The sequence below is a fragment of the Pseudomonas sp. FW215-R2 genome (genome assembly GCF_058789255.1).
Genome location: NZ_JBYTBO010000007.1, coordinates 209808 through 266719, shown reverse-complemented (window position 1 = coordinate 266719; position 56912 = coordinate 209808). Strand labels below are relative to the sequence as shown.

The following is a 56912-nucleotide window of genomic DNA, read 5'->3' as shown; positions in this document are numbered from 1 at the left end:
GTTGATGGCCCAGCCTTTGCCGGTTCGCAAGGGTGGGTTTCTGGGGTGGCTGCAAAAGCGATAATTCACCGGACTTTAAATCTTCTTCACTTTCGAAATCCAACCCCCTCACCCCAGCCCTCTCCCCCAGGGGGGCGAGGGTGAAAGGGAGCAGATTGGGGACCTTTCAAAATCTGTGTTCGACTCAAAACCTCCAGGTCACTGTATCTCTCCCAAACACCTCGGTCGGCTCCCTCTCCCTCCGGGAGAGGGCTGGGGTGAGGGCTAGTTTTCGAAGTGAAATACACACTCATCAACACCGCAAAAAAATGCCCACTCTTCAGCAGGCATTTTTCTTCAACCCATTACTTGGCAGTGAACTTGGTATAGCTGTTGATCAAATTGCGATAGTTCGGCAAACGATTCGACAGCAGATTCGCCAAACCTTCCATGTCGTTGCGCCAGTCGCCCTGCAGCTCGCAAGCCACGGAGAACCAGTTCAACAGCTGAGCACCGGCCGCCGACATGCGCGCCCACGCTGCTTGCTGCACGGTTTCGTTGAAGGTGCCGGACGAGTCGGTCACCACAAACACTTCAAAACCTTCAGCCAACGCCGACAGGGTCGGGAACGCCACGCAGACGTCAGTCACCACACCGGCGATGATCAGTTGCTTGCGGCCGGTGGCCTTGATGGCCTTGACGAAGTCTTCGTTGTCCCAGGCGTTGATCTGGCCTGGGCGCTGAATGAACGGCGCGTCCGGGAATTGTTCGCGCAGTTCAGGCACGATCGGACCGTTTGGACCTGCGTCGAAACTGGTGGTGAGGATGGTTGGCAGTTTGAAGAACTTGGCGATGTCGCCCAGCGCCAACACGTTGTTCTTGAACTCGTTCGGCGAGAAATCCTGCACCAGCGAGATCAGGCCGGTCTGGTGGTCGACCAGCAGGACCACGGCATCGTCTTTGTTCAGGCGCTTGTAAGGAACGTTGCTCATTTGAAACTCCTCGGGTGGTGGTGAGGTGAAGCGCCGACCCCGGTGGTCGACGCTTTATTGCAAGACTCAGAAAGCGAAGCAGGAGCAGCCGAACGCACCCCAGAAACCGGCGAAATCGCTGACCGGCGCATTCGACATCCGGGCTTTTTCATGGCTGTGGGTATGCACGGCGCACGGGCCGCTGCACTGGTGCACCTGCGCCTGCAACGGCGAATTCGGGCGCCAGTGGCCCGGGACTTTCACCACTGGCGACCAGTCCGGCAGCACCGGCAATGCACGTGGGCCGAGGTCTTCGAAGTCGCCGGCGGAATAAACGATCTTGCCGCCGACCACGGTCAGTACCGACTCGATCCACTTGATCGCCTCTTCCTCGACATGGAAGAAGTCCGCGCTCAGCGCTGCCAGATCCGCCAGTTGACCGACCTTGATCTGGCCCTTGTTGCCCTGCTCGGACGAGAACCAGGCGCTGCCGTGGGTAAACAGTTCCAGCGCGGTGGCGCGCGGCAAACCTTCTTCGTACAGCGCCAGACCACCGACGGTGCGACCGCTGACCATCCAGTACAGCGAAGTCCACGGGTTGTAGCTGGACACCCGCGTGGCATCGGTACCCGCGCCGACCGGTACACCTTCGGCGAGCATGCGTTTGATCGGTGGCGTGGCTTCGGCGGCCTGTTTGCCGTAGCGGTCGACGAAGTATTCGCCCTGGAACGCCATGCGATCCTGGATCGCAATGCCGCCGCCCAGCGCTTTCACTCGCTCGATGTTCTGCGGGGTGATGGTTTCCGCGTGGTCGAAGAACCATGGCAAACCGTTGAACGGAATGTCGCGGTTGACCTTCTCGAACACATCGAGCATGCGGCTGATGGATTCGTTATAGGTGGCGTGCAGACGGAATGGCCAGCGCTGCTCGACCAGGTGGCGCACCACCGGCTCCAGTTCCTGTTCCATGGTCTGCGGCAGGTCCGGGCGCGGTTCGAGGAAGTCTTCGAAGTCAGCCGCCGAGAACACCAGCATTTCCCCGGCGCCGTTGTGGCGCAGGAAGTCGTCGCCCTGATGCAACTTGACGCTGCCGGTCCAGTTCTGGAAATCGGTCAGCTCTTCTTTCGGCTTCTGGGTGAACAGGTTGTAAGCGATGCGCACGGTCAGTTGCTCATCCTTGGCCAACTGTTCGATCACCTGATAGTCGTCCGGGTAGTTCTGGAAACCACCGCCGGCATCAATGGCGCTGGTCAGGCCGAGACGGTTGAGCTCGCGCATGAACTGGCGGGTCGAGTTGACCTGATATTCCAGCGGCAGCTTCGGCCCCTTGGCCAGCGTCGAGTACAGAATCATCGCGTTCGGCCGCGCCACCAGCATGCCGGTCGGGTTGCCGTTGGCATCGCGCACGATCTCGCCGCCCGGCGGGTTCGGTGTGTCGCGGGTGTAACCGGCCACGCGCAACGCAGCGCGGTTGAGCAACGCACGGTCGTACAGGTGCAGGATGAACACCGGGGTATCCGGCGCCGCCTGGTTGATTTCTTCGAGGGTCGGCATGCGTTTTTCGGCGAACTGGAATTCGTTCCAGCCACCGACCACGCGCACCCATTGCGGAGTCGGTGTGCGGTCGGCCTGATCCTTGAGCATGCGCAGCGCATCGGCCAGCGACGGTACACCTTCCCAGCGCAGTTCGAGGTTGTAGTTCAAACCGCCACGAATCAGGTGCAAGTGCGAGTCGTTGAGGCCGGGGATCACGCAGCGGCCCTTGAGATCGACGACCTGGGTGCCGGCGCCACGCAGGGCCATGGCTTGCGCATCATTGCCGACGACGGCGAAGCGGCCGTCCTTGATCGCCACGGCACTGGCGAGGGGTTTTGTGCGGTCTACGGTATGAAATTGGCCATTGAACAGAATCAGATCAGCGTTGGCGTTCATCGCAGTTCCTTCGATATTAGTGAAACGAAGCCCAGACCTGCCGGCTCAGCGCGGCGGGTTGGTGTTGGAATCCAGGTGTTCATGGGGCTGACTGGCTGTCAGCCACGGTGCGAACAGGCGGGTCGCGGCCGGCATGCAGACGTACACCACCGACAGCACGATGGTCAGGGTGATCAGGAACGTGGCGACCACGTAGTTGGACAGGAAGGCATTGAGTTGCAGCAGCGGCCCCCAGATCAGCGGCACCAGCAAGGTGTGCGGCAGAATCACGAACAGCGTCACCACAGCCTGCTTCCAGCGCGGTGGCGGCGAGGCGGCATCGGCCAGTGGCGTGAACCAGAACTCGTTGGCCGCATTGACCTCGGTCTGGTCGCCGTCGGCGAGCATCGGCGCCGCTTCATCAATCAGCTTCTGACGCTGCGGCGAATCGAGCCAGCGCTGCATCGCCTCGGTCGAGCAATAACGCAGCACACAGGTGAACAGCGCGAGACCGCCCTGCTTGCTGCGCATCACGTCCACGCCCAGGTGCCCTTCTTCGCGCCCCGCCACGCTGACGATATTGCGCAGCCAGGCTTCGTACGGTTGTTCGAAACCGGCCTTGACCCGATGCTTGACGATCAACGTCACGGTTTCTTCGGGTCCCGGGGTTTTCAGGGTCTGGGAATCAGGCATAACGGAGCACTCCGGGCAAACGAACATTGAGCGCCAGCCGTCCCGGCCCGGCGATCAGAACAGTGGTGAAGAGGATCAACAGCAACCAGCCGAACTGCCCTTCGGCCACACTCCATTGCGGATGCACGAGCAGCAGCGCCACCAGCAGCACAAACAGAATAGGCAAGCACGCCAGACGCGCCAGCACCCCGGCGACGATCAGTAGCGGACAAAGGACTTCGGCGAAGATCGCCAGAATCAAAGTGAGGTGGGCACCGAGGTGGAACGGGTCTTCGATCAGTTGCAATTGCGCGGTGAAGTCCAGCAGCTTGGGCAAGCCGTGGACGAACAGCAGAAACAACCCACCGGAGACCCGCAGGAACAGCAGGCCGAGGTGTTGCGCCTGGTCATTGCGTTGTACAGCGTTCATGGGCCCACCCTTGATCAATCATTGCAGGCAATGGTGCAACGATTGATCGGGGGGAAATTGGATGGGTGTGCTCTTTTTTTTGAGGGCGCCGTCGATCGTTTCCACGCTCTGCGTGGGGGTGCAGCCCGACGAAGTTTGTGGCCATAACCTTGGTCGAGGTCAGGGTTTCAGAGGCGTCGGCCAGAACTGTCGGGCAGAAGGGTAAGTGCCAAGGCTCCATCTTCCAGAGCATCCGTATTTTCTAAACTTGTCATGCCTGCGGCTGGCTTTGGGAAAAAGCACAAGCCATTGTGCAGTTCGACACTTGCGTTCAACGCCACGATACTTTTTGTGTAAGCGTCATAGGCCTCCGCTTGCGCTACACCTGAAGTCGGTCCCATCCAGGCTCTGTGGCCTGCCGGATTTGCCGGGGTGACGGCCCATGAAAACCATGGGTGTTGGAAACAACGCTCCATGACCACACGCAGGGCTGGAGTCAGAGGCAGGTAATTTCGCCGAGGCAACAATTGCAAATACAAAGGATGAGACCAGACTCCGGTAGGGGAAAACACACCAACTACAAGGTCATAGATATTACTGACCACTACGGTGAACTGAACCGATTTATTTTGCTGATCAGTCACAGTAATCGTGGCAGATCCATTTCCCATCCCGACAAATTTTCCATTCCTGTAAGTGACGACTGCATGATTGGATGATCCAATCACATAGGGTGGTATCCCTCCAGTTGCAATGCGAACTTCTGTGTTGCCAACTGCATCAACTCCATTGAGATTAGGGGCGTACGGGCTTCTTATCATGATGCCCGCCAATCGCATCACACTTGTATCGATGGAGAGTGCCTGCACGATGGTCATTGTTCTTGGCGGAGTTGACTCAGGCCCTGAGTCATATTTGCCTTTGATCGTGTAACTATGAGGCCCCGGTGCCTGAGAACTCGTGTTGTAGGTCCAGTTGCCATACACATCCACGGCGATCGGTCCCGCGACAATAACGCCGTTGTCGTATAGATCAACGGTCGCATTCACCCTCGCTTTGCCACTGAGTGCAAACAGCTTCTCGGAAGTGCTGGTGCCCTCAGGAATCTCCACTCCGTTGAGCAAGCCTTTGATCGAATCGATCGACAGCGTCTCGACCGCACCCACAGTCAGTATCCAAACATCAGTCGCCGGTAAACTGGCATTTTCCCGCAGTTCAAAGCGATGAGGTCCTTGAGCCAGGTTCACCAACTGCTGGATGAACGCACTGCTTTGATTGAACACTCCACTGGCCACGACCACGCCGTTATCCATGATCACAAATGGAACACCCGCCGGACCACTTCCTCCCAACTCGATTCCGGTTGAGGGGGTACTGGTGCCAGGCGGAATCGGGAGTCCGCCGGGATACGTTGTGCAGTAAGTAAAGAATGGATTTTGGGTACTCATGGGACGCTCCTTCGCTGGCTCGGCTTAATTTGCGTGGGCATGTGCCATCGAACGCCAATCGAGAGGAGTGTCGCTACTGTCAACTTTGACAGTAGCGACGAGTGGTCAAGGCAGGTTTTCATCGCATCCAAATTCATTCGCCCACAAAAAACGGCCCTCAGGCCGTTTTATCAGTATCGGAACAGTCAGCTGATTTCGCAGCCTCAAGGATATCGAGCGCGTTGCGTGACTTGGCGGACACACCCTTCAACACCATCAACAAGCATACACGCTCCGCTCGAGCGACCTAACCGTTCAATGGCCGAATACACATTGCCGTGGCTGTAGAAGCGCCCACTTGCGCAAATAACCCCGGCCCTTGATTCCCGCCATGGCTACTTTGCGCGTACCCGGCGATTTCCTGCCCACTGCCTTGTGGCTGACATGACCACCACCCCCAACCCTTTGCCCAACTGATGATATTGCTCACGTTGTAAAACAGCGGGCAGTAACTTTGATAGTTGGGATATTTGAAGACCATGAGGTTCCAGACTGCCAAAGTCAGTGGTGATCCGCCTATCGAGGACATCCAGGCAACTGCCGCTGGTACTGAAACTGCAGCGCCATTGTGGACCAGTTCGAAGACTTGACTGACTTCAACGGGATAGCTGGCCGTAGCGCCTGTCGCGTCCTGGATTTCAATCTTTGTCTCGCCGTTTGCCTTGCCCTCGACCTTGCCTGAACTATCGACCGTCGCAATGGCAGTATTTTTTGAAACAAAGGTGTAAGGCGCAGTGCCATTGCTCGGAACCCGGGTCTGAGTGTTACCGGGAAAATCCCGACCGCTGTCCGCCCATCCGGATCTTGAAAAAACGGCCATACCGTTGAGGATCATGGGCGTGGGATCAATCTCCAGCCTTCCGGTCCTGATCGTATAAACCCTTTCAGGGAACGGTGTGGCTGCACTTTCCTCGCCACTTTTATCCATTGACACCTTGAATGCGAGGGTCAGCCTGGTGCCATTTCCCAAAACTGCCAAATAGCCATTACTGAATGGTTTGATCCAGTAACCCTGACTGATCCACGTCGCATTGGTCTTGTGAGTTCCACCATTCCAGAACGTCAGATTATGCATCGAGCCGTCTGATTTGAAGCCCGAAACACGCAGCCAGACCTGTTGCCCCACTTCAATCCCCAGCCAGTCCCATGCACGCAGGTTTGCGTCTTTCGAGCCCAGTGCAACCAAGTCCAGCACGTTGTTGTTCGTCTCCGCTTCGTCGATTTGTGGCGACTTCAATACACCGTTGACGGTGAACCGCAATTCGGAAGTAGGTAACGCACTGGCGTGCTCGCGCAATTCAAAGTGATGTGGTCCCGAAGCCAGGCTCAAGAACAGCTCGCGAAAAACACCAGAGCCATTAAATCCGCCTCCGCGTACAACGACACCGTTATCGAGTATCTGGTAGGTGCGAAAAGCCGTTCCATCGCTGCTGAACAGTTCAATGTCCGTGAATTGAATGTTATCGCCATCGTTGATGGTGGTTCCGCCGGGAAAACTCGTGGCGCCAAAGCTTGGTGACTGGATGGCCATGGAAAAGGCTCCTTCGTGGGTTCGCGGCAACTGCTTGACCGGTGGATGTGCCATCGAACGCCAATCGAGAGGAGTGTCGCTACTGTCAACTTTGACAGTAGCGACGAATGGTCAATGCGGTGGTTTGCCAAGGTGGCAGGTTTTGACCAGTCACAAAAAACGGCCCGCAGGCCGTTTTATCAATACCGGATCAAGCAGCCGAATCAGCGGCCACTTCCAGGTTATCCAGCGCCCGATTCACGGCCAGTTCCCCCAACATGATCAATTGCGCAATCCCCAACAGCACATGACGATGCGAGCCATCCACCAGCCCGGCGAAGTCGGTGGCCATGATTTTGGCCGAGGTCAATGTTTCGCAGGCGTCGGCCAGTAGTTCTTCGCTGTCGATACCGGGGCGATGAGGTAGCGGGTGTTGGGTTTGAGCAGCGGTTTTCTGGAGAGCAGCGGATTGAGGTAGTGGTCGAGGGCGCGCTCGGCGGCTTCGTGGAATTTCTTGGAGTCGAGGGTTTCGTAGGGCGAGGTTGTGTCGGTTTCAGGCGGGTTTGGCGTGGGTTTGATCATGGTTGCATCTCCAGAGTCATTGAGCTGCCACGATTCGCTGCGATACGAAGGGGTGGCAGCCATACGCGGGTCGCAGACCGGGACTCTAGAACCGGCAGACCCGAAGGTCTCCCACGTACAGCCGCCATAAAACCGGAGGATGTTGTGCGTCCAGAGATCGCGGGCTGCGAGACCCGATCGCTGATTCGTCAGCGACCCGAAAACGATAAGACCCACCCCAAAAGCGCACAAGCCGGCGGATTCTGGCGTACACGTAGGCAAAGGCGCAAGGCGTTGTGGCTTACCGGAAGTAACGCTAAAGACCTTTCAACACCGCACTAAACCGCCGGAATATCCAGCGTCACCGACATGAACTGACTGATCCGCGACCGCAGCCATTTCTCCGCCGGGTCGTTGTCATGCACCCCGCTCCAGGCCATCGACAATTGCGCCGCATCTATCGGAAACGGCGGATCTTCAGCCCGCAACGCACACCCTTCGACCAATGCACACGCCGCGTAATCCGGCACGGTCGCGATCATCTCGGTACCCGCCAGCAGCGCACGCAAACCGCTGAACTGCGGAACCCCAAGCACCACGCGGCGGCTGCGGCCAACCTTGGCCAAATCCACGTCGATGTTGCCACTCAGGTCACCCGAGAACGACACCATCGCATGAGGTCGCTCGCAGTATTCGTCGAGGGTCAGCGGGCCCGGGCGGTTATCGCCGCGCAGAACCTTGCAGGGAATGTCGCGCAGTTTCTTGCGCTTGGCGTTGGCCGGCAGATCGGTGGTGTAGCTCACGCCGACAGAGATTTCCCCGGACGCCAGCAACGTCGGCATCAACAGGTAGTTGGCGCGGCGCACCACGACCACAATCCCCGGCGCCTCTTCCTGCAACTGGCGCAATAGCGGTGGAAACAGACCGAACTCGGCATCATCCGACAGACCGATGCGGAACACGTCGCAACTGGTGGCAGGATCGAATTCCTTGGCCCGACTGACCGCGCCGGAAATCACGTCCATCGCCGGTTGCAACTCTTGAAGAATCGCCAGCGCCCGCGCTGTCGGCTCCATGCCGCGACCGTTGCGCAGCAGCAGCGGATCGTCGAACAGATCGCGCAAGCGGCCCAGCGCTGCGCTCACCGCCGGTTGGCCCATGAACAGCTTTTCGGCGACGCGGGTCAGGTTCTTTTCGAACATCAACGCTTCGAAAATCACCAGCAGGTTCATGTCGACGCGGCGCAGATCGTTTCGGTTCATGGGCGTGTTTTCCTTTTGGGCCAAGCGCAAGTGCTACGCACTTTACTTGATTGGCGACCTTTCGAAATCAGCTTTGGCGGCGGAATTAACAACGTTTAACTCGTCAGCCTTCGCCCCTCGCCAAACAATGAATCCCTCTGCGCAGCGTTGTTTTATTGACCTGAGGGAAAGCGCTGACCGTGCCTTCCCCCCTCGACACGGACATTGGCCATGGCTCACTCACAGCAAACCGTCGCCCTCGCCCCTGCCAGCGAACCCCGCAAAACCAGCACCGGCGGCCTCAGCCCGCAGCGCGAGCGGCTGGTGAAACAACTCATCCTCGAACGCCTGGGTGACAGCCTTGAAGTCACCGAACTGGCGAGCGCCTGCTCATTGTCACGCAGTCACTTTTCCCGGGCGTTCAAGTGCAGCACCGGGCTCTCGCCACAAGACTGGATCCGCACCCAGCGGATCGCCCGGGCCAAGCTGTTGATCCAGCACACCAACCACAGCCTGACGCAGATCAGCCTGGAATGCGGCTTCTGCGATCAAGCGCACTTCTGTCACATCTTCACCCGCAGCGAAGGAATCAATCCGTTTGCCTGGCGGTGTCAGGTCATGAAAAACCGCTGAGGCGGTTTCATTCCCGCGCCATACGCTGAGCCAGTCGTGCTACCCGCTCGCCCAGGTGCGCGGCGGTCAACTGGTCTTCCAGCGGAGGGGCTTGTTCGGGCGGTTGCTCGACCGAGGATTGGGACATGGCGCCGAGGGAGCTGCCGAGGCGATTCAATTGACCATCGAAGGCACCAGCATGTGCACGTGCCGGCAACAGATCGAGCCCGACCCAGATCATCGAATGCTGGGCGGCGAACACCGCCATTTGCAGCAGGGTGTTGAGTTTGTCACCGCACAGGCTGCCGGAGTTGGTGAAGCCCGCCGCGAGTTTGTTGCGCCACGGCCGGGCAAGATAGAACGAGGCCGTGGCCTCCATGAACCGCTTGAACGCCGCCGAAGCGCTGCCCATGTAGGTCGGCGCGCCGAAGATGATGGCGTCGGCGCGGTGCAGGTCATCCCAGTGGGCTTCCACGTCTTCCACCGCCAGCAACAGGCAAGTGCTGCCCAGGTGGCGTTCCACCCCCTGCGCCACAGCCTGGGCCATGACGCGGGTGTGCCCGTAGCCACTGTGATAGACCACAACTACCTTGCTCATCGCAGCGTCCTCCGGACGTATGCACTCCATTGCCTTGGAGTTTTGGCTCTAGAACGGGCGCGGACGAGTTAATCGTTGTTAATTTTTCCCGGCTGTCGGGCGAGCCGGCACAGGTTCCAGCCTTTAAATACAGTGATGTCAGCACCCGACACGGACAGACGCTCAAACGTCAGGTCTTCAAGCAAGTTGCGTTGACGCCCATTCCTGAAGAATATGCTCGGATACTGCGGATTAGACGGCTTGCATGCCCATCGAGTCGCTGTCCGACCACCCCGTCACGGTTTTTTCACCCTGTTCGGGTCAGGATCATAAAAAACATCGAAGGAGTGGGCGGTTGAGTCTTTCCCCGAATCAGGCCATCGGATTTGGCCCCTATCGGATCCACCCCGGCCAGCGGCTGGTGCTTGAAGGCGACCAGCCTTTGCGCCTCGGCCGCCGCGCCATGGACATTCTGCTGATCCTGCTGGCCAACGCCGGCGAGGTCGTGAGCAAGCAGCAATTGATCGCCGAAATCTGGCCGGACAGCGTGGTGGAAGACATCAACCTGCGAGTGCACATGGCCGCCCTGCGCAAGGCTCTCGGCGACGGTCAGGCCGGGCAGCGCTACATCGTCACGGTGGCGCAGCGCGGTTACAGTTTCGTCGCGCCGATCCTGCTGCAATCCATCGAACAACGCCCCGCAACCGACCCCATCGGTCGGCACAACCTGCCATTGCGCCGCACGCGGATGATCGGCCGTCAGCCGGTGGTCGACAGCCTGATGACGCAACTGCCGCGCCAACGCTGCATCACCCTCGTTGGCCCCGGCGGCATCGGCAAGACCACCGTGGCCTTGCGCGTCGCCGAACAGTTGATCGGCCGTTATCGCGACGGTATCCGTCTGCTGGATCTGGCACCGCTCAACGATCCCGGCTCGATCTGCTGGCACCTCGCCGCCCTGCTGGACCTTTCGCTGCATGACAGTGAACCGATGGTGTGCCTGATCAACAGCCTGCGCGAGCGCCAGATGCTGCTGGTGATCGATAACTGCGAGCACTTGATCGACGCCGTAGCACTGCTCAGCGAAAGCATTCTGCGTGGCGCGCCGCAGGTGCACATCCTGGCCACCAGCCGCGAAAGCCTGCGCGCCGAGGGCGAGTACGTGCAGCGTCTGGAATCCCTCGACTGTCCGCCGCCGATTGCGGTGCTGGACCGCGATCAGGCGATGGGATTTTCCGCGCTGCAGCTGTTCGTCGAACGGGCAATGGCCGCCCACGAACATTTCGAGCCAGGTAATGCCGATCTGCCCTCGATCGTCGAAATCTGTCGGCGGCTGGATGGCATCCCGCTGGCACTGGAACTGGCGGCCGCGCGGGTGGCGAGCCTTGGGCTGGACGGTGTGCTGAGTCAGCTTCAGGGAAGCTTGCCGGCGGGCAACCAGACTCACCTCGGCCGACATGAAACCTTGCGTGCCACGCTGGACTGGAGCTTCAACCTGCTCAACGGCTGCGAACAGGCCGGTCTACGCCGACTGGGCGTGTTCAGTGGCGCGTTCACGCTGGAATCTGCGGCAGCGGTCATCGTCGGCCAGCACATCGAGCCCGGTGAAGTCTTCGCCTCGATCACGCAACTGGTCGCCAAGTCGTTGCTCAACGTCGAGGTCGGCGATGAAGAGGTGTTCTATCGCCTGCTCGACACCACCCGTCGCTATGCATTGGAAAAACTCGACCAGGCCGCCGAACTCGGCGAAACCCGCGAACGCCATGCCGAGCGCTGCCTGGCGCTGATGCATCAGGCCCAGGCCGATTGGGAGAACACGCCGACCGAGGTGTGGATCGAGCGCTACGCCCGTGGCCTCGAAGACCTGCGGGCGGCGCTGGAGTGGACGCTGAACGATGAAGGCTCGCGCCCGCTCGGCGTGCGCCTGACGGCGACTTCGGCACCGTTGTGGCAAGAGTTGTCCCTGCTCAAAGAGTACGGCGTTCATGTGCGCCGGGCACTCGCGTTGCTGGCGTCATCCGACGAGCCCTGCCCGCGACTGGAAATCGCCTTGAAACTGGCCCTCGGCAGTGCCTGCTACCACACCTGGGGCGGCACACCGGAAACCATCGAAGCCTTCGTCAGCGCCCGCCTGCTGGCGCAACAGCACGACGACAAGGCCGGGCAATTGCGTGCGGTGTCCGGGCACATGGCGGTCAATCTCAGTTGCGGGCATTACCGGATGGCGCTGGAGCAGAGCGAGCAATTCGAAAGCCTCGGCCTGCACGGCGATGCGCAGTTGTCCCTGAGCACCCACCGTTTGCGGGTGCTCGCCCTGCATTACGCCGGCGATCAGCATCAGGCGCGAATCCATGCCGAACAAGTCATTCAGCGCATGGCCCACAGCGGCCACCTCAACCGCTTCACCCACGGTTTCGGCGTGCAATACGATCAGAGCGTTGCTTCGCTGACCGTTCTCGCACGGGTGTTGTGGCTGCAAGGATTTCCCGAGCAGGCCTGGCGCACGGCGCGGCAGGCGCTGGACATCGCGGTACAGATCAACCACGGCACCTCGATCTGCTACACCCTGGCACTCGCCTCGTGCCTGATCGCCCATTACAACGGCGACGGGCAAAACGCGCGCGCGTTGCTGCAACTGCTGCTCGAACAGGCGCAGAAACATTCGGTGCTGCTGTTCTACACGTGGGCGCGGCACTATGCGCAGGTGATCGACGCCGACAAGGCTCCCGCGATACCGCCCGCCGATAGCGGCCTGGTCAGGGAAATCATGGTCACACTGGACACCGGTTTCGTTGATGATGCATTGCTCGAACGAGCACAAAGCGGCGCGGCTGGCTGGAGCACCGCGGAAATCCTGCGAGCTCGGGCCGAGCGATTGCTGGCCGCTGAATCGCCCTGCCATCACACCGTCGAAAGCGCCTTGCAGCAATCGCTTGTGATTGCGAAGACGCAAGGCGCCCTGGCCTGGGAACTGCGCAGTGCGACATCGCTGGCTCAGTTGTGGCAGCGCCAGTCGCGCTACCGCGAAGCACTGGAGTTACTGACACCGGTCTACCAGCGCTTCACCGAAGGTTACGCCACCCCGGATTTGCGCAAGGTGCGCTTACTGCTCGACGAATTGCGCAGTCAGTTGCGGGCGTGAGTTCGATCGCGTGCGTCCCAGGTAACGCGCATGCCGACGCTCGACATCACCCAACTCGCCGCCCTGCTCCAGTTGCTCACGGGCATAACGGCGCGTGGTGTTGAGCATTCGATAGCGCAGCGTTCCGCTGGATCGATCCACCGTCAGCAACGACTTGGCCGCCAACTGTTCAACGACAGCCACCATCGTCGAGGGTGGCAGTTGCACGCAACTGATCACGCCGATGGCGGCATCCAGCGTGAACGCCATTTTGAACACCGATAACCGCTGCAGCACGCGTTGTTCGTGCTCGCTCAAGCGTTGATAACTCCAGTCCAGCGCGGCCATCATCGACTGATGACGTGGCACGGCGGTCCGGCGGCCGTGACTCAAGACTTGCAGGCTGTGGTCCAGTTGCGCCTGAAGCCCGACCAGTGCCAGTGCGTCGATCTGCGCCGCCGCGAGTTCAATCGCCAGCGGAAGGCCGTCGAGTCGTCGACAGATATCGCGCACCGTTTCCAGATCCTGCTCACGCAGACAGAAGCCATGTTGACGGGCACGGGCGCGACTGACAAACAGTTGCACAGACGAATAACCCATGACTTCATCGACGCTGTTGAGCGCCGAAGTTTTAGGAATGGTGAGAGGCGGCAATGGCTGGAGGACTTCCAGGGCGAGACGCAACGGCTCGCGGCTGGTGGCCAGGATCGACAGACGGGGCGCTGCGTCGAGCAAGGTCTCCAGCAGGCTCCGGCAGGCTTCGTGCAGAGGGTCGCAGTTATCCAGCACCAGCAACGCATGGCGCGCCGTCAGCGTGGTGAAATCGATATCGAGGGTATGCAAAAGATGATCGACGAGTGAGGTTTGCTCGTCGATCAAGGATAAATCCACCCGCCACACGCCATCGCGAAAATGCTGCAGCAACAACTCCGCCGCTCTCAGCGCGACGGTGCTCTTGCCGACGCCGGCAGGTCCCGTCACCGTTATCAGTCGGGACAGCGGCAATTGCCGCACCAGACCACCGACCAATGAATCGCGGCCGGTGACAGGCGTCAGCCTTGCGGGCAGGTTGTGCTGTGGTGCTTGCAGGCTTTCGAATACCACCTGGGCGACGCTGTCGCCATGCACCGGGGCAACGAAGCTGTACCCGCATTGCGGCACATTGACGATGTAGCGCTGTCCGTTCTCGCCATCGCCCAGGGCCCGGCGCAACGCCGCGATGTGCACCCGCAGGTTGATCTCCTCGACCACCGACGTCGGCCATACCAGCGCGATCAATTGCTCCTTGCTGACCACCCGGCCGGCGCGCTCGACCAACACTTGCAGAATGTCCAGCGCACGACCGCCCATGCGCAGTTGCCGATCCCCTTCGAGGATCAGCCGTTGGCGCAAATGGAACGCGTACGGACCGAAATGCAGGACCGACGCCGAGTTCAATTCGTTGAGGCTGTTCATGTCCGTTATCTTGGCAGGCCACGATGACGGTACAACCGTCACACGGGGCGCAGCACGGACATCCGGGTGCGTGTAACGGACAGAATCGCTCTAGCTGAACTGTTCGCGATACTGGGCCGGGGTCAGCCCGAGCTTTTCGCCGAACAGAAAACGCATGTGGCGCACGCTGCCGAAACCACTTTTGTAGGCCACCGTCTTCAAGGGCAGATCGCTGGTTTCCAGCAGATTGCGAGCGCAATCGATGCGCGCACTTTGCAGGAACTCCATGGGCGTCATGTTGACCTCGCGAGCGAACACCCGGGCGAAATGACGAGCGCTCATGTTCGCAAGGCTTGCCATGCGTTCGATGGTGAAGCTTTCTTCAAGGTGTTCCAGAACGTGATTCTGTACCCGGGTGATGGGCGTTTCCTGGGGCGAAACCGCCGCCATCAATGGACTGAATTGCGCCTGTCCGCCCTGACGCTTCATCACCACCAACAGCACTTTGGCCACGTCCTGGGCGAGTTTCTTGCCGTGATCGCGGGCCACCACTGCCAGTGCCAGATCGATGCCGGCCGTGACGCCGCCGGACGTGATCAGGTTTCGGTCCTCGACAAAGATCTGGTCGGTAGCGACATCCGCGTTCGGAAAACCCTTGATCAAGCGTTCGGTGTAATTCCAGTGGGTGGTCACGCGATAACCGTCGAGCAACCCGGCATAACCCAACACAAAGGCCCCCGTGCAAATCGAACCGTAGCGCTCGGCACGGCCGACCGCACCTTGGAGCCAGGCCAGCAACGGCGGGCATTTTTCGTTGTAGGCCCCGGGACCGCCCGGCACCAACAGCAGGTCATATCGCTCACTGGCTTCGTCGATGTGCCGGTCTGTGTGCACCAGCACGCCGTTGGAGGCACGCAGCGGACCACGCTCAGTGCCCAGAAGCGTCAGTTGATAATGGGCGTCCGGCTTCAGGTATCGGTTGGCAACCGAAAACACTTCCAGCGGCCCGGCCATATCGAGCAGAAGAAACTCGGGAAACAACACCATTGCCACGGTTTTCATGAGCAGACATCACTGAAATCAATGAACGGTTATAAGTTGCCGCATTATGGCCAAGTACAGCGCAAACGTTGAAAAAGAATGCGTGAACTGACTCACACAACTGTCAACCCTGAGGGGACAGTATTTCAATTTTCATCTACTTATTGCGCCCAAGAGTAACCAGTAACCTTCTCCTCACTCGGACGAATCAACGTCCTGAAAGGAGATTTCATCATGCTGACCCTTCGCAAAGCTTCCGACCGTGGTCTGGCCAATCATGGCTGGTTGAAGTCCTTCCACACCTTTTCTTTCGCCAGTTATCGCGACCCACGTGAGCAGGGTTTCTCCGACCTGCTGGTGATCAACGATGACCGCGTCGCCGCCGGCAAAGGCTTCGGCCAGCACCCGCACCGCGACATGGAGATTTTCTCCTATGTGCTCGAAGGTGCGCTGGAACACAAGGACACCCTGGGCACCGGCTCAGTCATCCGCCCGGGCGATGTGCAACTGATGAGCGCTGGCAGCGGCGTGGCCCACAGCGAGTTCAACCACTCGGCGACCAAGCCTGTGCACTTCCTGCAGATCTGGATCGTGCCGGACGTCAGTGGTGCCAAACCGCGCTATCAACAGGAGCACTTCAGCGAGCAGAAAAAACGCGGTCGCCTGCAACTGATCATCTCGCCCGAAGGCACCCACGGCTCGCTCAAAGTGCGCCAGGATGCACGCGTGTATGCCGGGCTGTTCGATGGCCAGGAAAGCGCCACACTCGAGCTGCCTGCAAACCGCTACGCCTATGTTCATGTTGCTCGCGGCAGCGTTGAACTGAACGGCGTGCAGTTGAAGGAAGGCGACGGTGTGCGGGTCCGTGAAGAACAGGCACTGACCCTGAGCAATGGTCAGGATGCCGAAGTGCTGGTGTTTGATCTGCGGCCGCAGGAGTTGCCGGAAATGCCATGAGTCGTTGGTGTTCATCGCTCACAAAAAACGGCCTCGTTGAAGGCCGTTTTTCATTCTGCAGGCAGGGTCATCAGCACTGCCGGCGCAGAATTTCCAGCCTCTTTCACCGATTGAATCATGGCCAGAGTGGTCTGCATCGTTACAAGCACGTTTGCCTGATTCGCGTAGTAAGAACCCGCGAGTATGGCAACCATCCCGAGAAAATGTACGGCAGTTGCCGCCCAGTAATTCGCCTTGATCGTCGAGACCTGCCTGATTGCTTCGTCAATTCGCTCCAGAGACCTGTCCATGCGAGCCGAGATGACCGCGTAACGCTGGTCGCGCTCCAGGTGAGCCTTTTCTTGCTCCAGTCTGACTTTTTCGTAGGCTTTCTCTCGCTCGACCCTAGCGGTTTCCCGCTCCTGTCGGGCCGTCTCCAAGACCTTTTCATGCCCCAGTCGAGCCTTCAAGCGTTCCTGCCGCAGGTTTTCCAGATTCTGCTCATGCGCCAGCTGAATTTTTTCCAGAGCCAGCTCCCGCTCCTGACGCACCTTCTCCCGAGCCTGCTCGCGCTCAAGGCAAACGTTCTTCTGAGCCTCCTCCCGCTCAAGGCGCGACTTCTCCTGAGACTGCTCCCACTGCTGCCGTGCAGTTTCCTGCTCTCGTTTCTGCTCCAGCCGCGCTACCGCCTGAGCCTTCTCCCATCCCTGCCGTGCAGCCTCCTGCTCTCGCTTCTGCTCCAGCCGCGCCACCTCTTGAGACCGCTCCCGCTCCAGCCGCGCCGCCTCCTGAGACCGCTCCCACTCGAACCGGGCTTCCTCCATGGATCGTTTTTGCTCCAGCCGGGCCTGCTCCTGACTTTTTTCGACCTCCAGCCGTGCCTGGTCCCGCTCGGACTGCTGGGTCAGAAAGCCATCTATCTTTGCGGACATGGACTCGATCCGCGCATCGATTCTTGTCTCGATGACTTCGATCCTGGCGCTGAATTCGTCTCGCGTTATGTAGGTCATAGACTCCGTACTATCCGTTTGCCCGGCCATGTCGCTTGCTTGAAATTGGCTGACTTCCCTTGCAATCAATTCCGCACCTCTGACGTTTATCAATACTTCCCTGGATTGATCACCTCGGAGGGTTTCACCTGCTCACTCCGGGTGTGAGAAACGATAGGACCCGGCCAAAAAACTCACAAGCCAGCGGATTCTGGCGCTGTTGTAGGCAAGATCGTCAGCTGATGTAGCCGTCCTACACAGCATCAATGAACTACTCATTCTCCAGCACGAATACTTCGACAATGTGTTCGATCACCGCCCTGACCCGCGCGGTATGGCGCAAATCCGCGTGGGTCACCAGCCACACTTCATAAGGCAACGGACGCGTGCGTTCCGGCCACAGCCTGACCAGACCGTCGCGTTCGCCCATGTAGACCGGGATTTCTCCTACACCCAGTCCGGCGGCAATCGAGCGTCGTACCAGCAGACTGGAGCTCAGACCGGCGACGATACGCCCGCGAGTCACGGGTTCGGTCACCAGGGTCAAGTCTTTGTTGCCTTGCAGATACGGCTGGTACACCACCAGATCATGGCCCTCGAACGCACTGCCTGGCGCCGGCACGCCATGGCTGTCGACATAGCTCTGCGAGGCAAACAGTCCCACCGGCCAGCGCGCGATGCGCCGGGCGATCAGGTCCGGGTTGTCCGGGCGGGTATTGCGCACCGCGATGTCCGCTTCACGTTTGGCCAGGCTGAGGATCTGCGTGGAGGCGTCCAGGTGCACGCGCACGTCCGGATGCTGTTCGTGCAACTGCGCAATGGCCGGAATCAGGAAATCGATGGCCAGCGAATCGGTGGTGCTGATTCGTACACTGCCGGTCAGGCGATCGTCCAGGCCCTGGATACGCCGCTCCAGCTCCAGCGCCGAATGCTCCATTTTTTCCACCGACTTGAGCGCGGCTTCACCGACTGCCGTCAGTGCATAGCCCTCGGAGGTGCGCAGAAACAAGGTCGCGCCCAGCGACTTTTCCAGTGCTGTGATGCGTCGCCCGACCGTCGCCTGATCCACGCCCAGTACACGCGCAGCGCCACGCAATGTCGACTCGCGGCAGACCGCAAGAAACACCCGCGCGTCATCCCAGTTCATACCATTCTCCATTGATGCATAAACGCATCACCATAACGCAAACTCGCTGCATTAACGCAGCAAAGATAGCCGATATGCTGGGCGCCATAAACCTTTCACAGGATTGCCGTCATGCACACTTCAACTACTTTGCCCGAGCGTCCGGACACGAGTGTCTGGCTGGCGATCTTCGCCGGACTCTGCGCCAGCCTGGTCAGCATCGGTCTGGCGCGTTTCGCCTACACGCCGCTGATCCCTTCGCTGATTCAGGCGCAGTGGTTTTCCGCCCATGATGTGGTCTATCTCGGCGCGGCCAACCTGGTCGGTTACCTGATCGGCGCCCTCCTCGGCCGCCCGCTGGCACGCAGGTTTACCCAGAGAAACGCTCTGCGTCTGATGATGCTGGCGGTGACCGTGGCGTTTTTCGCCTGTGCGTACCCCGTGTCGGTGAGCTGGTATTTCGGCTGGCGTCTGCTGTCCGGAATCGCGGGCGGCGCGATCATGGTGCTGGTTGCCTCGACCGTATTGCCCCATGTACCGGCCGCGCGCAAGGGCCTGGCCAGTGGGGCGATTTTCCTCGGCATCGGTCTGGGCATCGCCGGCTCGGGCACGATCGTTCCGCTGCTGTTGAGTCTGGGCCTGCAAGCGACCTGGCTTGGATTGGGCGTGCTGTCGCTGGCGCTGACGGCATTAAGCTGGTTCGGCTGGCCCTCGGAGCTGCCCCATGTAACCACCGCAACGGCTCAGGTGGAGCCGATCGAGCCGACACCGCCTGCTGTTTATCTGCTGTTTGCCCAGTACGCATTCATGGCCGCCGGGCTGGTGCCGGCCATGGTCTTTCTGGTGGATTACGTCGCCCGTGGACTGGGCGCCGGGGCGCACGTCGGCGCGCTGATCTGGGTCATGTACGGTCTGGGTGCCATCGTCGGCCCGGTGAGTTATGGCTTTCTCGCCGATCATCTCGGCGCACGAACCGGCATTCGTCTGGTGCTGGCGGTGCAGGCGATCACCCTTGGTTTGCTGGCCATTTCGCATTCGTTCCTGGCGTTGGCGCTGCTGGCGGTGGTGCTCGGCTCGTTTCCACCGGGCATCGTTCCGCTGGCGTTGGCCCGGGTGCATGAGCTGGTGCCGGATCATCATCGCCAACAGGTGGCGTGGAGCCGCGCCACGGTGTCGTTCGCCACGTTTCAGGCGCTGGCTGGATTCGCCTATTCGGCGCTGTTCAACGCCATGGGCGGACAGCACGTGCTGCTCTTCGTGATTGCCGGCGGTGCCATTGTGATCGCTCTGATACTTGAGCACGCCATAAAACTGCTGCCCTCCTCCGTCGAGCAACGCTGCTGCGCCCAATGACGGGAATCATTGCGCCCTGAGTGCGCTCCCATCTACTGATCACTTGTATTAAGAGGAATCGAAAATGACGTTGCCCACTGAAATGACCCGCATCGAAATCACTGAACCGGGCGGGCCCGAGGTTCTGCAATCCAGACGAGTCCCGCTGCCGGTCGCCACAGAAGGCGAACTGCTGATCCGCGTGCACGCCGCCGGCATCAATCGGCCGGACGCCTTGCAACGTGCAGGCAAGTACCCGATGAGACCCGGGATGAACCCGATCCCCGGTCTGGAGGTGGCCGGTGAAGTCGTGGCGCTGGGTGCAGGTGTCAGCACTTTTGCCGTGGGCGACAGGGTTTGCGCACTGACCAATGGTGGCGGTTATGCCGAATACTGCACGGTTCCGGCGGGCCAGGCCCTGCCTATCCCCGACGGGATGGACTGGATTCAGGCTGCGGCAATCCCCGAAACCTTTTTCACGGTATGGGCCAATCTGTTCGGTCTCGGTGGTGCGATTCGAGGGCAGCGTGTGTTGATTCACGGTGGCACCAGTGGCATCGGCACTACCGCGTTGATGCTGTGCCGCGAGTTTGGTATCGAAGCCTTCGCCACCGCCGGCAGTACCGATAAATGTGAGGCCATCCGTGAATTGGGCGGTGAGCCGATCAACTATCGTGAGCAGGATTTCGCTGCCGTCATCGCCGAGAAAACCAACGGCCAGGGCGTCAATGTGATTCTCGACATCATGGGCGGCTCGTATCTGAACGCCAACCTCAACGCACTGGCAATGGATGGCCGCGTGGTGATGCTCGGCTTTCTTGGCGGCGCCCGTGCCAACGATGTCGATCTGCTGACCATTCTCGGCAAACGAGCCGTGGTCACTGGTTCCTTGTTGCGCGCACGCACTTCTGCGGAAAAGGCTGCCATCGCCGATCAATTGCGCGAGCACGTCTGGCCGGTACTGGCCGCCGGGCGCTGCCTGCCGATCATCGACAAGGTCTACCCGCTCACCGACGCGGCCCAGGCCCATGCGCACATGGAAGCCGGTGATCACATCGGCAAGATCGTGCTGAACGTGGCGTGAGCCACAGCATCGTTTTGTAATCATTGCAGGCGAACGACGGTCGAAAATGTCACGCGCGGACCGAGGCATCTGGTAAAAAGCCTTCTTTGTCCGCGCACTGGTGAAACGTTCAATGTTCCTTGCCTTCATGACCCGACTTCGACGCCGGCGCCTGGCGTTTGCGTGCATGGCCGCCCTGATCATCGGCCTGCCGGCGAGTTGCGCCGTACTGGAACACACCGAACGCAAGCTGCTGTTTCGCATCGAACCGGGCACGGCCGGCTGGTATCACGGCTTGCCCGGCAGCGTTCAGGAACTTGACCTGCAACCCAAAAGCTTCAAGGCCGGGCAGAACATTCATGCGTGGTGGTGGCCGGCGGAACGGGCCAATGCCCCGGCCATTCTTTATCTGCATGGCGTGCGCTGGAACCTGACCGGGCAGTTGTTCCGCATTGAACAGCTGCGCGCGGCGGGGTATTCGGTATTGGCCATCGATTACCGAGGCTTTGGCCAGAGTCATGGTGACTTGCCGTCAGAAAGCACCGTTTATGAGGATGCACGGGTGGCCTGGGAACGCTTCCGGCAACTTCAACCCGACCCGAGCAAACGCCTGATCTACGGACATTCCCTCGGTGGTGCGGTCGCCATCGACCTGGCTGCCGAGCTGGGCCGGGACGCCGCCAGAAACCATACGCCGTTGCCGGTTCGCGGCCTGGTGATTGAGTCCACCTTTACCTCACTGGCCGACGTCGCCGCTGCGGTGGCCAACACGTCCCTGCCCGTTCGCTGGCTGTTGTCGCAGAAGTTCGACTCCATCGACAAGATTGCCGACATCCATATGCCATTGCTGGTCGTGCACGGCCTGGCCGATGCGTTTGTGCCGTCACGCTTCAGCGAGCAACTGTTCGCGGCCGCCAGCCAACCCAAACGATTGCTGCTGGTACCCGGCGGGACGCACAACAACAGCATGGCACTTGGCGGACAAAACTATCGCAAGGCGATCGATGCATTGATGCAAACCAAGCCCGCCGCACGCGTCGCAGGCGCAACGTTGTTGCAAGGCGCGCGCGATTCCTGAAAACAGAGACCATCGGTCATCCCGGCGTAAATAATTGCAGCACTGACTGGCAATCCGTCGATCTAACGCTTTGCTGGATGGAGTCAATCCATGACGCAGCTTCGGCACACCCGGCCGCGCTGCGTTTCACTGCCTGTTCGGGAGCACCACCATGAAAATCAACCCGTACCTGATCTTCAACGGCGATTGCCGTGCGGCCTTCACGTTTTACGAGCAATGCCTGCAAGGCAAGCTTGAAGCGATGATGACTTTCGGCGAAACGCCCGCCGCAGAGCATGTTCCGAAAGAGCATCACAATCTGATCATTCATACCTGCCTGAAGGTTGGTGATCAGATGCTGATGGCATCGGACACCACGCCCGACCGTCCGACCCAGGGCATGAGCGGTTGCTCGGTGTCCTTGAACGTCGACACCGTCGCCGAGGCTGAAAGAGTCTTCAATGCCCTGGCCAGAGACGGTCGAGTAGACATGCCACTGGAAGCGACCTTCTGGGCCGCGCGTTTCGGCATGCTGGTGGATCGTTTTGGCGTGTCATGGATGGTCAATTGCGAAAGCGACAAGTGATGCAGCCATTGCGCCGGACATGAAAAAGCCCGACCTCTTCAGGTCGGGCTTAGTGTTTATCGCTGAGCCAGTTCATGTCTCACGCATTGTTCGTAATAGGTCTGCTTGACGGCTGCAGGCTTGAGGCGTGAGGTACTGTTGTAGGTCTGTTCGGTGATGCCCATTGCGGTCATGCGCATCCACGGTTGCTGAAACCTGCGCACCTGCAAGCGCTTGCGGGCGCCATAAAGGGAAATCCCCGACAGCTTCGATTGCTGCGCGCCGGCTGCGATGTCCGAACCCCAGGTACAAGCAAAACGATGGCTCTTGCTCAGTTCCCTCGCCTGGGCGCCCAGCGCGAAGAGGGCCAGGGAAAGCGTTGCAACGGTGATGACAGTCGTCCGCATAGGGCCAGCCTAACCTTTTGAAAAAAGGCGAGTTTGCCGGTGCCCGAAACATTCGGGGGCCAGCAGTTTGCCGCCTATTGATCCCGAGTGCTGACTTCTATCCTCAACCGATTGGCGCCTTCTGCGCGACATTCGATGGAGACTGGCAGAAAGCGCTCGATCACTGCGATGTTACTGTGCAAATGTTCGGTCATCCCGGGCGTCGTAAACGAACCAGCTCCGGCTAGCGCCATCGGCAACAACAATTGATCGGCCAGGTGCTCAGCCACCGCTGCTCCACTGCGCAGCCAAGCGTCTGCCTGATTGACCGCAACGTCCGCAACGTCCGCAACGGTCTCTGCGCGCAGTGAAGCCTGGCCAAACGCACTGAATACTTCCGTGACGTGTTCAAACGCATATTCCAGCAACAGCACGTTACCCGGCCCGCACTCCGGATCAAGGCTGATGGTATTCATCGCCGCTGGAGGCATATTCAAACGTCGGGCCACACGGTCAAGCTCACGTCTGGCGATGTCCGAAGCGAGACCTGCCGACAGCGCAAACGCCTTTTGCGAAAGCGGCAAGCCGCGATCGCACACGTGCAACGCTGACAGTTTCGACGGCTGCACCGTGGCCTCGATTTCGCCGCCCCCCGCAGGAACGAATCCATGGCGCAGCAGCTTCAGATCAACCTCGGCACCCATCCGTCGCAACAACGGCAACCAGCTGCGGGTGAGGAAATCGGTCGGTGGCGCCAACGGATTATGGGTACCACCACTGATCCATACACGACTGGCTTGCGGCGCCCGCAATAACGCGGGCAGCAACGTCTGCAACACCAGTGTGCAACTGCCGGCGGTACCGATGGCAAAGCGGTATTCGCCGCCGCGAATCGGCCCGGGCTCGAAGCTCAACGCTTGCGACCCCAACTCTGCGCCTTGAGTCCTTGCACCGCAGACCTGTGCCGCCGCCATCACGGCGGTCAGGTGCTGGCGCAACAAACCCGGCCGGCTACGTTTGGCACGAATCCGTTCGATGCGAAATGCCCGCCCCGTCACCATCGACAGGCTCAAGGCACTGCGCAACACCTGGCCGCCACCAATAGCGCCGTCCAGTTCAATCACGTCCTGTTTCATTTTCTTCCTTATGCGTACAACCCGACGGTTTCTCTGAGGTATCGATCGAGCTGACCGGAGTCTTCCCGGGTTCTGGCCAATGTCGGTACTTCGCGCTCCAGTTCAGCGGCGATGAATCGATGCAGCGCCGGGCGACGAGGACCGTAGGCGCTCTCATCGGCATTGCGCTTGAGTGCGAGCAGTTCATCGACTTCGTCGAGCAACGCCTGGTCATCGACGGTGCTCAGCAGGTCTGCGAACGTCATCGGCGGCCGGCCACGGCCCTGGTCGATCCAGCGCACGGCCAGCAGCGGCCGCAATACGTAGAAGTACTTTTTGAACCTCACGCTGTCGCCCTGCAAATAACCACGGAAGTTCTTCTTCGCCATCGACAGGTAGTGATTACGCGCGGCCGGCGGGCTGTAAAACGCCTCGGCAAGTGCCCGCAGTTGAGAGACCGCCGCGGTTTCGCTGCGGTACACCAGCGGTGAGTCGAGCCACTCCAGCAAGGTCGGATTGGACTTTCGCAACAGTCCGAGGGTTTTGCGCAGCTCCCAGCCACTCACGTCGAGTTCATCATCCAGCGGCCGTTCGATCACGTCCCGAGGCGCGTCGACCTGGACGAACCACTCGGGCTTCTCCACATAAACAAAGCGCACATCGTAATCGCTGTCGGTCGAGGCGAATCCCCAGGCCCGACTGCCCGATTCACAGGCATACAACACCGTGACATTACGCTCGCGCTCTATGCGCGCCAGCTCTTCCAGCACCCGGGCGCGCATGGCGCTGCACAGCGGGTGACGTTCTTCGAATTTCATGTCTTTCAATCCTTGTTCCAGCGTGCCGTGGCACGCGCTATCCCTTGACGCACACTACCTGACGCAAGGTGTGCAGCACTTCCACCAGCTCGCGCTGGGCGTGCATGACTTTGTCGATGTCCTTGTAGGCCATCGGAATTTCATCGATCACCGCAGCATCCTTGCGGCATTCAACGTGCGCGGTGGCACGAATCTGATCTTCAACGGTGAAGGTGTTTTTTGCCTTTGTACGGCTCATGGTCCGACCGGCACCGTGGCTGCAGGAGCAAAACGATTCTTCGTTGCCCAGACCGCGCACAATGAAGCTCTTGGCACCCATCGAACCGGGAATGATCCCCAACTCGCCCTTCTTCGCCGATACCGCGCCTTTGCGGGTGACCAGAATGTCTTCGCCGAAATGCCGTTCTTTCTGCACGTAGTTGTGATGGCAATTCACCGCCTCCAGCGCCACTTCGAACGGCTTGCGGATAATCTGTCGCGTCGCCTGAATCACGGCCTGCATCATCAACGCGCGGTTCTGCTTGGCGAAGTCCTGGGCCCAGCCCACCGCCTCCACGTAATCATCAAAGTGCTGGCTGCCTTCTTCGAAGTAGGCCAGGTCACGGTCCGGCAGATTGGCGATGTGCTGACGCATATCCGCCTGTGCCATCTGGATGAACAGGTTGCCGATGGCGTTGCCGACACCCCGCGAGCCGCTGTGCAACATGAACCAGACCCGATTGGCCTCATCCAGACACACTTCGATGAAGTGGTTGCCGCTGCCCAATGTTCCGAGATGCCCACGGTTGTTGGTGTTGGCCAGTTTCGGGTACTTGTCGGTGATTGCCTTGAACCGTGGATGCAGCGCCGCCCACGCCTGATCGGCCTGCACCGGAATCTCGTCCCAGGCGCCCTTGTCCCGCCGTGATCGGGTCGAACTGCGGCCATGGGGCACCGCCTGTTCGATGGCACTGCGCAGACCGTGCAGGTTGTCCGGCAAATCGGCCGCCGTCAGCGAGGTCCGCGCGGCAATCATGCCGCAGCCGATATCGACCCCGACCGCCGCCGGGATGATCGCGCCCACGGTAGGAATCACGCTGCCGATGGTCGATCCCTTGCCCAGGTGGACATCCGGCATCACGGCGAGATGCTTGAAGATGAATGGCATCTTCGCCGTGTTCATCAGTTGCTCGCGGGCTTCGTTTTCCACCGGGACGCCTTCGGTCCAGAGTTTGATCGGCTTGCCGTTAGCAACTTCCAGCAGTTGGTAAGTGTGTTGTTTCATCATCTCGATTCTTTATTGTCTGGCCGATGATTCGGCGCGGTTACACAGCCTTCGGCGACAAGGTTGGGTGAAACATGCAGCGCGCTCTACCGCTGAGCTACGACCTTTCGGTCGACGGGATTCGAACCCGTCCCCACGCCGTCCTGTAGTTCCACCGGCATTCGCCGGGCAAATTCGAAAAAGGTGGCACGACAAAGGTTGATGACTGTTGCGCGTCACCGCGCACCGGGGTTAGCCGGCCTCAGATGTACAGCCATCGGCATTCGTGCCGTCACGCGCACTGACAAGGGTTTGATGAGACGTCTTGGATGTAGTCCCACCGGCATTCAGTGCCCGTGACAAATCAATTATTCAGCTTCATTCCATACGTTCGATCGCTTCGACCCAGTGCTGCGCACCGTACCGGCCGGCGGTGAATTGCTCGATCACATCAAACACCGCATCACTGAAGCCGCCGACATTCAGGATGTCGTCGCGATCCGCCGCCGGTGTCGCCCAACCCGGTTGCAGGTCGATACAGATCAGGCGTGCTTGCGGGTTGAGCCGCTTTATCCGCTCCCATTGCAGCATCGTTTCACTCGCTCCTCGACGTCGCGCATCGATCCAGGATTCGTTGTCCGACACCATGATCAACGTATCGACTTTGGCCTTGCTGTCCGCCAGCTTCTTCAGCGGCGCCGAACAGCAGGTTCCACCACCGAAAATGCCCGCAAGCTTTTCGGCATTGCTGATCACACTGTCCCGCGGGTTGAGCGTGATATCCACCACGTCGACCTCGAACGGCATCACTCGCGCGGCCGGCTGCTTGCGCAACACCGCTGCCGCGATCAACGCCGCCACATCGATGCAGCGCACCGCCGTGGTCGCGCCCTGCCGGTATCCGGTCAACGGGCTGCCCATCGAGCCGGAGACGTCCGGGCAGACCACCACCGCGCCTTCAATCTTCGGCACATTGGTCAACGACAGCTCAAGTGCATCTTGCAGCGCCTCGCGTATCGGCGCCGGGACGTCATCACCGATCATTCGATACGCCGTCAGCAACTGGTACGGATACACCCGCGCCCTGGCGACTGCTTCGGGATCCGCCAACCGCGCGGCCACGTATTCGGTGCAACCCGGCACTTCAAAAGCACCATGGCGCGCCAGGGTGTTGAGGTTGATTCGAAGCCCCTGCCAGCCCATGTTTCGCGCTTGAGCAGCCCACTGCTCTTTGCTCAGGGTTTCATTGCCGAGCAATTGAAAAGGCACCTCTGGTACCTGATCACTTGCACCACTGCGAAACGCCAGCAGATCGCGGGTCAGTTCCGGTAATGCCTGCACATCCACCGGTTTGCCGATCAGCCAGGCAAAGAATGCTTCGCGCCAGGCTTCGGACGGTTTGGGATGAACCATTTTCACCACGTCCGCCAACGAGGGCTGATTACCGATCGACGCTTGCAGCAGTTGCCGCTCGGTCGCGCTGTTCAGCCAGTTCTGCACCAGCCGCTTGGGCTGCGAGCCGAGGGATTTGCGCCCCGTGGCACCACTGCGCAGGATCTGTACGAAGTTGCGCAGCATCTTGCCACTGTCGACGATCCCTCCGAACACCTCCGGTACCAGCACCGAACGCTGGGCGGTCAGCGCCGCCAACAACAAGGCCGGCATGTCTTTCATATGGCCCTTTTGGCGGGCGTATATTGCGGCGCTGGCCACAAAACGGCTGTCCAGTTCAGCCACCAGCTTCAACACCTGATCCAGCTGGTTTTCAGCCGTTGCGTAAAAGGTCTGGTTCAGACAACCGGTCACTGCCAACTGGGCCAATTGATGCTTGGGCGTATAGGCATAGGCCGCAGCTCCTGAAGCATTCACGGTATCGCACGCCGGCAGGTTGTTCGATTGTGTGTTGAAGAGGTTGAAATTGGCCATCGTGGCGTCTCGCTGTGTTGTCCTGTTCGTTGCAAGAGGCATTGCAGCCGCCGTGCCAGTTTTGAAAAAATCATCATAAAATAGTTTAACTATCTGATTTATATAGATATTTATTTTTATTGCGATGATCTCATAACGTTAAGCACGACAAATCGATTCGCCGAACACTATCATTCAATATCGTCTTTTATCTTTTGAGATAGCCATGCAAAACAAGCGCACTGTTGCCATCGGTTTTATCGGAGCAACCCTCGATCGCGTGGGCAAAGGTGCCAATCGCTGGAACCACTGGCGCCCTAGCGTGGGCCTGTGCCAGCAGCCGGATGTGTTGATTCATCGACTGGAACTGATTCACGGCACAGACGCCCGAGACGCCAGCCTTGCCGAGCGAGTTCGCGAAGACATTAGTCAGGTATCGCCTGAAACCGAGGTCTGCCTGCACCCGATGGCGCTGCGCAACCCGTGGGATTTCGAAGAGGTTTATGGCGCGCTGCATGACTTCACCACCGAATACACCTTCGATACCGAACGCGAGGACTATCTGGTCCACATCACCACCGGCACCCATGTGGCGCAAATCTGCTGGTTCCTGCTGACCGAGGCGCGCTACCTGCCGGCACGACTGATCCAGACCTCCCCCGCCCGCCGCAAGAGCGAAGATGAGCCGGCCACCGGCACTCACGCGCTGATCGATCTCGACCTGTCGCGCTACGATCGCATTGCCACTCGCTTTACCAACAAACGCCTCGAAGGCCTGGAGTTTCTTAAATCCGGCATCGCCACACGCAACGCCGCGTTCAACCGCTCCATCGAACAGATCGAACGCGTCGCGGTGCGCTCGAAAGCGCCGATGTTGCTGATCGGCCCGACCGGGGCCGGCAAATCCTTCCTCGCTCGACGGATCTACGAACTCAAGCGCGGCCGCCATCAAATGCAAGGACGCTTCGTTGAAGTGAACTGCGCCACCCTGCGCGGCGACGGCGCGATGTCCGCGCTGTTCGGCCACGTCAAAGGCGCCTTCACCGGCGCGCAGAATGCCCGCGACGGCCTGTTGCGCGCCGCCGACGGCGGCATGCTGTTTCTCGATGAAATCGGCGAACTGGGCGCAGACGAACAAGCCATGCTGCTCAAGGCCATTGAAGAGAAGCGCTTCTTCCCGCTCGGCTCGGACAAGGAAGTCGACAGTGACTTCCTGATCATTGCCGGCACTCACCGCGACCTGCGCAGTCGTGTCGCCGAAGGCCTGTTCCGGGAAGACCTGTACGCACGAATCAATCTTTGGACATTTGATCTGCCCGGCCTGGCCGGCCGTCGAGAAGACATCGAACCCAACATCGATTTCGAGCTCGAGCGCCACGCACGCGAGCACGGTCAACTGGTACGTTTCAACCTTGAAGCGCGCAGGCGCTATCTGGCCTTCGCCAGTTCACGCGAAGCGGCGTGGCTGGGCAACTTTCGCGAACTTTCAGCCTCGATCACACGCATGGCAACACTGGCCGACAGCGGCCGAATTGATGAAGCGCAAGTGCAGGAAGAAATTGATCGACTTCGTTATGCGTGGGGACTGAAGCATCCGACAGGAGTGACGGACGATTTACCGGGAGATGCCGAAGGCATGGACCTGTTTGACCGATTGCAATTGAAGGCCGTACTGGCAGTGTGTAGAGAGTCAGATAGCTTGTCGGATGCTGGCAGGCGCTTGTTCGGCGTGTCCCGACAGGCGAAGGCGCAGCCCAATGATGCCGACCGATTGAGAAAGTATCTGGGACGGTTTGGGATTGAATGGAGCCAGCTGCGCGAGCCGTGAAGCATGGCCGCAATCCTCTGTACCGTTGAGATAAACCGCACCACAGCGCAACACAAGCACCGAGCGAAGGACAGACACGGACGGAGTTACTGGAGTTTTTCTCAAACCTGCTATCGGCCCTGGGCAGCTTCGAGACGTCCGGCCAAAAGCCTCGCAGAGTCTTCACCCGCGGATTTGTCGTGGTCTGCGCCTTTGTGGCGATCATCGAGCTGTTCATACTGAGCCACATCTATAGCGGGCATCCATGAACGAATAGATACGAGATTCCGCCCGTCACCCGACGGGCACCTTACCCGCCTCTGCTCTTCCAACGTATGTCCACCTGACGCGGAAGCCCCGACGATGAACAGAACCATTGCAGCCCTTATGCTTGGAAGTCTTTTATCTGCCACCGCACCGCTTGCGATGGCGGGAAGCACCGTCCCGCCCACCGGTATTCCCGGAGTCAACCAGGGCGGCACCGAATCCAAGGAAGAAAAGGCCGACAAAAAAGGTGAAGAGGCCTCGGGTTCAAACTCCGGTGCAGAGTCCCACGAGACAGAGAAGGGTGCGCAAACATCCAGCGGGTCAAAGGATGGGGTAGAAGAAAAGAAACCCTGAACGACTTTGCCGCCTCAGCAGTTTTCTCAGGCACAAAAAAGCCGATCTCTCCGATCGGCTTTTTTGTGTGACGCTCATCCCGCTTTAGCAGGCCAGGACGATGAATTTCAGCGCTTGAGCTTGCGCTTGTTGCGGTATTGGTCGATCACCACCGCGACCACGATGATCAGCCCCTTGATGATGTCCTGAATGTAGGCATCGACCCCGACGAACGTGAAACCGCTGGCCATCACCCCAAGAATCAGAGCGCCGATCACCGTGCCAGTGATTCGCCCCACCCCGCCTGCCAGGCTCGTACCACCGATGACCGCGGCAGCAATCGCATCCAGCTCATAGGACATGCCCATCCCGGCCTGCCCGGTGGCCGCTCGGGCCGAAGCCACTACGCCTGCCAACCCCGCCAGCAACCCGGCGATGCTGTAGACGATGACCAGATGGCGCTTGACGTTGATACCGGACGTACGCGCCGCCTGCATGTTGCCGCCGATGGCGTAGGTGTATTTCCCGTATTTGGTGTAGCGCAGCGCAATGTGGAAGATCACTGCCACCACCAGAAAGATGATCACCGGCATCGCGCCGTGGCCGATGGCCGTGTAGGAATCCGAGAGCATGCTCACCGGCTGGCCTTCGGTGTAGTAACGCGCCAGGCCACGGGCCGAAACCATCATGCCCAGCGTGGCAATGAACGGCGGAATCCCGGTGATAGCGATGATGCTGCCGTTGATCGCCCCCGCCAGCAACCCGACACCGAGCCCGGCAATCACGGGAATCCAGACCGGCAAATCGGTCAGTGACGGGAACACCGCACGGGCGAAATCCGATGTCTGCGCCAGACTGGCTGCGATCATCGCCGACAAGGCGAGCACCGAGCCCGACGACAGGTCGATCCCGGTGGTGATGATCACCTGGGTCACGCCAATCGCCAGCAGGCCGATGATCGACACTTGCAGAATCATCAGCACCAGCCGTTGGGAGTTCATCAGAAAGCTCTGGTCGCGTACGATCCAGCCGAACAGTTCGAACACCAGGCCGATGCCGATCAGCACCAGGAAAATGCTCAGTTCCGTCGGAAAGCGCCGGCGACTCTTGACCGGTGCCGTGGCCGGTTTGTTTTCCAGTATCGCGTTCATAACCACTCACCTTTCTATCGCATCATCGACGGCGGCCTCGGCCACCACCGGCATCCATTAATGAACCGAGGACAGGCCCGAAGCCAGTTGCATCACCCGCTCCTGAGTCGCCTCGCTGCGGTCGAGGGTGCCCATCAGGTCGCCCTCGTGCATGACCATCACCCGGTCGCTCATGCCGAGCACTTCCGGCAGCTCCGAAGAAATCATGATCACCGCCATGCCTTCGCTGGCGAGGTAGGCGATGAGCCGGTAAATCTCGGCCTTGGCGCCTACATCGATGCCACGGGTCGGCTCGTCGAGAATCAGGATGCGCGGATTGGTCATCAGCCAGCGGGCCAGCAAGGCTTTCTGCTGATTGCCACCTGACAGGGTGTCGATGCACTGCTCCAGCGACGGGGTTTTAACCCGCAGCTTCTTGCACATGTCTTCGCACAAGGCGCGCAAGGCTTTTTGCTGGATGAATCCGTGGCCGGTGTAGTGCGGCAGGACGGCCATTTCCATGTTTTCCAGCACCGAGAGGCACGGGAACAGACCACTGAGCTTGCGATCCTCGGTCAACAGCGCGAAGCCCTTCTCGATCGCCATGTGCGGGTCGCTGATGCGCACCACCTCACCATCGAGACGGATCTCGCCACCATCGCTGGGCGTGATGCCGAAGATCGCTTCGGCCACGTTGGTCCGGCCGGAGCCCATCAACCCGGCGATGCCAAGGATTTCCCCGGCGTGCAGGTCGAAGGAGACACCCTTGAAAATGCCATCCAGCTTGAGGTCGCGCACTGACAGCAGCAGATCGCCAATCGGCTTTTCGCGCACCGGAAACAACTGGCTCAATTCGCGACCGACCATCATCGAAATCAGGCTGTCGCTGTCCATGGAATCAGCCCGTTGCAGACCGATATAGGCGCCGTCGCGAAATACCGCCACTTCATCGGCGATCGCGAACACTTCGTTCATTTTATGGGTGATGTAGATGATGCCTTTGCCCTGGTTTTTCAGGTCGGCAATGATCGAGAACAGATGGGCGACTTCCTTGTCGGTGATGGCCGACGTCGGTTCGTCCATGATCAGGATGTCGGAGTCGTAGGACACGGCTTTGGCGATCTCGACCATCTGCCGCTCGGCGATACTCAGATTGCCGACCTGCTCTTCAGGGTCGAGATTGATCCGCAGACGCTCCAGCAGTTTCGCCGTGCAGCGGTGCATTTCCCGGTGGTCGATCATGTGAAAGCCGTTGAGTTGCTCGCGGCCGATCCAGATGTTTTCGGCGATGCTCATGTGCGGCATCAGGTTGAGTTCCTGGTGGATCATCGCGATCCCGGCCTGAAGCGCTGCCAGCGGCGTTTCGAACACCACCGGCTTGCCCCGAAGGCGCAGCTCGCCGGCGTCTGGCTGGTAGATGCCGGCGATGATTTTCATCAGGGTGGATTTACCCGCGCCGTTTTCTCCCATGAGCGCCAGCACGGAACCGGGACGTACCCGCAGTTGCACGTCGGACAACGCCACCACACCGGGGAAACCCTTGCTGACATTGAGGATCTCCAGCAAGTACGGCTCTTCGACAGGTATTGAAGTGGGCGGGCTCCCCGTCAAAGGGGTGCTCGAAGCAGTCGCTGAAGCGAACATGATCAGGTACTCCATCAGCAAGGTCGCGTTCGCCACCTTGCGGGCTTATTGTTGTTATTGAACGGACGGACTATTTGAACTGGTCAACGTTTTGCGGCGTGATCAGACGAAACGGCACCCAGACCGCCGGCTCGACCGGCTCGTTCTTCGCCATTCTCACTGCGGTATCGATGGAGCCGTCGGCCTGACCCTTGGCGTCCTGGAACACGGAAGCGGCCAGCGAGCCCTTCTTCACAGCATTCAAGCCATCCGGCGTACCGTCGACACCCGCGATCAGCACGCTGCCTTTTGCGACGCCGGCCTGCTGCAGGGCCATCGCGGCACCGATCGCCATTTCGTCGTTGTTGGAGACGACCGCGTCGAACTTGCGGCCCTGGGTCAACCAGTCGTTGACCAGCGTCATGCCTTTATCCCGCAGCCAGACGCCGCTCTGCTCCTGCTCGACCTTGATGTCCGGGTATTTGGCCAGCACCTCTTTGACGCCCTTGGTGCGATTGGTGGTGGAGTTGTTCGCCAGATCACCCAGCAGAATCACGATGTCGCCCTTGCCGCCCATCTTGTCGGCCAGGTACTGCATCTGCATCTCGCCGGCCTCCAGGTCGTTGGAAGCAACGGTTACTACACCTTTGGGCAGGTTCAAGTCATCGGGGCGACGGTTGACGTAGACCAGCGGAATCCCGGCCTTCACCGCCGCTTCAGTGATCTTCTTGGTGGCGGCGGTATCCACCGGATTGACCACGATGGCGTCGACCTTCTGGCTGATGAAGCTTTCGACCTGGCTCAATTGCTTGACCACGTCGCTGCGGGCGTCTTCGAACTGCAGCTTGACGCCGTCGGGATAGGACTTGGCTTTCTTGTCCATGGATTCACGCAGGTAGGTCAGCCAGGTGTCATCAAACTGGGACATGCTGACACCGATCTTCATATCGGCCAGCACAGCGCCGCTGGCAAACATCAGGGACAAGGCCAGTGAAGCAAAACGGGTCTTGGTCTTCATGAAAAGTCTTTCTCCACATTCTTGTTGGTTTTATGGATGAGGCATGACGATTTCAGTAAGCGGACAAGCAGTCGAGGCGTTGGAACGTATCGCGAGACAGTAAATCTGGAATCGACTTTATTGGAAAATATTTTCCATATCAACCTATTTTAGAATTTTATTATGATTTTATTCCATGGCTCGCAAACTCACTCAGCTCCACCACTTGATGACGTTTGAAACTCAGGCGCGCAGCGTCTAGCACGCGGGTTGTCGCCAGTGCATCACGGGCGTCCACGGGCAGTGGGCCACCGTTTTGCAACGCGATTTGTAGCTGTAAATAGAACTGACTCCAGCATCCTCGTTCGGAAGGAACCCGTTCGCGCTCTTCTCCGTGCTCGAACCAGCCCCAACGCCGGTGCTCCTCGACGCCCCAGCGCTCGCCTTCGGTTTTCGGCGAGAGCCCGGCCAGCGCCATGGCCTCCTGCCCATCGAGCCCCTCGACGCTGTAACAACCCAGCGTGCCGCTCACCCGAAAGCGCGGGCCGGGGCTGTTTTCCAGGCAACTGCCGCCCAGGTGCGAGGTTACGCCGCTGGCATGGGTCAGGGACATGAAGAAGCCGTGATCGAACGCCTGGTCTTTCTCCAGGTAGTCCAGTTCGGCGTAAACCCGTGTCACCGGGCCGAACAGCAACAGCGCCTGATCGACCAGATGACTGCCAAGATCGCGCAAAAAACCACCGCCGCTGCCGTTGTGAACCGACGAGGGCGAGTAACGCTCGATCCGCGATTCGAAACGGCTGACCTGGCCCAGCGCGCCGGATTCGATGAGTTTGCGCACGGTTAGAAAGTCCGAATCCCAGCGCCGGTTCTGATAGACGCTGAGCCGCACATTCTGGCGTTCGGCCATGGTGATCAGGGTTTGCGCCTGCTGCCAGTCGGCGGCGAACGGCTTGTCGCTGACCACCGCCACCCCGTGTTCGATGCCGTCGAGCACCAGCGCCGGCCGCCCCTTTAGGGGTGTCGACACCACCAGGACATCGATCCCGGCTTCCACCAACTGGCCGATGCTGTCGAAGGCCGGCACACCCGGATGCTCCGCCGCCAGCAACTGTCGGCGCTCCACCGAACGGGTGACCACGCCGACGAACGTCGCCGCCGGCAGACTGCTGATCAGCGGAGCATGAAAAAACCGGCCGCCATGGCCGTAACCGACAAGTCCGATGCGCATGTCTGAACTCCTTCTTCTTGTTATGTCACCGCGTCTCGGAAAAACGCGGTGGTTGTGGGAGCAGCGTTAACCGTAGAACCTCGGGCGATCAGGCAGTGCAACGTTGACGATCGCCCCGCTGTTCTGCGCTTCGATGCACGCATCGGCGGCAACCGCGGCGGCGAACCCATCCCACGCCGAAGGCCCACCCACCTGCCCTGCCCGCACGCCATCGATGAACGCCTGCAACTCGACGTCATAGGCCGCGATGAAGCGATCCTTCCAGTCCATCAGAATCGCGTTGGACAGCTTCGCTCCGCTGCGCAATTGCACCTGGGACGGCTCCGGCAGTCTGGCGATGCCGGTCTCCCCCACCACTTCGCACTGAATGTCATAGCCGTACTGACAATTGACGAAAACCTCCACGTCGATACGCGTGCCCTTGGCGGTTTCCAGCAGCACGATCTGCGGATCTTTCAGATGCGCGAGAGCCTTGCTGCTCTTGCGCGGGAACACCACCTGCACCGAAACATAATCGTCGTCGAGCAACCAGCGCAGCACGTCCAGCTCATGGATCAGCGTGTCGGTGATCGCCATGTCGGTCTTGTAGTTTTCACCTACGGTCGGGTTGCGGTGGGCGCAGTGCAGCATCAACGGCTCGCCGATCTGGCCACTGTCGATCACCGACTTCAACGCGCGATAACCTTCATCGTACGGACGCATGAAACCGACCTGCACCAGCCGCTTGCCATGGGCCTCTTCGGCCTCGACGATCTTGCGGCAGCCTTCGGCGGTGACAGCCAGCGGCTTTTCGCAGAACACCGGTTTGCCCGCCGAAATCGCAGCCAGCACGAACTCTTCGTGACTCGGGCCCCAGGAGGTGACGAGGATCGCCTCGACGTCCGGCGCCTGGATCAGCGCGTGGCCGTCGGGATAGACCTCGGCGGTCAGCTTCAGGTCTGCCACGACCTTGGCCGCCTGCTGCAAATTGATGTCGGTAACCGCGACGACCTGGCTGTTGAGCAAGGTCTGGCTGCACCGACGGATGTGGTCCTGGCCGATGGCACCGGTGCCGATGACGCCTAGCCGCAACGCTTGGGAAAACAATGACATGAAAGGATTCCTTGTGGTTGTTCGATTCAGGGCAATCAGTACTGACGGGCCTTGGCCAGTCGTTCGTTCAGGGTTTTGGCCGCCGCTTCGGTACGGGCGCTGGTGGAGACTTGCGCCACGCCGACCCGCCACCACGACAGGTAACCGTGAATCATGGTCTTGGGCAGAACCTTGATGTCGATCAGGGTCGAGACCGTCTGCAAGCGCGCATCGGCCAGCGCCGCCCGCAGCTCTTCAACGGTGTTCACCTTGTAAGTCTTGCAGCCGTAGGCCGCCGCGCTCATGGCGAAATTCACCGGCACGAAAGCGCCGTCGAGCTGGCCGGTCTGCGGGTTGCGGAAACGGAACTCGGTGGCAAAGCTGTCCATGCCGTTGCCCATCTGCAGGTTGTTGATGCAGCCGAAGGTCATGTTGTCGAACAGCACCACGTTGATCTTGCGCCGCTCCTGGATCGAGGTGACCAGCTCCGAGTGCAGCATCATGTAGGAGCCGTCGCCCACCAGCGCATAGACCTCGCGCTCAGGCTCGGCGAGCTTCACGCCCAGCGCAGCATTCACCTCATAGCCCATGCACGAATATCCGTACTCGACGTGATAGGTGTTCACCCCCTTGCTGCGCCAGCTGCGTTGCAAGTCGCCGGGCAGGCTGCCGGCGGCGGCGACGATGACCGCGTCATCGGCGAGGGTTTCATTGAGCACGCCGAGCACGCGACTCTGGGTCAGACAGGAGCCGGTCAGCTCAATGAATTCGCGCAACACCGCCGAATCGAGGTGGTCGTTGATTTCCGGGAGGAAATCCCGGGCCTGATAGTCGATCTGATAAAGGCGATCCACCTCCTTGTCCAGTTGCGCCCTGGCCTGACGGGGTTCATCGCCCCAGCCGGAACGGTAGTCGCCCAGCGCTTCAGCCAGCGCCGACAAACCTGTTCGGGCGTCCGCCAGCAGTTGCACACCATCGAGTTTCAGGGCATCGCACGGGCTGATATTGAGGTTGAGAAACTGCACGTCAGGGTGCTGGAACAAGGATTTCGACGCGGTGGTGAAATCGCTGTAGCGGGTGCCAACACCGATGATCAGATCCGCCTCTTTGGCCAGCAGATTCGCCGCCAGGCAACCGGTTTCGCCAATGCCGCCGACGTTCAGCGGATGGCCGGAAACCACCGCACTCTTGCCGGCCTGGGTTTCAGCGAAAGGAATATCGAAACGCTCGGCAAACGCCTGCAACGCCGCGTTGGCGCCGGAATATTTGACGCCGCCACCACAGATGATCAACGGTTTGCGCTTGCCTTTGAACAGCGCCACGGCATCGCCGAGCATCGCTTCAGTGGCCGGACGACGCTCGATGCGGTGCACGCGTTTTTGCAGGAAGTAATCGGGATAATCGTAGGCTTCGGCCTGCACATCCTGCGGCAGGGCCAGGGTCACGGCACCGGTTTCGGCGGGGTCGGTGAGCACGCGCATGGCGTGGATCGCAGCGCTCATCAATTGCTCGGGGCGGTTGATGCGATCCCAGTATTTGCTCACGGACTTGAACGCATCGTTGGTGCTGATACTCAGGTCGTGGAACTGCTCGATCTGTTGCAACACCGGGTCCGGTTGACGACAGGCATAGACATCACCCGGCAACAGCAGCAAGGGAATCCGGTTGGCGGTCGCGGTGGCGGCAGCAGTCAGCATGTTCGCCGCACCCGGCCCCACGGACGAGGTGCAGGCGTAGATCTTGCGTCGCAGGTGCTGCTTGGCAAAACCGATCGCCGCATGGGCCATGCCTTGTTCGTTGCGGCCCTGATGGACGATCAGGTCACCGCTGTCCTGCTCCAGCGCCTGCCCCAGACCCAGCACGTTGCCGTGGCCGAAAATGGTAAAGATCCCGGCGACGAACTTGCTCTGAACGCCATCGACCTCGATGTACTGGTTGTCGAGGAATTTCACCAGGGCCTGAGCCATGGTCAGTCTTGTTGTGGTCATAACCGCACCTTTCAAATTCAGATCCGCCCCCCCTGCGAGGGGCACTGTCAACTCAGGGAGTTGCTCAGGTGGTCCATGCTCGCGCCAATCGCCGTCTGGATATCCGCCAGGCCATGGACGCTGTCGGCGAATGGTTCAAACGACAGGTAGCCGCTGTAGCCCCCAGCGAGCAGGCTGTTGATTTGTGCCGCGTTGCCGAGAATGTCGTCCGCCCCCACCAGCACCCGGTGACCATCGCAAAGGGTCGCCAGCGGCGCCTCGGTTTCCTCGACACCGGAGATGTGCACCAGCCCTGTCAGCTCAGGGAAAAACTCCTGCTCACCGGCCAAATGGTGATGAAAGGTGTCGTGCACCAGACGGAATACATCCAGCCCGCCGACCGCCTTGATCGCCTCCACCGCCGTGCGTTTGCGGCGCAGCGAGCAGGCTTTGAAACCCAGTGGCTCGATGAATCCCAGCAGGCCGTGATCGCGCAGGATCGGCGCCAGCTCACTCAATGCGGTGCGCAGGCCCGACGCACGTTCGGCGACGCTGCGCGGATCGGCGCGATCGTTCAACGGGCACATCACCAGCCCCCGCGCACCACAATCGCGGGCATAGGCAGCCAGCTTCAAGGCCTGCGCGCGGCGCTCGTCATTCCACACATCAAACGGATACAGCGCGTTGATCGACAGCACGCTGATGCCATGGGCCGCGCACAACTCACGCACGTGTTCGGGTGCGGTGCCGTCATCGATCTCGACGCCTTTGAGGTCGTTGCGGATCTCGATGGCGTCAGCCTTGAGGGTCACCGCCAATTCGATGAACGCCGGCAGGGATAAACGTGGAGCGACCATTCGGTTCAGGGCAAAACGCAGGGGAGTACTCATTCTTGTTGTTCTCCGCGCAGGTGAATTATTTGGCCGTCGGCATGCTGAATTCCGGGCCCTTGGCAATGCTGTCGGGCCAGCGCTGCATCACGCTTTTGTAGCGACTGTAAAAACGAATGCCTTCTTCCCCGTAGGCATGGTGATCGCCGAACAGCGAGCGCTTCCAGCCACCGAACGAATGCCAGGCCATGGGCACCGGAATGGGCACGTTGATGCCGACCATGCCGACCTTGATGGTGCGGGCGAAGGCACGGGCTATCCCGCCATCGCTGGTGAAGCACGACACGCCGTTGCCGAATTCATGGGCGTTGATCAGCGCCACGGCACTGGCGAAGTCCGGCACGCGGACGATGCCCAGCACCGGCCCGAAGATTTCCTGCTGATAGATGCTCATGTCGGTGGTGACGTGATCGAACAGCGTCGCCCCGACGAAAAAGCCCGCCTCGGCCCCCGGCACCTTGAAGTGGCGGCCATCGACAATCAGCTGCGCGCCCTGGGCCACGCCCTGATCGATAAAGCCTTCAACCCTGGCCTTGTGTTCGGCGGTGACCAGCGGGCCCATGTCGTTGTCGCCTTGCAGACCGTTGCCGACTTTCAACTGATCGATGCGCGGCAACAGTTTGGCAATCAGTTGATCGCCGACTTCGCCGACCGCAACCGCAATTGAAATTGCCATGCAGCGTTCACCGGCCGATCCGTAAGCGGCGCCGATCAAGGCATCCGCCGCTTGATCCAGATCCGCGTCGGGCATGACGATCATGTGATTCTTCGCGCCGCCCAGCGCCTGCACCCGCTTGCCGCGCGCGGTTGCCTGCTGGTGGATGTACTCGGCAATCGGCGTCGAACCGACAAACGAAATCGCCTCGATGTCCGGGTGCTGCAGCAAGGCGTCGACCGCCGCCCTGTCGCCCTGGACCACGTTGAACACACCGTCCGGCAAACCGGCTTCGGTCAACAGGCGAGCCATCAGCAAACTGGCGGACGGATCGCGCTCGGACGGTTTGAGGATGAAGCAGTTGCCGGTGACCAGCGCCAGCGGAATCATCCACAGCGGCACCATCACCGGGAAGTTGAACGGCGTGACTCCGGCGCAGACGCCGAGCGGCTGACGCAGGTTCCAGTTGTCGATGCCGCCGCCGATGTTGTCGCTGAACTCGGTCTTCAACAGGTTCGGTGCACCGCAGGCGTACTCGACGATTTCAATGCCTCGTGTGACTTCGCCCTTGGCGTCGGAAAAGACCTTGCCGTGTTCGCGACTGATGATTTCGGCCAGTTCGTCGTGATGACGATCGAGCAATTCCTTGAACTTGAACATCACCCGCGAACGGCGCAGGGACGATTGCTCGGACCAGGCCGGGAATGCCTTGAGCGCCGATGCGACGGCAGCGTCCACGGTCTTCTGGCTGGCCAACCCGACCCGCGCCTGAACGCCGCCGGTGGCCGGATTGAAGACATCGCTGAATCGTTCGCTACCGCTGTCCTGCACCTGACCGTCGATGTAGTGGCCTATGACCGGGGCGTCGCTCATTGTTCTTGTTCTCCGTGCGAAAGTTGGAATTCAGAGATCCAGCAGCCAGCTGTGCTGCGGGTCGTTATGGAACTGCCAGACGCGTTTCGGCCCTGCCATCACGTTCAGGTAATAAGATTCGTAGCCATACGGCACGCTGACCGGGTGATAGCCCTTGGGCACGACCACCAGATCGCTGTTTTCCACGGCCATGGCTTGATCGATGCTGCGGTCGTCGGTGTAGACCCGCTGGAACACGAAGCCTTGGGGCGGGTTGATCTGGTGGTAGTAGGTTTCTTCTAGAAAGCTCTGGTGTGGCAGGTCGTCGGTGTCGTGCTTGTGCGGCGGGTAGCTCGACGAGTGCCCGGATGGCGTGCGCACTTCCACCACCAGCAGCGAATGAGCCGGCTCGCTGTCCGGCAGGATGTCGCAGACATAGCGGGTATTGGCGCTCTTGCCCCGCACGCTGCGCTTCATGGTTTCAGGCCTGATCAGGCGCGGACCGAGACCCATGGTGGTCGAACCGGGAGCCGCGCAAACCGCCACTTGCGCATCACTCAATGCCACCACCTGCGCCTGACTGCCGGGTGGCAAGTACGCGGCGAACGGGGATTTGTCTTCGAACACCGACTGGCGATCACCGAGGTTGTCCCAGTTGAAGGTCCCCAGCCCCAGTGCCTCGCCGTGGATGCCGACCCGACCGCTGAGCAACACCAGGCACAGCTCCTTGTCGCCCGCCGCGACAGGCAAGGTTTCACCCAGGCTCAACCGGTAGGCGGCGAAACCGACGTATTGCAACTCACCTTCAGCCAGCTCGACCATGGTCCGGCCACGGGCATTGCTTTTGACCAGCAGGCTCATCGTGCAGCCCTCTCGTCGAGCAGCGCGCGCAAGGTGTCGAAGCCTTTTTTCGCGTAGACGTAACTCGGCGCCACTGCCGGATCCTGCTCGGCTTCGACCACCAGCCAGCCGTGGTAATCGGCCGCCAGCAGCACGTCCAGCAGTTCGGCGAAGTCGATGTCGCCATCCCCCGGCACGGTGAACGTGCCGTTGATGATGCAGTCGGGGAAGCTCCACAGATTGTTACGCGCCAGTTGCACCACCGGTTTGCGCACGTCCTTGAAGTGCACGTGGCAGATGCGCGACAGGTGTTTGCGCAGCACCTGCAAGGGTTCACCGCCGCCCATGTAGCAATGGCCCGAATCGAACAGCAGCCCGACTTCACTGCCGGTCAGCGCCATCAGGGTGTCGATGTCCGACGGGGATTCGATGTAGGCGCCCATATGGTGGTGATACGCCAGACGCACGCCTTGGGACAGGGTGAAGCGTGCCAGTTCGGTCAGCTTGTCGGCGTACTGCTGCCACGCCTGTTCGGTGTGAAAACGCGGGCGCTCGACCAGCGGAATACGCTGGCCCTGAATGGAATCGGCGACTTCACCGTAAACCAGCACGTTCGCGCCGTTCTTCGCCAGCAACTCGACATGGCTGGCAATCGCGTCGATTTCCTCGGCGACCGAACGGCGCACCAGGCGACTGGAATACCAGCCGGACACTAGCGCCAGGTCATACGGGCGCAGCACGTCGCCAACGCCTTTGGCGTCCTTGGGAAACTTGCCGTTGAGTTCGAAGCCTTCATAACCGATGACCTTGCCTTCGCTGAGGGCGGTGCTCAGCGGTGTTTCACCACCGAGGGACGGCAGGTCGTCGTTGCTCCAGGAAATCGGGTTGATGCCAATTCGGATAGCGGGCATGGCTGCACCTTTTATTGTTATTTCTAGAGTGTTCAACTGCGGCTCAGGCCCGGGCCGTGCGCCAGGCATCGATCAGCTCGACGAAGGTTCCCTGTACCTGGCGGATCAGCGTCTCGTCGTCGATCTCCCCGGCCAGCCAGGCGCGGCTCGGCTCCTGAAAAATCGTCCGACCCACGGCGAACCCACGGCAAGTCTGGCTCTGACTGGCCTGTTGAAAGCCTTCGGCCAACGCTGATGCCGGGGCATTCAGGCCCAGCAGCACCACACCTCGGCAATAGGGATCGCGCGCCTGGATCAGTTCGTCGAGCTGTTGCCATTCCTCGGCGCTTTGCGCTTCGATCTTCCACCACGCCGGGTAGATGCCCAGGTTGTAGAGGCGTTTGAGCGCGCGATACAGCACGTCGGGATGCGGTGAGGGGTGATCCTTGGGCGGGATGATTTCCAGTAGCAGTTCATGACCACTGACTTGCGATGCCTGATACAGCGCCTTGATCTGCGCTTCCTGCTCCAGCCGCAGCATCGGCTCGTCGTCCGGGTGGAATTGCACCAGGCATTTGATGATTTGTTCTTGCGGCCAGGCGATCAGGTTGCTGCCGATCGAGCGCCCGTGTTCGAAGGCCAGCGGCCGCGAACCCTGCACTTCAACCGGACGCGCCACCCACCAGCCTCGACCGGTAGCGGCGTTCAGCGAGTCCTGGCCGAAACGCTGATCAGCCAGCAGCCCGACATCGGCTTCTATGCCCTGCTCGCGCAGATCGCTTTCGACCCGCTCCACGGCTTTGATGAACAGTTGCTTGAGTTCGCCGATGGCGCCGAGGTCGCGCCCCCCCTTCTGGGCCAGCTCCACCAGTTGCCCGCGATGGTCGAAGGCAAAGATGAACAGTTGCTTCCACTGTTTGCGCGGCACACTGACCTGATGCAGGCGTTGCAGGGTGACGTCCTGATCCGGCCGGGTAATCGGCACCGGGCTGCTGAACAGGTAATCGAGCTCGGCACGGGTTGGCATCGCCGGCGCGCAGGCATGGCGCGATACCACCAGACCACCGCAGGCATTGGCCAACTGGCAGCAACGCTCGTCGCTGGCGTCCTCCAGCCAGCCGCTGAGGAAACCCGACATGAACGCATCGCCGGCGCCCAGCACGTTCAGCACCTCGACCCGCACACCGGGATAAATCGCGCCGTCTTCAAGACGCACCGGAATCTCTCCGTGAATAACCGTACAACCTTGCGGACCGAGCTTGACCACCAGGGTCGCCGCGCTCAACCGTCGGACATTGCGCAGCGCGGTGAGCAAATCCTCTGAACCGCCGGCCATCAGAAACTCTTCTTCGGTCCCGACCACAAGGTCGAAGCGCGGGAGGATTTGCTGCACATGGTGAGTGACGTTCTGATCGGCAACGAAACGGGTTTCGCCGTCCGCCTTGCCAGCAAGCCCCCACAGAACCGGGCGATAGTCGATGTCCAGCACTCGTTTGACGTTGTGCTTTTCGGCGTAGTCCAGCGCCTGGATGCTCGCCTTGTAGACGCCGTCGGTGGAGAAATGGGTGCCGGTGATCAGCAAGGCCTTGCTGGAGGCGATAAAGGCTTCGCTGATGTCTTCGGCCCGCAGCGCCATGTCGGCGCAATTCTCACGGTAGAAGACCAGGGGAAAGGTTTCCCGATCCTTGAGACCGAGCAGCACCATCGCGGTCAGTCGCTCCGGATCGACCTTGATGCCGCTGACATCGCAACCTTCACGGGCCAGGGATTCGATCAGGAAACGCCCCATGTGATCGTCGCCGGTGCGGCTCAGCATCGCCGACCTGAGCCCCAGCCGGGCGGTGCCGAACGCGATGTTGGCGGAAGAGCCTCCGAGGTATTTGGCGAAGCTGCTCACATCCTCCAGCCGTGCCCCGACTTGCTGCGCATAGAGGTCGACGCCGAGGCGTCCGAGACAAATCAGATCCAATTGACGTCCACTGGCAAAACGAGTCTGGCCCATGCTGGCTCCTGTTATTTTTATCAGCCTGTACCCGGGGCGATGACGGCGCCGGACACTCTTGGTGGATGCAGACTAAAACGAGCCGGATCGAACAATCAATAAATATTCCAATTATTTTTCACGTGGAATATTTTTTCCAATAAACTCCAGTGCAAGCGCTCCAGACGCAGTGCATCGTTTCAGCAGGCATCCCGCTGGCGCAAGCCCAAGATTTTGTCCGGGCCTAGCCTGTAGACTGCGCACAGCCAACCTATTGTCCTGGGACGCGGTGAACCACCGTCGCTATAAGTACAAGCCAAGAACAAGCCAGAAGGATTATCTATGTCCCGCACCGATCAGCCGGCTACCGCCGAGAGCACGCCCGAGAGCGATCTTGCCAGCCCCCCGATCAATGCCGAGCGCCTGCTGCAGCTCATCACCCGCGAATACGAAAGCCTGCCGCGCCAGCTCAAACGCATCGCCAGTTACATGAGCCAGCAAAGCGATCGGATCATGGTCGACCGCATCAGCGACATCGCCCGCGAGTGCGAAGTGCACCCGTCAGCCATCGTGCGGTTTTCCCAGCGTTTCGGTTTTAGCGGTTTCAGTGAAATGCAGGCGCTGTTCCGCGAGGCGTACACCCACAAAGCCACGCCGGTGCAGAACTACCAACAGCGCATTCGCAGCATGATCGCCAACAAGTCGCAGAAAGCCAGCGGCGGCGATCTGGCCCGCGAATGCATCGACGCCACCCTGTCGGGCATCGAACGACTGGGGCAGGAACTCGATGACCAGGCCTTCGAGAAGGCCGTGGACCTGGTGGTCAATGCCGACAATATCTACGTGGTCGGCGTGCGCCGCTCGTTCGCGGTGGCCGACTATCTGGTCTACAACCTGCAACATACCAACAAGCGCATCCATCTGGTCTCGGGCCTCGGCGGCAGTTATCGCGAGCAGATGCGCAGCGTGCGCGCCAATGACCTGGTGATCGCCATCAGCTTCACGCCGTACGGCAAGGAAACCCAGCACTGCCTGCGCATTGCCCAGCACCATCAGGCGAAAACCCTGATCATCACTGACAGCAATCTCTCGCCATTGGCCAAGCGCGCCAACACTTTGCTGCTGGTCAATGAAGGTAGCTCGTTTGCGTTCCGCTCCTTGAGTGCGACCCTGTGCCTTTGCCAGGCGCTGTTTATCGCCGTGGCCTATCGACTGGAGTTGAAGGTGGATGAGATTCACGAGCAGGTCGGGTTCGAAGACTGACCGGAGAACCGACATTCCACCGAGCGCGGCAATTCAAAATATTAATTCCATTATTTGAAAGTAGTGAATTTTTATTCTATAAACAGGATCTCTGAAAACAAGAACTCAAAGGATCCTGTCATGCGTGAACTCGGAATCGGTCTTATCGGCACGGGTTTCATGGGGCGAGCACACGCCCTGGCCTTTCGCAACGTCAGTGCGGCATTCGAACTGCCCTTCACCCTTCGCCTGGCCGCCCTGGCTGACGCCGATCCCGCACGCGCACAAGCTTGCGCCACCGCCTGGGGCTTCGATCAGGCCCATGGCGATTGGCAGCGATTGATCGACGACCCCAAGGTCAACCTGATCGCAATCACTACACCCAATCACCTGCACTACCCGATGGCCATGGCCGCGCTTGCCGCTGGCAAACCGGTGTATTGCGAAAAGCCATTGGCGGTGAATCTTGAACAAGCTCATGCGATGCACGTGGCGGCGAAGCACGCCGGCGTCGTCACCCGGGTCGGCTACAACTACCAGCACAACCCGATCATCGGCCTGGCACGCGAGCTGATCCTGAGTGGCGAACTCGGCGAGATCATCAGCTTTCAAGGTGAATTCAGCGAAGATTTCATGGCCGATCCAGCCTCCCCCTGGTCGTGGCGCTGCGAACCCGAACATGCCGGTGGAGCCCTGGCGGATCTAGGCAGTCACCTGCTCGCCATGGCGCGCCACCTGCTGGGCGATGTCGAAGCGGTGTGCGCCGACTCTCAGACCGTCCATCGCCAGCGCCCGGCCACGCCCGGCAGCCAGGAACAACGCCGCATTGCGGTCGACGATCAGGCCCAAGCGCTGTTGCGCTTTGCCAGCGACGCGCGCGGCACTTTCAGCAGCAGTTGGCTCAAGCATGGCTACAAGAATCATCTGAGCTTCGAGATCAGCGGCACCCGAGGCACCTTGGCGTTCGATCAGGAGCGATTGAACGAGCTACGCCTGTGTCGCGCCGGCCAGGGCGGCTTCCAGCGTTTACTGGCCGGACCGGACTTGCCCGGCTACGCAGCATTCAGCCCGGCGCCGGGGCACCAGCTGGGTTACAACGAGCTGAAAACACTGGAAGTGCATGAACTGATCATGGCGTTGGCCGGGAATGGGCAAACGGGGACTGATTTCGAGGAGGCATTTGAAGTGGAGCGACTGGCGACAGCGATTCGGGTCGCGGCTGAGGAGCGGCGCTGGGTGTCTGTCAGTGAAATCACTGGCTAGTTTTGTGGGGGCACAAAAAAGCCGATCTGGCTGATCGGCTTGAGTGTCTGAATTTATTGAAGAGGAAACTGGGTCTCCCTACAAAAGTCACTGCGCATGAAAAAGCCCAACTCGCTAAAGTTGGGCTAAGTCATTGAATTATATGGTCGGGACGGAGTGATTCGAACACTCGACCCCTAGCACCCCATGCTAGTGCGCTACCGGACTGCGCTACGCCCCGACTAGGCGTGAAAACTGTTCCTCATGTCGAAGAACGCTCAAGAATATATCGCAAGCTTTTGAAAACTGGAAGTATTTAAAAGCAGGAAATTATTTCTTGAGAACCACCAAAACATCTTCGAGCTCGGCGATCATCTGGCGGATCATTTGCTTGTATTGGGTTGTGTCGTCTTTGGCCTCATCACCGGACAGTCGCAAACGTGCGCCGCCGATGGTGAACCCTTGATCGTAAAGGAGCGCGCGGATTTGCCGGATCATCAGCACATCCTGGCGCTGATAATACCGGCGGTTTCCGCGGCGTTTGACGGGGTTGAGCTGAGGAAACTCCTGCTCCCAGTAGCGCAGCACATGTGGTTTTACCGCACACAGCTCGCTGACTTCACCGATGGTGAAGTAGCGTTTGCCCGGGATGACGGGTAGTTCGTCGTTATGACTTGGTTCCAGCATAAGCCTCAACTCGGGCTTTCAACTTCTGCCCTGGACGAAAGGTGACCACACGGCGAGCCGTGATCGGGATTTCTTCCCCCGTTTTCGGGTTGCGGCCAGGCCGCTGGCGTTTGTCCCGAAGGTCGAAATTGCCGAAACCCGACAATTTGACCTGCTCGTTGTCTTCAAGAGCGTGCCTGATTTCCTCGAAAAACAGTTCTACCAATTCCTTGGCTTCCCGCTTGTTCAGGCCCAGCTCTTCATACAGACGTTCCGCCATCTCAGCTTTCGTCAAAGCCCCCATACGTCACTTCCTTAACGTGGCGTTCAACCTTTGTTCGAGCGAGGTGAGGATATTTTGCGTCGTCGAATTCACCTCATCGTCATTAAGAGTGCGCGATGGATGCTGCCAGGTCAAGCCGACTGCAAGGCTTTTTCTATCAGGATCAATACCTTTACCCTGATACACGTCAAATAGCCTGAGGTCTGTCAGCCATTCGCCTGCATTTTCACGGATTACGTCCAGTACAGCCGAGGCTGCAACGTCTTTGTGCGCAATCAGTGCAAGGTCACGACGCACTTCAGGAAAGCGCGACAACTCGTGGAATTTAGGCATTTTGCCGAGTGCCACTTCAGCCAGAACCAGCTCGAAAACGAAGACCGGACGGTCGAGACCGAGAGATTTCGACAGCTCAGGGTGAATCGCGCCGATAAAGCCGACTTCACGCCCTTCACGTTCAATGCGCGCGGTTTGACCCGGGTGCAGTGCCGGGTGCTTGCCCGGAGTGAAAGTGAACGAATCCAGCGCACCGGCAAAACCCAGCACCGCTTCCACGTCGGCCTTGACGTCGAAGAAGTCCACGGTATCGCGACCTTGCGCCCAGCCTTCCGGCAAACGGCTACCGCAGACAACACCAGCCAGCATCGGCTCTTGCTTCAGGCCTTCCAGCTGACCAACGAAGCGCAGACCGCTCTCGAACAGGCGAACGCGATCCTGCTGACGATTCAGGTTGTGCAGCAGCGCCTTGACCAGACCCGGCCACAGCGACGAACGCATCGCAGCCATGTCGTTGGAGATCGGGTTCGCCAACAGCAGTGGTTCAACACCTGGATTGAACAGCTCGAACTGTTTTGGATCGATGAAGCTGTAAGTGATCGCTTCCTGATACCCACGAGCGACCAGCAGACGACGCAGCTCAGGCAGATCGCTACGCGCCTCAGCCTTGGCTTGCGGCGCCAGACGAGCTTGCGGGTAACGAACCGGCAGACGGTTGTAACCGTACAGACGCGCCAGCTCTTCGATCAGATCGACTTCCAGGCTGATATCGAAGCGATGGCTTGGCACTTCTACGCGCCACTGCCCTGCTCCCTCGGCGGAAACTGTCAGACCCAAAGCGTTGAGCAGACGCTCGACTTCGGCCGAATCCATTTCCATGCCCAGCATCTGGGTGATGCGCTGAGCGCGCAGAGTGATCGGCGCGATCGACGGCAAGTGCTGCTCGCTGACGGTCTCGATGATCGGACCCGCTTCGCCACCGGTGATTTCCAGCAGCAGGCCAGTGGCGCGCTCCATGGCTTCACGGGCCAGTTGCCAGTCCACGCCACGCTCGTAGCGGTGCGAAGCATCAGTGTGCAGACCGTAAGAGCGAGCCTTGCCCGCCACAGCGATCTGATCGAAGAATGCACTTTCGAGGAACACGTCACGAGTGGTCGCGGACACGCCGCTGTGCTCGCCACCCATCACGCCGGCTATCGCCAGAGCGCGAGTGTGGTCGGCGATTACCAGCGTATCGCTACGCAGGCTGACTTCCTGACCGTCGAGCAATACCAGCTTCTCGCCTTCCTCAGCCATGCGCACACGAATGCCGCCGTTGATTTCAGCGAGGTCGAATGCGTGCAGCGGTTGACCCAGTTCAAGCATCACATAGTTGGTGATGTCGACCGCAGCGTCAATGCTACGCACTTCGGCGCGACGCAGACGCTCAACCATCCACAGCGGCGTAGGCTTGGACAGGTCAACGTTGCGGATGACACGGCCCAGGTAACGCGGGCAGGCAGCAGGTGCCAGGACTTCTACCGAACGCACTTCATCGTGCACGGCCGGAACGCTCATCACCACCGGGCGAGTAACCGGAGCGTCGTACAACGCACCGACTTCACGAGCCAGACCAGCCAGAGACAGACAGTCGCCACGGTTCGGGGTCAGGTCGACCTCGATGCTGGCGTCTTCCAGCTCCAGATAAACGCGGAAATCTTCGCCCACCGGCGCATCGGCCGGCAGCTCCATCAGACCGTCATTGCCTTCACCGACCTGCAGCTCGGTTTGCGAGCACAGCATGCCGTTGGACTCGACGCCGCGCAGCTTGGCTTTCTTGATCTTGAAATCGCCCGGCAGCTCGGCTCCGATCATGGCGAACGGAATCTTCAGGCCCGGACGCACGTTTGGCGCACCGCACACGACCTGGAAGGTTTCCGTGCCATTGCTGACTTGGCAAACACGCAGCTTGTCGGCGTCAGGGTGCTGCTCGGTACTCAGTACCTCGCCCACCACCACACCACTGAATGCACCGGCGGCCGGCGTAACGCTATCGACCTCAAGACCGGCCATCGACAGACGAGCAACCAGCTCGTCGCGATTTACCTGCGGGCTAACCCAGCCACGCAGCCATTGTTCACTGAATTTCATCCTGCTCTCCTAAGAATTCGTTACGACTAGCGAAATTGCGCGAGGAACCGCAAGTCGTTGTCGAAGAACAGACGCAAGTCGTTCACGCCGTAACGCAGCATGGCCAGACGCTCGACGCCCATGCCGAAGGCAAAGCCCGAGAACTCTTCCGGATCGATCCCGGACATGCGCAGCACATTCGGGTGAACCATGCCGCAGCCCATCACTTCCAGCCAGCCGGTCTGCTTGCAGACGCGGCAGCCTTTGCCGCTACACATCACGCATTCCATGTCGACTTCAGCGGATGGCTCGGTGAACGGGAAGTAGGAAGGACGGAAACGCACCGCCAGTTCTTTTTCGAAGAACACCCGCAGGAACTCTTCGATAGTCCCTTTCAGGTCGGCGAAATTGATGTCGCGATCGACCAGCAGGCCTTCGACCTGGTGGAACATCGGCGAGTGGGTGATATCGGAGTCGCTGCGATACACACGGCCTGGGCAGACGATGCGGATCGGCGGCTGTTGCGATTCCATGGTGCGGACCTGTACCGGCGAGGTATGGGTGCGCAACAGCATGTTCGCATTGAAATAGAAGGTGTCGTGCATCGACCGGGCCGGGTGATGGCCTGGGATGTTGAGCGCCTCGAAGTTGTGATAATCGTCTTCGACCTCAGGACCTTCGGCAATGCCGTAGCCGATGCGGGTGAAGAACTGTTCGATACGTTCCAGAGTCCGGGTTACCGGATGCAGACCACCGGAGGTCTGGCCACGGCCCGGCAGGGTTACGTCAATGGACTCGGCGGACAGTTTGGCAGCCAGTTCGGCTTCCTCAAACAGAGCCATGCGCGCATTGAGAACGCCTGTGACACGTTCCTTGGCAACGTTGATCAGGGCGCCGACTTGCGGACGCTCCTCTGCCGGCAAATTCCCCAGGGTCTTCATCACCTGAGTCAATTCACCCTTTTTGCCAAGGTATTGAACCCGGATTTGCTCCAGGGCATTGATATCTTCAGCGCTTTGCACAGCCTCTAGTGCTTGAGAGACCAGCGCATCCAGGTTTTCCATGTACAGACTCCAGATACAAAATAGGGGAAGAGCTTGAAGGCTCTTCCCCTATTTATGACGTTTACCACCTGACCCCACAGAGGTGAGGCCGGGTGACTGTCGGGGGTACTTAAGCCAAGGTGGCTTTAGCTTTCTCGACAATCGCGGCAAACACCGCTTTTTCGTTCACTGCCAGATCAGCCAGAACCTTACGGTCGATCTCGATGGACGCTTTTTTCAGGCCAGCGATGAAACGGCTGTAGGACAGACCGTTAACACGAGCACCAGCGTTGATACGAGCGATCCACAGAGCGCGGAACTGACGTTTTTTCTGACGACGGTCACGGTAGGCGTATTGGCCTGCCTTGATTACCGCTTGCTTGGCAACACGGAATACGCGCGAACGTGCACCGTAGTAGCCTTTAGCAAGTTTCAGAATTTTTTTGTGACGCTTACGGGCAATGACGCCACGCTTTACACGAGCCATGAGTTACTTCCTCTATTCTTGACTAAAATTAACGAAGGCGCAGCATGCGCTCGACTTTTGCCACGTCAGACGGATGCAGCAAGCTGCTACCGCGCAGTTGACGCTTACGCTTGGTCGACATTTTAGTCAGGATGTGGCTCTTGAAAGCGTGCTTGTGCTTGATACCGTTAGCAGTTTTCAGAAACCGCTTAGCAGCACCACTTTTCGTTTTCATCTTTGGCATGTTCGGATACTCCGCATTCAGTTGATAAACATAATCAGAAGGCCTGCCGTGCCCTGTTGATTACTTCTTCTTTTTCGGGGCGATGACCATGATCAGCTGGCGTCCTTCCATCTTAGGATGCTGTTCGACCGAACCGTACTCGAGCAGGTCAGCTTCAACCCGCTTGAGGAGTTCCATCCCCAGCTCCTGGTGGGCCATCTCACGGCCGCGGAATCGCAAGGATACCTTGGCCCTGTCCCCGTCACTCAGGAAACGTACCAGGTTGCGCAGTTTTACCTGGTAATCCCCTTCCTCCGTCCCTGGACGAAACTTGATTTCTTTTACCTGAATCTGCTTCTGGTTCTTCTTCGCCGCAGCAATCTGCTTCTTCTTTTCGAAGATCGATTTGCCGTAGTCCATCACACGGCAAACCGGTGGGACTGCGTCTGCAGAGATTTCTACCAGATCAAGCTTTGCTTCTTCAGCAATACGAAGCGCTTCATCAATCGAGACGATGCCAATCTGCTCGCCATCAGCGCCAATTAACCGAACCTCGCGTGCCGAGATATTCTCGTTGATCGGGGCTTTCGGTGCAGCTCGTTTATCTTGTCTCATTTCACGCTTAATAATAATTACTCCGAATCTGGGCGACCACGCCGGGAAACCGCTTGCGCGAGAAACTCAGCGAACTGGGCGACGGGCATCGAGCCCAGGTCAGCACCTTCACGAGTACGCACAGCGACAGTCTGCATCTCGACTTCCTTATCCCCAATAACCAAGAGATATGGAACCTTGAGCAAAGTATGCTCGCGGATTTTAAAGCCGATCTTTTCATTTCTCAAGTCAGACTTGGCACGAAACCCGCTTTCGTTGAGAGTTTTTTCGACCTGAGCAACAAAATCTGCCTGTTTATCAGTGATATTCATGATCACTGCCTGGGTTGGCGCCAGCCACGCAGGGAATGCACCTTCGTAGTGCTCGATCAGAATCCCGACGAAACGCTCGAACGAACCGAGGATCGCACGGTGCAACATGACCGGATGCTTGCGGCTGTTGTCTTCGGAGACGTATTCGGCACCAAGACGCACTGGCAGGTTGAAATCGAGCTGCAAAGTACCACATTGCCACACGCGACCGAGGCAATCTTTCAGCGAGAACTCGATCTTCGGACCATAAAAAGCGCCCTCGCCCGGCTGCAGATCGTACGGAAGGCCCGCGCTATCAAGGGCCGCGGCCAAAGCAGCTTCGGCGCGATCCCACAGCTCGTCGGAACCAACGCGTTTTTCCGGACGAGTGGACAGTTTCATCTCGACGTCGGTGAAGCCGAAGTCGCGGTAAACATCCATGGTCAGCTTGATGAACGCGGCGGATTCGGCCTGCATCTGCTCTTCGGTGCAGAAAATGTGGGCGTCGTCCTGGGTGAACGCACGCACACGCATGATGCCGTGCAGCGCACCCGATGGCTCGTTACGGTGGCAGGCACCGAACTCGGCCAGACGCATCGGCAGTTCGCGGTAGCTCTTCAGCCCCTGATTGAACACTTGCACGTGGCAAGGGCAGTTCATCGGCTTGATCGCGTAGTCGCGGCTTTCCGACTCGGTTGTGAACATGTTGTCGGCGTAGTTGGCCCAATGCCCGGACTTTTCCCACAGGCTACGGTCAACGACTTGCGGCGTCTTGATCTCGAGATAGCCATTATCGCGCTGCACCTTGCGCATGTACTGCTCGAGTACCTGGTACAGAGTCCAGCCATTCGGGTGCCAGAACACCATGCCCGGCGCTTCTTCCTGGGTGTGGAACAGGCCCAGGCGCTTGCCGATCTTGCGGTGATCGCGCTTTTCAGCTTCTTCGATTCGCTGGATGTAGGCAGCCAGCTGCTTCTTGTCAGCCCAAGCGGTGCCGTAAACGCGCTGCAATTGCTCGTTCTTGGCATCACCGCGCCAGTAGGCGCCGGACAGCTTGGTCAACTTGAAGGACTTCAGGAAGCGGGTGTTCGGCACGTGCGGACCGCGGCACATGTCGACGTATTCTTCGTGATAGTACAGGCCCATGGCCTGCTCATTCGGCATGTCCTCGACCAGGCGCAGCTTGTAGTCTTCGCCGCGAGCCTTGAACACTTCGATCACTTCGGCACGCGGAGTGACTTTCTTGATGACGTCGTAATCGGTATCGATCAGCTGTTGCATGCGCTGTTCGATGGCCGCCATGTCGTCCGGCGTAAAAGGACGCTCGAAGGCGATGTCGTAATAGAAGCCTTCGTCAATGACCGGACCGATGACCATTTTGGCCGTCGGGTACAACTGCTTGACCGCATGGCCAACCAGGTGGGCGCAAGAGTGGCGAATGATCTCCAGCCCCTCTTCATCCTTTGGCGTGATGATTTGCAGCGTTGCGTCGCTGTCGATGATGTCGCAGGCGTCGACCAGCTTGCCGTTGACCTTGCCGGCCAGGGTGGCCTTGGCCAGGCCTGCACCGATAGAGGCGGCGACCTCGGCTACGGAAACAGGGTGATCGAATGAACGTTGACTGCCGTCGGGAAGAGTAATAGTTGGCATGGCGCCTCCTCTCCTAGTGGTGACCCCTACCAAAGGTCACGTGGGTTGGGATGAGCCAGTACAAGATCCGATCCAGGCCATTCAATGACGAACGCCTGCCTTACAGCGGCAGGAGCCTTGCGGCCAACCGGAAAACCGAACCAGAGTGACTGGGATTCAAATCAGAGTATTCGTACGCCGCCGCTTCCGGGACTGAAGGTCATCCGGAGCCTGCGAACGCCCGAGTCGGGCATCCTAGCACAGATGAACGGTCACAGCAGCGAACGAATTGAGCCAGCCCCTGATTGCTCATTTTAACGGTGCGCGGTGAACTTGAGATGTACGACTAACCTCAAATGGGCTGAGAATTACCCCGAATTACTCAAACCAAGGAGTTTCAGACATGCGCCTTATCCGACTTTTCGCCTTCGCGGCTCCCCTGGCAATGCTGCTGCCGCTGAGCGCTCAGGCTGCCTGGCCTGCGGGCGTGAAAGAGCAATACATGAATGACTGCACCAAAGCCGCCAGCCAAAGCGTCAACCCGACCGTGGCCAAGCAGCACTGCACCTGCGGTGCCGACGTTCTGGAGAAGAAATTCACCTCCCAGGAAATCGCTCAACTGATGGACAAGAACACCCCGCCAAGCGGCGAGCTGGGCCAGCGCGCACTGAAAGAAATCTCGGTTTGCCGAGTGCAGAAATAATCTGTGACGAAGGGATTTGCGGGCGCTCTGCAGGCCGGAATCGGTCAAAATGACCCTGAATCCGATATTTTACGCAGGTTTTATAGCTTTTTTTACACCCCTTCGTTTCGGCTGAAAGCCGCTGAAACCGGGGGTTGTAGCCATTCAGAATGTCGAAACATCCGCAATATGAAAGCAAACAGCACGTCCGGGGGGCTACCAAAGCGAACATTTCGACTATGATACTCCGGTGTGCCCAGTTGGCCTGAGCAGCACAGTACTACTGAAAATATATGTTTCTTGGAGATACACCATGTCTAATCGCCAAACCGGCACCGTTAAATGGTTCAACGATGAAAAAGGCTTCGGCTTCATCACTCCTCAAGGTGGCGGTGACGACCTGTTCGTACACTTCAAAGCTATCGAATCCGACGGTTTCAAAAGCCTGAAAGAAGGCCAGACCGTTTCCTTCGTGGCTGAGAAAGGCCAAAAGGGTATGCAAGCTGCACAAGTTCGCCCAGAGTAATTTCTCGGCGCACTAAAAAAACCCCGTCCATGTGACGGGGTTTTTTATGGGCACTACAAAAGCCTGTGCGACTCAGCCGCAGCTGGCCCGGGTAATCACCAGATTGCTGTCGGTATTGAGGTTCAGCCGATCAGAACGGTATTCCAGGGTGATCATGTCGTCAGGCTTGAGGAACCGGGCATTCTGCGCGCCGGCTTTTTTGCGCGCCTGCTCCAGCAATTCCGGCGAAGCCTTTTTGCCGACGGTGAACTCTGCAGCTGTTGCCTCGCAACGACTGTGACCGGTTTCGGCCGCCACGGGATCCTTCTGCGACTCACTGGAGGTTGTGTTGCAGCCAGCCAGCATGGCAACCGCCATCAGAGTACCCAGTGACGCGAGCTTCCAAGGCATGAAGCCTCCTTTTTTCAATAGTTGAGCGAACATCGTGCGACCGCCGATACAGCGTTTGGTTTCATGACTTGCGCCACTCCCCTGCCCCACGATCAGAAAAACGGCGAGTTTGCCTGAGCTACGCCTGATACTTCATCACACAATCGTCACTGAATATGAACGGCGCTCAGTAGACGTCAATGTAGTCATAGGGCGGGTTCGGCCAGTTGTCCTTGAGCGCATTGAATATCTGCATCACCCAGACCTCGTCGCTGGCCGCGACGTTGCCCACGTATCCCGAGCCCTTGGCCCAGGTTTCCAGGCGAAACGACAGCCCGTCGATATCCTGACCACCCGTGACGCCCGAAGAGATATAGGCAATGCCGCCCTTGGTCACACGCAACTGGGTGTGCTCGTCGTCACGGGCTGAAGCCAGCAACAGACGCACAGCGTCCAGCGTCAGGCCGCCGGGGGAATTCAAATCGATCTGCACAGCTCAGTCCTTGGTTTTTCGGAGACGACCAAGTGTCGCATAGCCCTGCGCTCATGCCTAAGTCGCAGTGCCAAACGCCGGACAAAGTGGTTAACTCAAGACTCCAATCCCGTGACCTTCCGAGCCCCATCATGACGACCGTAAGCATCTCAGCCGACATCAAGGC

At 59.5% G+C, this 56912-nt stretch carries 53 protein-coding genes, 1 tRNA gene and 1 pseudogene (2 of these 55 cut by a window edge); 15 read left to right on the top strand and 40 right to left on the bottom strand.

Annotation, left to right across the window (positions count from 1 at the left end; genetic code table 11):
- Positions 1 to 64, top strand: the end of a protein-coding gene (locus tag AC3WRD_RS12755) for a mechanosensitive ion channel family protein (protein ID WP_102621581.1). The gene continues 1364 nt to the left of window position 1, outside the view; 64 of the gene's 1428 nt are visible here — the last part of the coding sequence; its start codon lies beyond the left edge, outside the window; its stop codon occupies positions 62 to 64.
- A gap of 280 nt (positions 65 to 344) precedes the next feature.
- Here AC3WRD_RS12755 and ycaC read toward each other — a convergent pair whose 3' ends face one another.
- The 8 genes and pseudogenes from ycaC to AC3WRD_RS12715 form a co-directional block, all read right to left on the bottom strand.
- Entirely contained in the window at positions 345 to 971 is a 627-nt protein-coding gene (ycaC, locus tag AC3WRD_RS12750; RefSeq protein ID WP_096821302.1) for an isochorismate family cysteine hydrolase YcaC, read from the bottom strand.
- A gap of 66 nt (positions 972 to 1037) precedes the next feature.
- A complete protein-coding gene (locus tag AC3WRD_RS12745) occupies positions 1038 to 2882 on the bottom strand; it encodes an amidohydrolase (protein WP_102621580.1) in 1845 nt (614 codons plus the stop codon).
- A 45-nt stretch (positions 2883 to 2927) separates the two neighbouring features.
- Positions 2928 to 3554 (bottom strand): antibiotic biosynthesis monooxygenase, encoded by a 627-nt coding sequence (locus AC3WRD_RS12740; protein WP_096821300.1) that lies wholly within the window; start codon positions 3552 to 3554, stop codon positions 2928 to 2930.
- The gene (locus AC3WRD_RS12735; protein WP_102621579.1) at positions 3547 to 3963 is read right to left on the bottom strand and encodes a DoxX family protein; all 417 of its coding nucleotides are present in this window, start codon (positions 3961 to 3963) and stop codon (positions 3547 to 3549) included. The genes AC3WRD_RS12740 and AC3WRD_RS12735 overlap by 8 nt, the downstream gene beginning before the upstream one ends.
- A gap of 167 nt (positions 3964 to 4130) precedes the next feature.
- A complete protein-coding gene (locus AC3WRD_RS12730; RefSeq protein ID WP_102621578.1) occupies positions 4131 to 5390 on the bottom strand; it encodes a hypothetical protein in 1260 nt (419 codons plus the stop codon).
- Between the two features lie 286 nt (positions 5391 to 5676).
- The gene (locus AC3WRD_RS12725) at positions 5677 to 6960 is read right to left on the bottom strand and encodes an immunoglobulin-like domain-containing protein (RefSeq protein WP_102621577.1); all 1284 of its coding nucleotides are present in this window, start codon (positions 6958 to 6960) and stop codon (positions 5677 to 5679) included.
- 190 nt (positions 6961 to 7150) lie between these two features.
- A pseudogene (locus tag AC3WRD_RS12720) lies at positions 7151 to 7521 on the bottom strand (DUF6124 family protein).
- A gap of 317 nt (positions 7522 to 7838) precedes the next feature.
- The gene (locus AC3WRD_RS12715) at positions 7839 to 8762 is read right to left on the bottom strand and encodes a LysR family transcriptional regulator (protein ID WP_102621576.1); all 924 of its coding nucleotides are present in this window, start codon (positions 8760 to 8762) and stop codon (positions 7839 to 7841) included.
- 210 nt (positions 8763 to 8972) lie between these two features.
- Here AC3WRD_RS12715 and AC3WRD_RS12710 point away from each other — a divergent pair, with 210 nt between their 5' ends.
- Entirely contained in the window at positions 8973 to 9374 is a 402-nt protein-coding gene (locus AC3WRD_RS12710; protein WP_085712050.1) for a helix-turn-helix domain-containing protein, read from the top strand.
- 7 nt (positions 9375 to 9381) lie between these two features.
- Here AC3WRD_RS12710 and AC3WRD_RS12705 read toward each other — a convergent pair whose 3' ends face one another.
- The gene (locus AC3WRD_RS12705; RefSeq protein WP_102621575.1) at positions 9382 to 9951 is read right to left on the bottom strand and encodes a flavodoxin family protein; all 570 of its coding nucleotides are present in this window, start codon (positions 9949 to 9951) and stop codon (positions 9382 to 9384) included.
- Positions 9952 to 10285: 334 nt separating this feature from the next.
- On the opposite strand from AC3WRD_RS12705, the gene AC3WRD_RS12700 reads away from it, so the two are divergent.
- On the top strand, positions 10286 to 13072 hold the full coding sequence (locus tag AC3WRD_RS12700; RefSeq protein ID WP_102621574.1) for an ATP-binding protein: 2787 nt from the start codon (positions 10286 to 10288) through the stop codon (positions 13070 to 13072).
- Here the strand turns inward: AC3WRD_RS12700 and AC3WRD_RS12695 are convergent.
- Together AC3WRD_RS12695 and AC3WRD_RS12690 are read right to left on the bottom strand one after the other, a co-directional pair.
- Positions 13034 to 14506, bottom strand: a complete 1473-nt coding sequence (locus tag AC3WRD_RS12695) for an ATP-binding protein (RefSeq protein WP_102621573.1) — start codon at positions 14504 to 14506, stop codon at positions 13034 to 13036. The genes AC3WRD_RS12700 and AC3WRD_RS12695 overlap by 39 nt on opposite strands.
- 90 nt (positions 14507 to 14596) lie before the next feature.
- Positions 14597 to 15547, bottom strand: a complete 951-nt coding sequence (locus AC3WRD_RS12690) for a GlxA family transcriptional regulator (RefSeq protein ID WP_102621572.1) — start codon at positions 15545 to 15547, stop codon at positions 14597 to 14599.
- A 213-nt stretch (positions 15548 to 15760) separates the two neighbouring features.
- On the opposite strand from AC3WRD_RS12690, the gene AC3WRD_RS12685 reads away from it, so the two are divergent.
- The gene (locus tag AC3WRD_RS12685) at positions 15761 to 16483 is read left to right on the top strand and encodes a pirin family protein (RefSeq protein WP_102621571.1); all 723 of its coding nucleotides are present in this window, start codon (positions 15761 to 15763) and stop codon (positions 16481 to 16483) included.
- Between the two features lie 50 nt (positions 16484 to 16533).
- Here AC3WRD_RS12685 and AC3WRD_RS12680 read toward each other — a convergent pair whose 3' ends face one another.
- Both AC3WRD_RS12680 and AC3WRD_RS12675 read right to left on the bottom strand, forming a co-directional pair.
- A complete protein-coding gene (locus tag AC3WRD_RS12680) occupies positions 16534 to 17472 on the bottom strand; it encodes a coiled-coil domain-containing protein (RefSeq protein ID WP_256580612.1) in 939 nt (312 codons plus the stop codon).
- A 250-nt stretch (positions 17473 to 17722) separates the two neighbouring features.
- A complete protein-coding gene (locus AC3WRD_RS12675) occupies positions 17723 to 18598 on the bottom strand; it encodes a LysR family transcriptional regulator (RefSeq protein WP_102621570.1) in 876 nt (291 codons plus the stop codon).
- Between the two features lie 111 nt (positions 18599 to 18709).
- Between AC3WRD_RS12675 and AC3WRD_RS12670 the strand changes: the two genes are divergently transcribed.
- The 4 genes from AC3WRD_RS12670 to AC3WRD_RS12655 all read left to right on the top strand — a co-directional run bounded on the left by AC3WRD_RS12670 (position 18710) and on the right by AC3WRD_RS12655 (position 22615).
- Positions 18710 to 19930, top strand: coding sequence for a YbfB/YjiJ family MFS transporter (locus AC3WRD_RS12670; RefSeq protein ID WP_102621569.1), 1221 nt, complete (start codon positions 18710 to 18712; stop codon positions 19928 to 19930).
- A gap of 64 nt (positions 19931 to 19994) precedes the next feature.
- A complete protein-coding gene (locus AC3WRD_RS12665; RefSeq protein ID WP_102621568.1) occupies positions 19995 to 20993 on the top strand; it encodes an NAD(P)H-quinone oxidoreductase in 999 nt (332 codons plus the stop codon).
- Between the two features lie 112 nt (positions 20994 to 21105).
- Positions 21106 to 22050, top strand: coding sequence for an alpha/beta hydrolase (locus AC3WRD_RS12660; RefSeq protein ID WP_102621567.1), 945 nt, complete (start codon positions 21106 to 21108; stop codon positions 22048 to 22050).
- 151 nt (positions 22051 to 22201) lie between these two features.
- Positions 22202 to 22615 (top strand): VOC family protein, encoded by a 414-nt coding sequence (locus AC3WRD_RS12655; RefSeq protein ID WP_096821287.1) that lies wholly within the window; start codon positions 22202 to 22204, stop codon positions 22613 to 22615.
- 56 nt (positions 22616 to 22671) lie between these two features.
- Here the strand turns inward: AC3WRD_RS12655 and AC3WRD_RS12650 are convergent, their stop codons facing one another.
- The 5 genes from AC3WRD_RS12650 to AC3WRD_RS12630 form a co-directional block, all read right to left on the bottom strand.
- Complete coding sequence (locus AC3WRD_RS12650) at positions 22672 to 23001, bottom strand: hypothetical protein (RefSeq protein ID WP_096821286.1); 330 nt, start codon at positions 22999 to 23001, stop codon at positions 22672 to 22674.
- Positions 23002 to 23075: 74 nt separating this feature from the next.
- The gene (gene rtcA, locus AC3WRD_RS12645; protein ID WP_102621566.1) at positions 23076 to 24116 is read right to left on the bottom strand and encodes an RNA 3'-terminal phosphate cyclase; all 1041 of its coding nucleotides are present in this window, start codon (positions 24114 to 24116) and stop codon (positions 23076 to 23078) included.
- An 8-nt stretch (positions 24117 to 24124) separates the two neighbouring features.
- Positions 24125 to 24913: a nucleotidyltransferase domain-containing protein gene (locus AC3WRD_RS12640; RefSeq protein ID WP_096821284.1), complete on the bottom strand. Its 789-nt coding sequence runs from the start codon at positions 24911 to 24913 to the stop codon at positions 24125 to 24127.
- A 37-nt stretch (positions 24914 to 24950) separates the two neighbouring features.
- On the bottom strand, positions 24951 to 26177 hold the full coding sequence (locus tag AC3WRD_RS12635; protein WP_102621585.1) for an RtcB family protein: 1227 nt from the start codon (positions 26175 to 26177) through the stop codon (positions 24951 to 24953).
- A 357-nt stretch (positions 26178 to 26534) separates the two neighbouring features.
- A complete protein-coding gene (locus AC3WRD_RS12630; protein WP_102621565.1) occupies positions 26535 to 28082 on the bottom strand; it encodes a vWA domain-containing protein in 1548 nt (515 codons plus the stop codon).
- Positions 28083 to 28287: 205 nt separating this feature from the next.
- Between AC3WRD_RS12630 and rtcR the strand changes: the two genes are divergently transcribed.
- Entirely contained in the window at positions 28288 to 29889 is a 1602-nt protein-coding gene (gene rtcR / locus AC3WRD_RS12625; protein WP_102621564.1) for an RNA repair transcriptional activator RtcR, read from the top strand.
- Between the two features lie 342 nt (positions 29890 to 30231).
- Entirely contained in the window at positions 30232 to 30489 is a 258-nt protein-coding gene (locus tag AC3WRD_RS12620) for a hypothetical protein (RefSeq protein WP_102621563.1), read from the top strand.
- Between the two features lie 107 nt (positions 30490 to 30596).
- Here AC3WRD_RS12620 and AC3WRD_RS12615 read toward each other — a convergent pair whose 3' ends face one another.
- The 11 genes from AC3WRD_RS12615 to AC3WRD_RS12565 form a co-directional block, all read right to left on the bottom strand.
- Positions 30597 to 31619: an ABC transporter permease gene (locus tag AC3WRD_RS12615; RefSeq protein WP_007956055.1), complete on the bottom strand. Its 1023-nt coding sequence runs from the start codon at positions 31617 to 31619 to the stop codon at positions 30597 to 30599.
- 57 nt (positions 31620 to 31676) lie between these two features.
- On the bottom strand, positions 31677 to 33242 hold the full coding sequence (locus tag AC3WRD_RS12610) for a sugar ABC transporter ATP-binding protein (RefSeq protein WP_102621584.1): 1566 nt from the start codon (positions 33240 to 33242) through the stop codon (positions 31677 to 31679).
- A gap of 70 nt (positions 33243 to 33312) precedes the next feature.
- Entirely contained in the window at positions 33313 to 34239 is a 927-nt protein-coding gene (locus AC3WRD_RS12605) for a sugar ABC transporter substrate-binding protein (RefSeq protein ID WP_085732515.1), read from the bottom strand.
- Positions 34240 to 34399: 160 nt separating this feature from the next.
- Positions 34400 to 35449 carry a Gfo/Idh/MocA family protein gene (locus AC3WRD_RS12600; protein WP_102621562.1) on the bottom strand — a complete coding sequence of 350 codons (1050 nt, stop codon included), beginning with the start codon at positions 35447 to 35449 and terminating at the stop codon, positions 34400 to 34402.
- Positions 35450 to 35515: 66 nt separating this feature from the next.
- The gene (gene iolG, locus AC3WRD_RS12595) at positions 35516 to 36541 is read right to left on the bottom strand and encodes a bifunctional inositol 2-dehydrogenase/D-chiro-inositol 1-dehydrogenase (RefSeq protein ID WP_102621561.1); all 1026 of its coding nucleotides are present in this window, start codon (positions 36539 to 36541) and stop codon (positions 35516 to 35518) included.
- A 35-nt stretch (positions 36542 to 36576) separates the two neighbouring features.
- Positions 36577 to 38508, bottom strand: coding sequence for a 3D-(3,5/4)-trihydroxycyclohexane-1,2-dione acylhydrolase (decyclizing) (iolD, locus tag AC3WRD_RS12590; protein ID WP_102621560.1), 1932 nt, complete (start codon positions 38506 to 38508; stop codon positions 36577 to 36579).
- Positions 38509 to 38555: 47 nt separating this feature from the next.
- Complete coding sequence (locus tag AC3WRD_RS12585) at positions 38556 to 39377, bottom strand: TIM barrel protein (protein ID WP_102621559.1); 822 nt, start codon at positions 39375 to 39377, stop codon at positions 38556 to 38558.
- Between the two features lie 25 nt (positions 39378 to 39402).
- On the bottom strand, positions 39403 to 40905 hold the full coding sequence (locus AC3WRD_RS12580; protein WP_102621558.1) for a CoA-acylating methylmalonate-semialdehyde dehydrogenase: 1503 nt from the start codon (positions 40903 to 40905) through the stop codon (positions 39403 to 39405).
- Between the two features lie 30 nt (positions 40906 to 40935).
- Positions 40936 to 41745, bottom strand: a complete 810-nt coding sequence (iolB, locus tag AC3WRD_RS12575) for a 5-deoxy-glucuronate isomerase (protein ID WP_102621557.1) — start codon at positions 41743 to 41745, stop codon at positions 40936 to 40938.
- Positions 41742 to 42635 carry a myo-inosose-2 dehydratase gene (gene iolE, locus AC3WRD_RS12570; protein WP_102621556.1) on the bottom strand — a complete coding sequence of 298 codons (894 nt, stop codon included), beginning with the start codon at positions 42633 to 42635 and terminating at the stop codon, positions 41742 to 41744. The genes iolB and iolE overlap by 4 nt, the downstream gene beginning before the upstream one ends.
- Positions 42636 to 42678: 43 nt before the next feature.
- The gene (locus tag AC3WRD_RS12565; protein WP_102621555.1) at positions 42679 to 44616 is read right to left on the bottom strand and encodes a bifunctional 5-dehydro-2-deoxygluconokinase/5-dehydro-2-deoxyphosphogluconate aldolase; all 1938 of its coding nucleotides are present in this window, start codon (positions 44614 to 44616) and stop codon (positions 42679 to 42681) included.
- A gap of 321 nt (positions 44617 to 44937) precedes the next feature.
- On the opposite strand from AC3WRD_RS12565, the gene AC3WRD_RS12560 reads away from it, so the two are divergent.
- Positions 44938 to 45858, top strand: coding sequence for a MurR/RpiR family transcriptional regulator (locus AC3WRD_RS12560; RefSeq protein ID WP_102621554.1), 921 nt, complete (start codon positions 44938 to 44940; stop codon positions 45856 to 45858).
- Positions 45859 to 45978: 120 nt separating this feature from the next.
- The gene (locus AC3WRD_RS12555; protein ID WP_102621553.1) at positions 45979 to 47100 is read left to right on the top strand and encodes a Gfo/Idh/MocA family protein; all 1122 of its coding nucleotides are present in this window, start codon (positions 45979 to 45981) and stop codon (positions 47098 to 47100) included.
- A 143-nt stretch (positions 47101 to 47243) separates the two neighbouring features.
- Here the strand turns inward: AC3WRD_RS12555 and AC3WRD_RS12550 are convergent.
- From AC3WRD_RS12550 to thrS, 9 genes are all read right to left on the bottom strand, one after another.
- Positions 47244 to 47320 (bottom strand) — tRNA-Pro (locus AC3WRD_RS12550).
- A gap of 89 nt (positions 47321 to 47409) precedes the next feature.
- Positions 47410 to 47766: a MerR family transcriptional regulator gene (locus tag AC3WRD_RS12545; RefSeq protein ID WP_003179985.1), complete on the bottom strand. Its 357-nt coding sequence runs from the start codon at positions 47764 to 47766 to the stop codon at positions 47410 to 47412.
- Positions 47747 to 48049, bottom strand: coding sequence for an integration host factor subunit alpha (gene ihfA / locus AC3WRD_RS12540; protein WP_002553164.1), 303 nt, complete (start codon positions 48047 to 48049; stop codon positions 47747 to 47749). The genes AC3WRD_RS12545 and ihfA overlap by 20 nt, the downstream gene beginning before the upstream one ends.
- Positions 48050 to 48052: 3 nt before the next feature.
- Entirely contained in the window at positions 48053 to 50431 is a 2379-nt protein-coding gene (gene pheT, locus AC3WRD_RS12535; protein WP_102621552.1) for a phenylalanine--tRNA ligase subunit beta, read from the bottom strand.
- A 26-nt stretch (positions 50432 to 50457) separates the two neighbouring features.
- A complete protein-coding gene (gene pheS, locus AC3WRD_RS12530; RefSeq protein WP_085712031.1) occupies positions 50458 to 51474 on the bottom strand; it encodes a phenylalanine--tRNA ligase subunit alpha in 1017 nt (338 codons plus the stop codon).
- A 109-nt stretch (positions 51475 to 51583) separates the two neighbouring features.
- Positions 51584 to 51940: a 50S ribosomal protein L20 gene (rplT, locus tag AC3WRD_RS12525; protein WP_007913489.1), complete on the bottom strand. Its 357-nt coding sequence runs from the start codon at positions 51938 to 51940 to the stop codon at positions 51584 to 51586.
- 28 nt (positions 51941 to 51968) lie between these two features.
- The gene (gene rpmI / locus AC3WRD_RS12520; RefSeq protein ID WP_002553160.1) at positions 51969 to 52163 is read right to left on the bottom strand and encodes a 50S ribosomal protein L35; all 195 of its coding nucleotides are present in this window, start codon (positions 52161 to 52163) and stop codon (positions 51969 to 51971) included.
- Positions 52164 to 52223: 60 nt separating this feature from the next.
- The gene (gene infC / locus AC3WRD_RS12515) at positions 52224 to 52775 is read right to left on the bottom strand and encodes a translation initiation factor IF-3 (RefSeq protein WP_170929410.1); all 552 of its coding nucleotides are present in this window, start codon (positions 52773 to 52775) and stop codon (positions 52224 to 52226) included.
- Positions 52775 to 54697, bottom strand: coding sequence for a threonine--tRNA ligase (gene thrS, locus AC3WRD_RS12510; RefSeq protein WP_096821278.1), 1923 nt, complete (start codon positions 54695 to 54697; stop codon positions 52775 to 52777). The genes infC and thrS overlap by 1 nt, the downstream gene beginning before the upstream one ends.
- 382 nt (positions 54698 to 55079) lie before the next feature.
- Here thrS and AC3WRD_RS12505 point away from each other — a divergent pair, with 382 nt between their 5' ends.
- On the top strand, positions 55080 to 55379 hold the full coding sequence (locus tag AC3WRD_RS12505; protein WP_096821277.1) for a hypothetical protein: 300 nt from the start codon (positions 55080 to 55082) through the stop codon (positions 55377 to 55379).
- A 292-nt stretch (positions 55380 to 55671) separates the two neighbouring features.
- Entirely contained in the window at positions 55672 to 55884 is a 213-nt protein-coding gene (locus tag AC3WRD_RS12500) for a cold-shock protein (protein ID WP_003179963.1), read from the top strand.
- Positions 55885 to 55956: 72 nt separating this feature from the next.
- Here AC3WRD_RS12500 and AC3WRD_RS12495 read toward each other — a convergent pair whose 3' ends face one another.
- Complete coding sequence (locus tag AC3WRD_RS12495) at positions 55957 to 56274, bottom strand: I78 family peptidase inhibitor (RefSeq protein WP_102621551.1); 318 nt, start codon at positions 56272 to 56274, stop codon at positions 55957 to 55959.
- A gap of 166 nt (positions 56275 to 56440) precedes the next feature.
- Positions 56441 to 56746 carry a hypothetical protein gene (locus AC3WRD_RS12490; RefSeq protein ID WP_102621550.1) on the bottom strand — a complete coding sequence of 102 codons (306 nt, stop codon included), beginning with the start codon at positions 56744 to 56746 and terminating at the stop codon, positions 56441 to 56443.
- 131 nt (positions 56747 to 56877) lie between these two features.
- On the opposite strand from AC3WRD_RS12490, the gene AC3WRD_RS12485 reads away from it, so the two are divergent.
- On the top strand, positions 56878 to 56912 hold the 5' end (the start) of the coding sequence (locus AC3WRD_RS12485; protein WP_085712027.1) for a hypothetical protein. 178 nt of this gene lie beyond the right edge of the window; 35 of the gene's 213 nt are visible here — the first part of the coding sequence; it begins with the start codon at positions 56878 to 56880; the stop codon falls past the right edge of the window.

Excerpts from the sequence above, each read along its gene's own strand:
- AC3WRD_RS12505 (WP_096821277.1), top strand. The coding sequence starts at position 55,080 with ATGCGCCTTATCCGACTTTTCGCCTTCGCGGCTCCCCTGGCAATGCTG.
- AC3WRD_RS12635 (WP_102621585.1), bottom strand. The coding sequence starts at position 26,177 with ATGAAACAACACACTTACCAACTGCTGGAAGTTGCTAACGGCAAGCCG.
- AC3WRD_RS12630 (WP_102621565.1), bottom strand. The coding sequence starts at position 28,082 with ATGGCCAATTTCAACCTCTTCAACACACAATCGAACAACCTGCCGGCG.
- AC3WRD_RS12620 (WP_102621563.1), top strand. The coding sequence starts at position 30,232 with ATGAACAGAACCATTGCAGCCCTTATGCTTGGAAGTCTTTTATCTGCC.
- AC3WRD_RS12580 (WP_102621558.1), bottom strand. The coding sequence starts at position 40,905 with ATGAGCGACGCCCCGGTCATAGGCCACTACATCGACGGTCAGGTGCAG.
- AC3WRD_RS12545 (WP_003179985.1), bottom strand. The coding sequence starts at position 47,766 with ATGCTGGAACCAAGTCATAACGACGAACTACCCGTCATCCCGGGCAAA.
- AC3WRD_RS12650 (WP_096821286.1), bottom strand. The coding sequence starts at position 23,001 with ATGCGGACGACTGTCATCACCGTTGCAACGCTTTCCCTGGCCCTCTTC.
- iolG (WP_102621561.1), bottom strand. The coding sequence starts at position 36,541 with ATGTCATTGTTTTCCCAAGCGTTGCGGCTAGGCGTCATCGGCACCGGT.
- AC3WRD_RS12495 (WP_102621551.1), bottom strand. The coding sequence starts at position 56,274 with ATGCCTTGGAAGCTCGCGTCACTGGGTACTCTGATGGCGGTTGCCATG.
- AC3WRD_RS12640 (WP_096821284.1), bottom strand. The coding sequence starts at position 24,913 with ATGAAATTCGAAGAACGTCACCCGCTGTGCAGCGCCATGCGCGCCCGG.
- AC3WRD_RS12680 (WP_256580612.1), bottom strand. The coding sequence starts at position 17,472 with ATGACCTACATAACGCGAGACGAATTCAGCGCCAGGATCGAAGTCATC.
- AC3WRD_RS12585 (WP_102621559.1), bottom strand. The coding sequence starts at position 39,377 with ATGAGTACTCCCCTGCGTTTTGCCCTGAACCGAATGGTCGCTCCACGT.
- AC3WRD_RS12690 (WP_102621572.1), bottom strand. The coding sequence starts at position 15,547 with ATGAAAACCGTGGCAATGGTGTTGTTTCCCGAGTTTCTTCTGCTCGAT.
- iolD (WP_102621560.1), bottom strand. The coding sequence starts at position 38,508 with ATGACCACAACAAGACTGACCATGGCTCAGGCCCTGGTGAAATTCCTC.
- AC3WRD_RS12600 (WP_102621562.1), bottom strand. The coding sequence starts at position 35,449 with ATGCGCATCGGACTTGTCGGTTACGGCCATGGCGGCCGGTTTTTTCAT.
- ycaC (WP_096821302.1), bottom strand. The coding sequence starts at position 971 with ATGAGCAACGTTCCTTACAAGCGCCTGAACAAAGACGATGCCGTGGTC.
- rplT (WP_007913489.1), bottom strand. The coding sequence starts at position 51,940 with ATGGCTCGTGTAAAGCGTGGCGTCATTGCCCGTAAGCGTCACAAAAAA.
- AC3WRD_RS12735 (WP_102621579.1), bottom strand. The coding sequence starts at position 3,963 with ATGAACGCTGTACAACGCAATGACCAGGCGCAACACCTCGGCCTGCTG.
- AC3WRD_RS12685 (WP_102621571.1), top strand. The coding sequence starts at position 15,761 with ATGCTGACCCTTCGCAAAGCTTCCGACCGTGGTCTGGCCAATCATGGC.
- AC3WRD_RS12740 (WP_096821300.1), bottom strand. The coding sequence starts at position 3,554 with ATGCCTGATTCCCAGACCCTGAAAACCCCGGGACCCGAAGAAACCGTG.
- AC3WRD_RS12675 (WP_102621570.1), bottom strand. The coding sequence starts at position 18,598 with ATGAACTGGGATGACGCGCGGGTGTTTCTTGCGGTCTGCCGCGAGTCG.
- AC3WRD_RS12555 (WP_102621553.1), top strand. The coding sequence starts at position 45,979 with ATGCGTGAACTCGGAATCGGTCTTATCGGCACGGGTTTCATGGGGCGA.
- pheS (WP_085712031.1), bottom strand. The coding sequence starts at position 51,474 with ATGGAAAACCTGGATGCGCTGGTCTCTCAAGCACTAGAGGCTGTGCAA.
- AC3WRD_RS12660 (WP_102621567.1), top strand. The coding sequence starts at position 21,106 with ATGTTCCTTGCCTTCATGACCCGACTTCGACGCCGGCGCCTGGCGTTT.
- AC3WRD_RS12605 (WP_085732515.1), bottom strand. The coding sequence starts at position 34,239 with ATGAAGACCAAGACCCGTTTTGCTTCACTGGCCTTGTCCCTGATGTTT.
- AC3WRD_RS12665 (WP_102621568.1), top strand. The coding sequence starts at position 19,995 with ATGACGTTGCCCACTGAAATGACCCGCATCGAAATCACTGAACCGGGC.
- AC3WRD_RS12565 (WP_102621555.1), bottom strand. The coding sequence starts at position 44,616 with ATGGGCCAGACTCGTTTTGCCAGTGGACGTCAATTGGATCTGATTTGT.
- AC3WRD_RS12655 (WP_096821287.1), top strand. The coding sequence starts at position 22,202 with ATGAAAATCAACCCGTACCTGATCTTCAACGGCGATTGCCGTGCGGCC.
- AC3WRD_RS12745 (WP_102621580.1), bottom strand. The coding sequence starts at position 2,882 with ATGAACGCCAACGCTGATCTGATTCTGTTCAATGGCCAATTTCATACC.
- AC3WRD_RS12730 (WP_102621578.1), bottom strand. The coding sequence starts at position 5,390 with ATGAGTACCCAAAATCCATTCTTTACTTACTGCACAACGTATCCCGGC.
- AC3WRD_RS12670 (WP_102621569.1), top strand. The coding sequence starts at position 18,710 with ATGCACACTTCAACTACTTTGCCCGAGCGTCCGGACACGAGTGTCTGG.
- iolB (WP_102621557.1), bottom strand. The coding sequence starts at position 41,745 with ATGAGCCTGCTGGTCAAAAGCAATGCCCGTGGCCGGACCATGGTCGAG.
- AC3WRD_RS12500 (WP_003179963.1), top strand. The coding sequence starts at position 55,672 with ATGTCTAATCGCCAAACCGGCACCGTTAAATGGTTCAACGATGAAAAA.
- ihfA (WP_002553164.1), bottom strand. The coding sequence starts at position 48,049 with ATGGGGGCTTTGACGAAAGCTGAGATGGCGGAACGTCTGTATGAAGAG.
- rtcA (WP_102621566.1), bottom strand. The coding sequence starts at position 24,116 with ATGAAACAGGACGTGATTGAACTGGACGGCGCTATTGGTGGCGGCCAG.
- AC3WRD_RS12710 (WP_085712050.1), top strand. The coding sequence starts at position 8,973 with ATGGCTCACTCACAGCAAACCGTCGCCCTCGCCCCTGCCAGCGAACCC.
- AC3WRD_RS12725 (WP_102621577.1), bottom strand. The coding sequence starts at position 6,960 with ATGGCCATCCAGTCACCAAGCTTTGGCGCCACGAGTTTTCCCGGCGGA.
- AC3WRD_RS12705 (WP_102621575.1), bottom strand. The coding sequence starts at position 9,951 with ATGAGCAAGGTAGTTGTGGTCTATCACAGTGGCTACGGGCACACCCGC.
- AC3WRD_RS12610 (WP_102621584.1), bottom strand. The coding sequence starts at position 33,242 with ATGTTCGCTTCAGCGACTGCTTCGAGCACCCCTTTGACGGGGAGCCCG.
- rpmI (WP_002553160.1), bottom strand. The coding sequence starts at position 52,163 with ATGCCAAAGATGAAAACGAAAAGTGGTGCTGCTAAGCGGTTTCTGAAA.
- thrS (WP_096821278.1), bottom strand. The coding sequence starts at position 54,697 with ATGCCAACTATTACTCTTCCCGACGGCAGTCAACGTTCATTCGATCAC.
- pheT (WP_102621552.1), bottom strand. The coding sequence starts at position 50,431 with ATGAAATTCAGTGAACAATGGCTGCGTGGCTGGGTTAGCCCGCAGGTA.
- AC3WRD_RS12715 (WP_102621576.1), bottom strand. The coding sequence starts at position 8,762 with ATGAACCGAAACGATCTGCGCCGCGTCGACATGAACCTGCTGGTGATT.
- AC3WRD_RS12695 (WP_102621573.1), bottom strand. The coding sequence starts at position 14,506 with ATGAACAGCCTCAACGAATTGAACTCGGCGTCGGTCCTGCATTTCGGT.
- rtcR (WP_102621564.1), top strand. The coding sequence starts at position 28,288 with ATGCAAAACAAGCGCACTGTTGCCATCGGTTTTATCGGAGCAACCCTC.
- AC3WRD_RS12560 (WP_102621554.1), top strand. The coding sequence starts at position 44,938 with ATGTCCCGCACCGATCAGCCGGCTACCGCCGAGAGCACGCCCGAGAGC.
- iolE (WP_102621556.1), bottom strand. The coding sequence starts at position 42,635 with ATGCCCGCTATCCGAATTGGCATCAACCCGATTTCCTGGAGCAACGAC.
- AC3WRD_RS12615 (WP_007956055.1), bottom strand. The coding sequence starts at position 31,619 with ATGAACGCGATACTGGAAAACAAACCGGCCACGGCACCGGTCAAGAGT.